The organism is Microcoleus sp. AT3-A2 (genome assembly GCF_036705685.1).
In the GTDB taxonomy this organism is placed as follows: Bacteria; Cyanobacteriota; Cyanobacteriia; order Cyanobacteriales; family Microcoleaceae; genus Microcoleus.
Genome location: NZ_JAUBVF010000039.1, coordinates 1 through 57,418 on the forward strand (window position 1 = coordinate 1; position 57,418 = coordinate 57,418).

Sequence of the window (57,418 nt, forward strand, 5' to 3'; positions counted from 1 at the left end):
TTACTTGAATGGCTTAATTGGAAATCAGAGACAAGCTGCATGAGTATAATTACTCACTACAAAAGTGACATACTCCCTGCTGAAAAAGTGAAGCTGAATCAATCAGATTCCTTAATGTTCAATGATTCGCTGGTAAGAAAAGGCCCTTAGCGTATCGAAGGATAAAAACTGAGAACCGCTATATTTGTCAAAATTTTGTAGGGACACAACATTGTTGTGTTCTTATATTATGTCCGGTTGCTCCAGCCTAACTATACTTTCGGCCGCGCCACTGAGTAGGCTGATTTAAAGCAGAAATTAGAATACGCAAAAACGCCAACGGATCGGCCAAAGGTGACAGCCAAAACAGCCATTTACCCGATGCCTGAGTTGTATCGTAAGAAGGAGCGATCGCGAAACACAAAGCCGATCGCACTGCAACCAAAAATACATTCAATCCCAACAGCCAAAAGTGCGGAAATACACCAACCGGCGGCAGCGAACCAAACAGCAAATAGCACAACACAATCGGCACCGGCAAACCTTGAACCGCCAGCAAAAGCCACAAATCGCCCCAAATTTGACCGCCAGAAGCAGCATCTTTCAAATCGAGCGATCGACCCCATTCATTCCAAGTCTCGATCGCCCCTTCATACATCCGCACCTTCAACACCTTAGCCCCATCCAAAAAGCCCACCTTAAAGCCCTTAGCAGCCGCATAGCGAGCCAGAGTCACATCATCGCAAAACGAACCCCTCGCGACCTCATAGCCCCCTAATGCCACCAAAACCTCGCGCTTACACAAGAAACACTGACCGTTCGCCATCACCCGTTCCGGCACATCCCCGCCAGTGCCCGTCGGCCCGAACCGATAAACCAAAGTCATTAACAAAGCAGGTTGCAGCCACAACTCCCCCGGATACTTGAGGATAAACTGCGGCGACAGCGAAATCAAATCGTAATTTCCAGCCGCCGCCGTCTTCAGCAAACTCGCAATCAAACCCGGATGCGGCACAGTATCCGCATCTATCCCCAAAATCCACTCGCACTTCTCGGAACTTGCCAAAAAACCCGCATTCAGCGCCCACGGACGCCCTACCCAACCCGCCGGCAGAGGATCGTCGTTAATCAAGCGAAACCGGGGGTCTTTTTGTGCTGCTGCTTTGACTAAATCTCCGGTTCCGTCTACCGAATAGCTGTCAACCACGATCGCTTCTCGGAGTTCGTAACTTTGGCGGCTTAATCCTTCCAAACAAGGCGAAATTCGATCGGCTTCGTTCAAAGTCGGTACTACCGCAGTACAAGCACCCAACAAATCCAGCGTCGGCGAATCCGGTTCCAGGGGCGGGATGCGGGATGGGCCTTTAATCAAACGCGACATCAGAATGGCGGCGGCGGGCACTTGCAGCAGCAGGAGTGCGACAGGAATGATACTTGTCAGCGGTTGCGAGAAGAGGTGAGGGGCGATCGGGAAAACCATACTATTAAACAATTGAATAATTGGGAATGACTGACTGGATATGGGTCAATACGCTTGGGTTAAAACTATTTATTCCTCGGAGATCCCCCTAAATCCCCCTTAAGAAGGGGAGTAGGGGTTGACTTTGAGTAAGTTCTTGTCCCCCCCTTTTTAAGGGGGGCTAGGGGGGATCGAGCTTAACTGAACCCTATTGGGATAGGGGTTGCGAGCTTATTTACAGTTCATTTTTTTGGTAACTGATATCAATTTAAAAAATTTAATAAAATTTTGACCTCAAACATATTACAGGAATTGGGAATGAAAAAATCGCCACTGAAAAACCCGGTTTCTACAAGAAACCGGGTTTTTAAACTAGCTCAAAATTTAGTGTAAATTTTTGCTAAATCAGCCGGGGTTGCTCGCTAGCAACTCACTTACGCAAAACGCCCACGGGCTCAGGTGGAATTTTAGCCGTGATAACAGATGTCTCCAAAGAGGGCATTGTTTCGGTTACGTCACCTGTTGCGGGTTTAGCGATCCAGCTTAACGCGATCGCCGGAACTACACCCAGAAGCACCGCTAGCGATGTCGGGAACCAGAACCGAGAATCCAAGGAAACTACAGTGATAATTGCTCCGAAAGCAAAGTTTACCAAATAAACAATTAAGGGCAAACCCAATTCCGATCGCTCTAATTTAATCGGTGTTTTTCTCCACAAGAAAGCTGCTACAGACATAAATAGCGCCCCCGTACCCATCCAGCCAGCCAAATTGCGGTAAGGCATCCCAAAGAAAGCCCCAAGTTCCTCAAACTCCCAAAAAGGCACAGAAGTTTGACTCATAGCCGGATCAAGTACAAAATCCCAAGCTGTTAGCAGCAAAGCACCCAGGGCGATCGCCCCTATTTGGCGCACCCAGTTGAGCTTACCTTTACCGCCACCTACTCCAGCGCGAGCAATTACATAGGAAACCAGTCCCAGATAAAACCACGAGAGGGGAATTGTAAACGGAACCAGCCCTGCAATTTTGTAGCCCAAACCGCTCAAATAATGGTAGTGCCCGAAGGGAAAACCCGTACTCGTTCCTAACAACTCGCTACTCAAGGACAAAAACACAGAAGGCACTAAAAAGGCCAGAGTTGCACCCAAACCCAATGTCCGCAAGGAATAGAGAGCAACTGCTGCTGCACCAAAGATGATATAAACTACTCCACCCCCAGCCATCCCCCACTGGAATAGCGTTTGCCCTGCTGGTGGCAAGCTCATCACCAATTCGGGACGGGGTAAAATCAGCAGCAACCCTGCCAATCCAAAAGCCATTGACAAGACGTGGGCAATCAGGCAAAAGCGCTCAGCAATCAAAAGTTGCTTCATGGGACTCCTCGAAAAAATATTAGATGCAGAAAGCACTCTTAACAGTTTACAAACTTTAACAAAAAACCAACTGCATTTCAGTTAGTTGTCTGTTGACTGTTGACAGTTGGCTGTTGGCTGTTGACTGTTGGCTGTTGACTGTTGACAGTTGACTGCAAGCCCAATGCCCAATCCCCAATGCCCAATCCCCAATGCCCAATGCCCAATGCCCAATGCCCAATGCCCAATCCCCAATCCCCAATCCCCAATCCCCAATGCCCGATGCCCGATTCCCGATTCCCCATCTTAAATTACTGCCAATTCCCCACTAGCACGAAAGGTGCCCAGAAATACGGGTTCTGATACTGTGGGTTTTGCAACAGCGTTAATTGAGCGTTGCGGAGGGCTTCAGCTTTGCTGGTTTTAGAAGAAGCCAGTTGCTTGTAAAACTCAGTCATAAAGATAGCTGTAGATTCGTCGTTGACTTGCCAAAGGGTGGCGGCGGTGCTGCGGGCACCCGATCGAATTGCGGCCCCGGCCAAACCCAAAGCGGCGCGGTTATCGCCCGAAGCAGTTTCGCAAGCGCTCAAAACCAAAAGTTCGATCGGCTGTTGTCTCTCCCCAGTGCGGGCTCGCAGCAGTTGATCGAACTCCTTAACATTCACTTTCTGATCCCAAGTCACAATAAAAGTATCCGCCGCATTCGAGCTAAACTGACCGTGAGTTGCCAAATGGACGATCGGGTAAGACAAAGCTTTAATTTGATCGTGCAATCGCCCGCTGACAAAATCTTCATTCAGCAGCGAACTCGCCGGCATCTCGGCTGCAATTTGTTCAACTTCCTCCTTCACCCCCGGCAAAGCCGAGAAGCCTTGACGCGCTTCGGAGAGGGCAGCGGTGAGCACTTTTAACTTGACTTTGTTCAGCGGTTTCGGTGCCAGCAATTGCAATCCCGGTGCCAAAGCAATGCTGTATTTTTCTACCAAAAACTTTTCACCGTCGTGCAGCACCGCCATCGGCAGATTCCGCAAATAACCGTCGAGCACAAATACCAGGGTTTTAATCCCGGCTGCGGTCAAATCCGCCTCTGCGGGGCGGATTAACCAGTCATAAACCTGTTCAACGGGTTGCCTCCTGTTGCGGGGGAAAGCAGCAGGCCTGATGAGATTTTTGGCTTGCCTGAAGGCAGTTTCCAACTCAGATTGAGACTTCACAGTAGCGTAGCGACGCAGGGGTTTGCCGGGAATTGACAAAATTACCTCCAAACGATCGCTCAAAATAATCGGATAAATCACCGCCGCTGTCGGATCAATTTCCTCGATAGACTTTGGTTTAGCATCAGCGCAAGCATCCCGAAAAAAGTTGTCCAATTCCGCCAACTGCAAAGATTCCACCGTTTGGCGCGCTAGTTTCAACTTAGCTTGACTGGGAGATTCATCTTGCAAAAGCAGCCCGACTAATTCGCGATAAACCGGTTCGGCACTTTCCCGAAACGAAAATTGCACTTCGGGATTGACTGTCACCAAATCGCCCCGCAGAGAAGACAGTATATTAACAGCTTGAGTATATTGAGCGATCGCCCCTTCTGTATTGCCCTGAGCTTTCCGAATCCGCCCCAGTTGCCAAAACAATTGATAAGCAATATCGGGAGATTGAAACGCCGGTGCTAAAGTCAAAGCCTCAGTTGTGAGATTTTCCGCTTTCTGATACTGCTGTTGGATTTCCGATAGTTTGCCTTTAGCTGCCAGAATATAAGCTTGTATGCGTTTGTCGCCCAAACTGTTTGCTGGTTCGACAGAGCGATCGAGCATTGTGTCAATATCGCTTAAACTCACAGTTTTCGCAGGCGACTGAGCTAATTTCATCAAGCTTTGAGCTAGATTAATTTGAGCATAAAGTCCGGCGCGGTTCGAGCCAAATTGCTCGGTTTGAGGTTCCAGAGAACGCCACAAAGCCTCTGCTTCAGACCAATCTTGGCGATCAATCAACAAACTCAATTGGTTTAACTTTGCTTGAATTTGTAGGAGTGATCGATCCGATATCGCCTGGATCGATCGACCATAATACTCTAGGGCAAAGCGTTCCCAATCAGCCCGCTGTTCTGGTGTCAAACCCGGTTTATTGCTTTTAGCGCGTACCGTATTGCCCAGATTGAGATAAATTGCAGCCTCCTCTGACCGGGAACCTAATTTTTGGGCTGCTTCGAGTCCAGCCGACAGCACATCCTGCGATCGTTCCAGTTGTCCCAAAACCCGCAGGACCCGCCCTAAAGCATGAATTGCCCGGACTTGTTCGAGGGAAACCGACCCATTTTTCAAAGTTTCCAAACCCGCTGCCGAAATTTCGCAAGTTTGGTTTTCCAACTTGAAAGAAGCTAACAGCATTTTGCAAGCTCTGGGGTAAAGTCCGAGAATTTCCCAAGCCCGACTTTGATTAATTTGAACTTGAAAAAGTTGGTTTTTTCTATCAATTTGCTCGAAAATTTTAGCGCTTAACTCCAAGTTATCGATCGCATCTTGAGTCTGCCCCCGTTCAAGTTGCAACTGTCCTTGAATGTTGAGAGTTTCAGCCAAAATCCGCTGCTGTTCGGGAGTGTTGGCTTGTGTTCGCACAGCCGACAAACTCGAATTTACAGCTTGTTCTGCTTCTTCCCAAAGCCCCAACTGCCCGTAGGTTGCAGCTAAATTACTCAAAGCTGTGGCGCGATCGAGATTTTCGCCTTTTGCCTCAAACTCGGTCGCCGCTTGCTGCAACAACGGTACAGCCTCCGAAAAACGTTCCTCTTGGTAAAGACTTCGAGCTTGTCGGACAAGCTGCACCGCTTGTGGTGGATTAAGCTGAGCAACTCCGGGAGGAATCGCAACGGATAGCAGACAGGAAATCACAAATAACAGAATTACTTGCCGGAGCGATCGGGTAAAGTTCATATTTAGAAAATAAAATTACAACCGCAGACACACATACTAATTAACCCAAATACATCTTATTCTTGATCTGCGTTAATCCGCGTTAATCCGCCTACATCGGCGGTCAAAAAACCCCTAATTTCAACGCGGCACACAACCATAACTCGGTCGAGGATTGCGAGAGTCAGCAGCATTACCCGGATTATATCCAACAAGCGTAACTTCTCCTTTCGCATTCACTACCCAACCTTGCGCCGGAACAACTTCCCGATCGGGGATTGCCCCTTCTTCCTTATTCCCTCGATCGGTTACATCGGTTAAATCCTCTACATTGCTAGTTGCCGAACTTCCTGCCTCTTCCACCCACGGCAAAGGCGATAGAGGGCTGCTGAGGGCATCATTAGGACTTGGAGGCACTCCTCCTTTCCCAGTAGCTGTAAACTCGCTCTCTCCCCCTCTGATGCAGGGATTTGCAGCAATTAACGCAGCCGGATTCACCACATTTTGTGGCAGTTCCACTAAACCTTGAGCAGGATTCACCCCAGAAGAACTAAATGTTACAGTACCTTGCAAAGCCGGGCCGCTACTTTGGGAAATAGCCGCAATATCGCTGGTAGGAATTAGAGAAGTAGGACTTACTTGCAATGCACCAAATTCGGCATCTGTTAATCCCAAACTCCCTCGAACCTGTTCACGAGTCACTGATGTAAACCCGAAAACATTAGGGACATTAATATTAACGCGACCCCCTTGAGCCGATCGCGCATTAGCAGTAATATCGCTATTTTCATTGGGGAGAGCAACCAGAATATCGCTTTTAATGTTGATATTGCCACCCCCAGAAATACTTGCATCAGTTGTAATTCTGCTGGCTCGGCGCAACTGGATATCTCGTGCTTCGAGGTTAATATTTGCTCCGGCACCGGATTCAGTTCTACCGTCAATGCTGCTTTGGTTGTCAAGGGAAATTGAATCTGCTTTCACGTTAATGTTACCAGCTCGTGCTGAACCCAAAGCTTGCAGATTAAGTGTTCCCCCATTGCGAAGAATCAATTGCCCGACATTCAGATTTAACGAACCTCCGTTAGCCGTAGCATTGGGATTGATTACACCAGATGCAATCCCAACGGAAATCTGAATTTGACTGTTAAATTCACCTGAACCCCCATTACCTATAACTTCTACACGACCCCCATTAATCGTAATGCTGCCCGCATCTCCTGCGCCTAAAGATGCCGTAGAAATAACTCCCCCATCCCGTAGAGTCAGTACGGGTGTAGAAATGTTCATACTCCCTCCGGGACTGGCAGAGTTGGCATCAGCGGAGATGAAACTAGCAGTCCGACTCCCATTCGCCAAAACTTCAGAACTACCCTCTACCGTTACTGACTCAGTAGCTTTAATTGTTAGATTACCTCCAAGCCCCGCAGTTGTATTCAAGGGTTGGTTGCCCACAACCGAGCCGCTAGATAAACTAATTCCGCCTCCTTCAGAGATAATCAACCGCTTAGTGTCGATATTAATATCCCCTGCTTTCCCATTAGTGCCGACTGCGGTTGTGCCGATCAAGGTTGGGACAGGATTTCCCTTGGGAGCCCGCAGCACTTCTACTGATTCATCCGCTTTAATGTTGATATTCCCCGATGCTGCTTCCGTGCGAGTGATGCTGATCAGACCCGATCCATCACGGACTCTTAACCGTTCTGCCTCAATGCTAATGCTTCCTCCTGTCCCTGTACTCCCCGTAATTGTGCCGCTATTGATTGCTGAACTGGCTATATCCACAGTCCTGGCACGCATGATAATTTCTCCCCCATTTCCACTACCTAATGTGGGGGTACCAAGGACAGTTCCATTGTCGATCAATAACCGTCCAGTATCAATCGTGATGTCTCCTACTGCTCCAGCGCCAGAAGTGGCAGATAGCAGCAGAATTTGTGGGTCAAAAGGGTTGATCGATCCAGTTGTCGTATAGTTACCAGCAAACACTTTATAGAGTTCGTCTCCAATCCCGATCAGTTCTACTGAATCGGTAGTGCGGATGTTGACAGCACCTCCCGCACCATTTCCTACTGTCAGCGTAAACATTTGCGCCCCACCTTCGGCCCGAAAGTTTTGGGCATTAATATCGATACCTCTACCGTCAATATCTCCCAAAGTTAGTGCATAAATTCGCCCACCGTTAAGGCTGACATTTCCACCTCTAATATCTACTTTGCCACCACCTAGTCCACTGGTGTTGAGAACTGAGCCGTTGGTTATTTCAATATTACCAAATTTGGAAATCTTGTCATAGTTTAAACTTAATCCCAATGGCGTTGATTCCAATCCAACCATCCCCGGACTAGCGACGCTACCCAGCAAAATTTGTCCGGTTGATGCAGTGAGTGTTCCCTGATTTAATTCCATATCTCCTCCCACTAGGGCGAGTGTTTGTCCGGGTTCAACTGCTAAGCCAATGTTATTAAAAATCGGCGGGAGCCCTGGAGGTAAATCTGGTAAATTTAAGGCTGGTGCTGCTGAAGAGTTAATGATTTTCCCCGGATTTTCTCGAAAGTTTAAACCGATAGGTATATTGACATTTAACAGCGGCACTGATTGCGGGTTTCTGCTGCTAAATTGATAGCCATTATTGAAAACTACGCTATCTGCAGAACTTGCTAAAAATGAACCGCGCAAATCTAACCTCGCATTGGGGCCGAAGACAATTCCTTTGGGATTAAGTAAAAATAAGTTGGCATTTCCTTGGACTCCCAACACACCTAAAATATTAGAAGGGTTGCCACCCGTAACGCGGGTAAAAATATTCGCAATCCCGTTAGGATTGGCAAAATATGCTCCTCTGCCTTCACCAACGTTAAATTGTTGGAAACTATGAAATAAATTGGCTCCGCGAGTTGCACCGCCTTCTATTCTGTCCGATGGTAAGTTATTAATCCTGTCGGGAACAGTGCGCGAACTTTCTGCACCCAAGCTATTATCGGGAATGATTTGGGCGATCGCAGGGAAAGGAAACAGCAGTAAGAATGCAAAAAATAGGGCGGAAGATTGGCAGCGCATCTTTGAAGTCTGGTTAATTTAGTATTAGGAAAATAGGGAGGGATTAGCTAAAACCTGAAGAGTACCTATTGAGGTACGCAAACACCCGTCGGTTTCGGACTGCGAAGAGATGCACCACCACCAGAATTATATGCTACCAGCGTTACTTGTCCTCGATCGTCCATTACCCAACCTTGAGCGGGAATAATTTCTGTTGGTCGAATTTCTATGGAGGCTCTTTGACCTTCTATTTGCTGACTTCCACCTACCGCTGGTTCTACCCACGGCAACGGCGATAGAGGGCTGCTGAGAACCTCATGAGGACTTAATGGCAATCCCCCCCGCCCAGTCACAGTAAACTCGTTCTCTGCCCCTTGGATACAGGGATTTGCAGCAATTAACGCAGCCGGATTGACCACATTTTGCGGCAGTTCCACTAAACCTTGAACGGGATTCACTCCAACAGAACTAAATGTTACCGCCCCTTGCAAAGCCGGGCCACCACTTTGGGAAATCGCGGCGATGTCGCTGCTTGGAAGCAGAGAAGTAGGACTTACTTGCAACGCTGCAAATTCGGCGTCACTGAGCCCCAACCGGCTTCTGACTTGTTCGCGGCTGGCTGCTGTAAAACCAAAAACATTGGGGACATTGATATTCACGCGGCCGCCGCCTGCTGTGCGGGCGTTGGCTGTGATGTCGCTGTTTTCTTGCGGGAGGGCGACAAGAATGTCGCTGTTGATGTTGATATTGCCGCCGTCTGAACTGCCTGCATCGGTGGTAATTTGGCTGTTGTGGCGCAATTGGATGTCTCCTGCTTGCAGGTTAATATTTGCTCCTGTACCGGATACAGTCGTACCGTCAATCCTGGCTTTGTTGTCAAGAGCGATCGAATTTGCGACAACATTGATATTACCAGCGCGTCCGGTTCCCGTCGCCTGCACCGTCACTGTAGCTCCATCTCTGACAATTAGTCGATCGGCATTCAGATTCAACGAACCAGCATTTGCCGTCGCCTGGGGATTAGTACCAAATATCTTGCCCACCGAAGCATCAATTGTACTGATAAACAGACCATTATTTCCGCTGCCGCTGACCTCAATGCGATCGGCATTAATAGTAATATTCCCCACATCTCCTACACCCAAAGAACTCGTAGAAACTATCCCCCCATCCCGCACGGTTAGGCTTGGCGTATCAATCCGAATATCCCCACCCCGACTAGAACTCAAAGTTCCAGAAGTCAGGCCACTCGCATTCTGAATCCCGCTGCTCAAAAGTTGAGAAATACCTGAAATTTCTACTGATTCAGTAGCCCTAACTGTTAAGTTTCCAGCAGGCCCGCCCTCCTGAGAAAACAAAAACCTGCCAACTAAAACACCTGTTCCTACTGTAAAAGCAGAACCCCCAGAGAGACTCAACCGCTTGGTATCGACGTTAATATTCCCCGCCCTTCCGTTAGAACTGATACTCAGCGTGCTGATTCCGGTTGACACAACTGTTGTCGGGCCAGTGTTAGACAATTCTACTGATTCGGCAGCTTTAATGTTGATATTTCCCGACGGGCCGCTGCTGTAACTCGTCGTACTCAGAAGAGAACCGTCGCGCATAATTAATCTCGCGACATCAACACTAATACTTCCTCCCGTACCGGTACTTTCTTTAGCTGTCCCGTTATTTATTCCAGAACCCACCATCTCAAAAGTATTGGCGCGAATGATTAAATTCCCACCCCTTCCACCGCCAAAAGTGATACCGCTACCTACTACGCCATTATTGAAGAGCAGGCGACCAGTGTCGATCGTAATATCGCCCCCCGAACCTGCACCAGCACTACCATTAAATACCATCATTAGCGGGTCAAAGGGGTCTGTAGTTCCCGATACCAAATATTTAATTGCAACTTCTTGATAGCCCTCAACTCCCAGCCCGATCATTTCTACTGAATCAGCAGCGCGCAAGTTGATATTACCTCCTGCACCATCTCCTAGAGTCAGGGTAGAAAATTGCGTGCCGTTTTCCACTCGCAACTTTTGAGCGCTGATATCAATACCTCTACCATCAATATTTCCCAGTGTCATCGCATAAATTCGCGCACCGCTGAGGGCGACATTTCCACCTTGTAAATCTACTCTGCCACCACCAATTCCGCTAGTGTTGATGAGTGATCCATCGGATATTTGAATATTGCCTAAGTTTTGAATATCGTCATAATTTAAAGTTAAATTTCCCTTTTCCCCCGCTGTCATTGCAAAATCAACTAAACCGGGACTGGCTGCGCTACCGAGTAAAATTTGTCCGCCACTGGCTGTTAAATTGCCGCCTTGCAGTTGGATGTCGCCGCCAATGAGTGCTAAAGTTTGGCCAGGTTCTACTGCTAAACCAACTCGATCGCTAATCGGAATTGGCACAGCAGAGGCTGGCAGGTTTACCTTCCCTACAGCCGTCGATTGATTGACAATTGCACCGGGATTGTCTCTAAATCTTAAACCAACAGGAATATTAACGGTTAACAGCGGGGATGTTTGCGGGTTGGTGCTGCTGAATTCAAAGCCGTTATTAAACACAATACTGTCAGCCGTTGAACCGATAAACGAACCGCGCAAATCTAACCGCGCATTCGGCCCGAAGATTATTCCTTTCGGGTTAATTAAAAATAAGTTGCCGTTGCCTAAAACTCCCAGAGTTCCTAAAATATTAGAAGGGTTGCCGCCTGTAACGCGGGTGAAAATGTTGGTAATTCCGCTGGGATTGTCAAAATAAGCTCCCCGCCCTTCACGGATGTTAAATTCGCGCAAGCTGTGAAATAGGTTAACGCCGCGAGTTGCACCGCCAGTGATTCTATCTGAGGGTAAGTTGTTGATAGTATCGGGAACTGTGCGCGAACTTTCCGCGCCCAAAGTGCCGTCTGGGATGATTTGGGCGATCGCGGAAGTGGGAAATAGCAACAGGAAGGCAAACAGTAGGGAGTAACTTACGGGCGGGCAAGATGCCCAACCCCTACTCCCCACAATAAAATCTACTCTTTGTGGAACAGGCATCTTGCCTGTTCTTGAGAATGGTGCAAATAGTAACGAGTAATGGAAGGGAGGCATAAAAACACTCTTTCCAGGATAAATTTTATCGATGTAATCTCATCTCGTTTCTCTAAATGTTTTGAATTTGGCTGCTGAGTACAAGTTGCTCGACTGTGATTTCTAGTTCGGGAAAAGTTTTAGAGATAATGCGCTCATTACCTGTAAAACTTTGAACTAAATAACTGCCATTTTCCAAAGAGTAAACGAAAACTGTGGGAATTTTGGGATTTCCTAGATAAGCCCTAGAAGCGATCGCTAAATAGTCCACAATCCAATACTCACAAATGCCGAGGCGTTGATACTCATCTAGCTTATCCACATAGTCGTCTTCCCAGTTAGTTGAGGTAACTTCAACAGCCAATTGGATAGGTTCGGTAAGGGCTCCGTAGCCACGTACATTGCTGTTCCATACAGATGCCTTCACCACGCCAACATCAGGATTTCTGCCTTGTTCTTGTCCTGAAGCTGTTACAGTTCTGAAAACTATATCTTTGTCAACGATATAGTCAAGTCCCAAGCGCCTGATTTCATCGTTAAAGCCAAATACTAGAAATCGTGCCACATTTTTATGAGCTCTGGTTGCTTCCACTTTGACAATCTCTCCATTTACAAGTTCGTAGATGCCAGATCCGTCTGGGTACTTTTCGAGAAACTCTGCAAATGTTAGTTTAGTTTTTGTCTGAACCATAAGACAAGCCCTCTTGTGTTAACTAGGTTAGGATTTATATCGTTTCCGGTTCCATCATAATTATATATTTTGATCGTATCAGTGCGAGCGTCCCCGCTCGCGACCCAAGTAGCGATCGAGACCGCCACTTAATAAAATTTGACCGTCAGCTCTAAAAATAATTGACAACCTTGCCAGATCCACAGCCATAGGCTAAGATTTTGCAAAGGTCGAGAACACAATCTTACCAAGCTTTTTTATGAACTACCGAAACCATATCACGATCGAACCAAATAAACGCGGTGGTAAGCCTTGTGTACGCGGCTTGCGAATTACGGTTTATGAAGTGCTTGAGTACCTGGCTTCCGAGATGACCGAAGCAGAAATTCTCGACGATTTTCCCGACTTGACGCGAGAAGATTTAAAAGCCTGCATTGCTTATGCTGCTGACCGCGAGCGTCGGTTTATGACCGCGACCTTATCCGCATGAAATTACTTTTTGATGAAAACTTGTCGCCCAAGTTACCGAACAGTTTGAGCGATATTTTCCCAAATTCGCTTCACGTTCGAGATGTGGGCATGAAAGCAACGATCGACCCAGTAGTTTGGGATTATGCAAAAGATAATAATTTGATGATTGTCTCGAAAGACGCGGATATGCACGATTTGAGCTTAGTATTCGGGAATCCACCGAAAGTTATTTGGCTTCGCCTTGGAAACTGTTCGACATTGCAAGTTGAAAATTTGCTACGTCGGTCTTTTAACGCAATCAAGTTATTTTATGAAGACGAGAATTTATCGCTGCTTGCTTTATCATAATGCAGCGAAGGCTTTGGGTCTCTTTCCACAGTTTTTACAAATGGATAAAACAGAATGGCGATCGCCACGAGAACGCACCGGAGTTGGAAGAACGGTTGAATACTGAAATTCATACAACAAATATGGGGCGATCGATTACAGTCATTCGAGCCTGAGTAAGTTCTGATGAATGTCTCAAGTTTTTTGATCGACCCAGTGTTAGATAGACTCTCTTTCACCCATAAAGTTGACTTTTCACACCCCGTTCACCTCTATTTAATAATAGATAGTGCGGCACTTGTGGTCATGCCTGTATAAGTACAGTACAATGAATACTATTTATGATAGGCTATCGCTATGACTACCGAAAGTGTCGATCCAAATTTGAAATGGCTACTTCAATCTGACTGGCGAGAGACATTTATTCCCAGTTTAGGCAGAGAGCCTTGGGTAACTGTTTATTTGGATCAAGTTACTGAAGACGAGAATCTTGGTATATTTTCAGCCTTGATTCCAAATGAATATGTTGAAACTTCTTTCAGCCAGCTCTCTTGGGATCTTCATCTTGAAGACGGGCATCCAGCTTGTGTTGTTAAACACAACCAGGGTAATGAAGAAGTTTCCTATCTACGGTTTGGGAAATCGGATCAGATAGAACCTTTTGTAATTCATCGTAGGTTTCACGGAATTCGTGAGTCTTATAACGAAATCATTGAAGAATTTCGACACTTCCATCGGTTGTACCACGATTTTGAAAAAAATCAACTTCTCAAATTTGATGAAAGAGGAGATGAAATTGTAGTAGCAAGGATTGAAGCCAATAAAGTCGAAGTACGCCTCAAAAAAGTGCGCCAATTTCTCGCTGTGAAGAAAATGCACTTAGCAATTTATTTTGACTTAAAGCGATACTCTGAGTTGCTACTTGCTGACTTTCCAGTCAAATTGGAGAGTGAAAAGGATTTAACTTACCATAAATTAGAATATAAACAGGATTTAACTTACTATGAACTTCGAGCAAGTTCTGAAAAAATTTTTCATATAGATAAGCATAAGTCTCTTTCATATTTGCTTGGAAAGAAACTTATTCCTCCATTTCCGCTCGAACGATGCGGAATGTGGCCATTTGATGAGAGGGAAGAGGAAGATTACATGGATTTTATTATTGGACTGGATGAAAACGGAGATTTAATAAAACATTCTTGTAGTCCAAATAGACTTGCAAACTTTCTTGGTGCAAATCCAGATGCACCAAATTATCTCACACCTGTCTTCTTTCGGCGTGAGGTGCTTACGAAGTACTATGCTCATCCAGAGCGATACTCGGTTGAAGATGGATTTCTAAGATGTCAAGGATTATGGGGATTGAAAATTGATAACAACCATCATGAATATATCGTTGTCTTCCTTGGAGATTTGGGTCAAGATTTACCAGCAGATGAGCAAATGTATTGGCGTAGTTATAACGTTCCACCTGAAGGGAAAATTAGTAAAGCCAATTTTAAGCGTAGCTTTTTGGCAGAACCTACTGATCCTGAACAAATTGACCTTATGTTTAAGGCTTGTTTTGTCAGATTATCAAAAAATTGGAAAGCAGTTATGGGGTGGAGGATTTTTCTCAAATTAGATGAAGCTGACCAACATCTATTGGAGGCTTTGCATATCCCACTAACAAATAGTCAGGCGGAATTTGATTCACAAGTCCTTGCCCTTACAAAGCTTATGATTGATTCTCTAAATGAGAGTGAAATTGTAAAGGCAACGCCAGGAGATCATACTGACACAAAGGGGGGAATATCTAAATTCGATCAGTTTCTCAAAGCTCATCATTATCCGAACCATCAGCAGAATATACAATTCTTGAGGAATTTACAGAGCCTTCGCTCAAGTAGCGTAGCCCATCGCAAGGGTGATAATTACAAGAAGATTGCCAAGACTTTAGGATTGAAAGAAAGTAATGGTGCTGATGTTTTGAAAAGAATTATTGTTGAAGCTACGGATGTTCTCCTCTCACTTGAAAGTCACTTTTTGCAATCGTCTAGTGATGCGCCAGCCACCTAACACTGCGTTGGTGCTGACGGAACAGAGGTTATCGGTGCGTGTTCAAAGTTATCTGCCACCGCTCACTTTAGCCGTTATCTCGTAAACGCTGCCTGATCTTGGAGATGATTCGGAATCTTGATCGAGAGTGTCAAATAAAAGCCGCTAACGCTTTCAATGTCGCTTTTTGAGCATTCGTCAATTCCGTTGCCCCTCGAATATTCATACCTTCATACAGCCGATCGCCCATCAACGTCCTAATACAACATCCGGTTGCGATATCCCACAGTTTAATCGTGCGATCGAGGCGGCCACTTAATAAAATTTGACCGTCAGCGCTAAAGATGAAAGTGTTGGGTGAAGCGAACCGTAGGGTTCGATCGCACTCAACCCAACCTACAATTTAAAACGGAAAATAATTGATTCTAAAGTAGATGCCTTTTTCCTGCAAAGTTCGATCGCCCGATCGAGCATTGATCAAAGGAATACCATAGTCTAAACGCACATTCAACCGATCGCCCATCTGCCAAACCAGCCCCAAACCCGCACCCAGCAGTTTGTCCGAGTCAGGATTCGGTTTTTCTCCTGAATGGTTCCACCCTACCCCAAAATCGATAAACGGAGCGACTTGCAACAAACCTTCGACTTCCGGGACACGCCAAACCGGGATTCGCACTTCAGCAGACGCGATCGCACCGCTATCAGTTAACAGCAAATCTTGGCGGTATCCGCGCACGCTTTGAACGCCACCGATCCCAATTTGTTCGAGAGAAAGCAGGGGGCGATCGGCTAATTGAATGTCGGAACGCACTATCAGCAAGGTTTCTGAGGCTAGTAGCCTCACGTATTGGGCTTGGCCGCGCCACGCCAGAAAACTGCTGTCAGGGCCGCTATCGTTCGCAGTAGCGCCGAACAGATTAGTGCCGAGGGAGAATTGCGATCGCGCCGCGAACACTTGGTTGGAACTCCGCTGCACGTATTCTTGAAAAAACCGCACAGCCGAAACCCGCGTTTCGCCGCGATCATTTGCTCCCGCCGAAAGCGCAAATGGTTCCCCTGACAGGAATGTATCGCTTTCTTGCCTCGAAAAACTCAGTCCCAAAGCCAAAGTGCGATCGGGCTTTTCGACAATCGGTTGGCGGTAAGTTAACTCGTAAGTCCGCGATTTCCCCTCGATTTGTGCAGCATCAAACGGTTCCTCAATGATGTTGGTGCTAGCAGCACTCGCAGCGAACCCAATCGTGCCGTTGCGCGCGTTGACGGGGACTGTGTAGCGGCCGTTGAATTCATTGCTGCCGTCGGTGTTAGCATAAGATACCTCTAATCCGTCGCCCAAACCGAGCAAATTTGCTTGATTGATGCGAACACCGCGCCGAAAACTGCCGACGCTGGGCGATCGATTGTTGTCTGCAAACACTTCAGCGCTAAAGCTGTCTGCTTCTTTGACGCGCACTTCTAAGCGGCTGTTTTCCGGGCGGCTTCCGGCTTGCAATTCGGCGGAAATATTGGCAATTAAGGGGTCGAGTTGCAGCAGTTGCAAGGCTTCCAGCAACCGATCGCGATTGAGGGGGCGTCTGGTAGCGCGTTCTAGGCGCGATCGCACGTAATTTGAATTTAAGCGCCTGTTTCCAGTAATCACAATTTCATCTAATCCGCCTTCTACAATCCGAATTTTCACCACACCTCCTTCTCTCGGAAAGGTTTGGTTGGCGGGAATTACAGCGCCGGAATTGATGTATCCTGCGGCTACATATTTTTGAGTGACGGCTGCTTCGGCTGCGATCAGTTCGGCAAAGGTGATTTCGCGGCCGGCAAACTGTTGCGTAACTTCTGCGAGTTCGCGATCGCTAAAAGCTGTGTTGCCCTCAAACTCAAAGCGATCGACCCTAATTGTACCTATAATACCCGGTCTATCATCGCCGGGAACAGGTGTTAGCGGGGTTGGTTGGAGGGGAGACGGCGGGGGAGGTTGCGGGGCTGTTGGTGCAGGTAATTCCGGCTCTCTGGGCAGAATTGGGTTGGGGAGTTGGCTTAGTTGCGAGCCTCGATCGATACCCAAATCAATTTTTTGTCGGTCAATATTTTCTTCTAGCTTTTGATCTCGGTTAAAAACATCGGTTTCTTGAGTTTTTGTGCTTAAGGTGCGATCATCGGCTGAATTTGCCACTTCCAGCTCTAAGTCGGGGATTTCCGCAGGTGGGGATAAGCGTAGAGTTGTCGCCAAAGCCGATCGTTCTGATTCAGGGGGTAACTGCGTTTCCTCGTCTTTTACGGGCAAGTCTTCGCGTTTGTCAAGATTAGTATCGGGAAGGAAACCTCGATCGCCTCCGCTGCTAACTGCTGCCAAATCCTCAACATTTGAGGTCAAAATTTCAACTGTGCTAGCCGATGTTTTCGCTGGTTTTCCCAGCCAAACTAACCCAAAAATTCCAGCGAGTAAAAATAGTTTTTGCGATCGACAAGCCATAGAATCAAATTATCTCGAATAATTGGGTGAAAATATTTTCCGCAATAGAGCACCCTCAAGTAAAAACCAATCTTAACAGCAAAAAAAGGAAACAGCCGTCCCAGCCAACAGTTTCGCAACGGCTAAAAACCAAAAGGTCGATCGACCGTTGTTCATTTCCCAAGACTTACGCATCAACCGGGTTCTTATCCGAAAAAATATCGTGTAAGTCGATCGTAAACGGTAAAAACAACCAATTTTTTTGATTGCAAAACCTACGCTTTCATGCTAATCCAGCGACAAGAACATTCCTGGACACCAGGGTAAACCAGAAACCAGGTTGTGTCCGAAAAGACGCGCTACAACTGAGATCTGGCACCATTCTCAATAATCTTTTTATGAACAGGCAAGATGCCTGTTCCACAAGAGATAAATTTTCTTGTGGAACAGGCATCTTGCCTGTTCTTAAGAATAGTGCAAGATGTGAGTTACAACCCCCAGAGCCACTAAAAAACCCGGTTTCTTTGATTTTGGTGCATCATCCCAAATCCGACTTTAGTACCCCCTTTATTATTGAATCCGCGTCTACCCACCTCCTGTGCGTAGACGCCGTTTCAACCGCCAAGTCTGATAAAGGGGGTTTGTAACTGTGAATTATGCAGAGCGGCCCGCACCAGCCGCAGCACCCATTTGAGCCCCGTCAGTCAATCCCACCAACTTAGCACTCAACTCCCACATCCGCTCGCCTTTTTCATCATCGCGGGCCTGGGGAGAAACCTTTTGCACAAAAGACTTACCATCTTTTTTCTGGCGATTTCCCCAACTCCAATAAGCGCCAGATTGCTTGTATTCTGGATCAGCAACCACCATCGCCAGCCTTTCCCCCGCCAACTCCTGCGACACGTAACCCCCGGTGATGTTCTTCTGAAACAGCGGGAACAGCTTCTGAAACAAAGGATAGTGGTTGCGGAAAAGTGGCGTATCCGCGACGCATCCCGGATACAGCGAAGTGAAAGTAATCCCCGTGGATTCGTGAAAGCGGCGATGCAATTCCCGCATCGTCAACACGTTGCAAACTTTGCTATCTTTGTAAGCCTTGACTGGTTCAAACTTCTTGCCATCAACCATCGAAATCGGGTCTTTGAAACCCGCTTCAAAACCCTCAAACTTGCCCAAATCCGGGCGCGGCGGAATCTTCCCGCCCAACTCGTCTGGATTGTGAGTCACGGTTCCCAAAATCACGATTCTGGCATCGGAATAATAGGAAGGCTTCATATTTTCCATCATCAGGTTGCACAGCAGGAAATGACCCAGGTGATTGGTAGTCATCGTCAACTCGTAACCCTCCGGGCTCCGCAGCGGTTCCTTAATCAAAGGCATATAAATGGCGGCATTGCACACCAAAGCGTCCAGAGGCCTGCCGCTGGCCTTAAATGCCCGAGCAAACCGGCGCACGCTCTCCAAATCGCCCAAGTCAATCTCCATGATGGAGAAACTGCCTTGAGGTATGCCCAACTCTTGGGCGGCATCTCCGGCTTTCCGCAGGTCCCGACAGGCCATGACTACGTGCCATCCCTTGTCTGCGAGAGCTTTCGCGCCGTACAAACCGACGCCGGAGGAAGCGCCGGTAATGATAACCGTTGATTTGTGATTTTGTGCCATCTTGTTAAAAGCGCTTCCGCTATTGATTTTTTTCAGGCACTCAAACGCTGAGCTAGCAGCTTGGATGTTTTGAAGTACCCTATGGTTATTAGGATATGGGGAAACGTTCTCGATCTCAACCGGGATGCTCTCACTTTTGCCGGCAAGCTAGAAATTGGAGGCAGGAGACGGGAGGCAGGGGGCTGGAGGCTGGAGACGGGAGGCTGGAGCCAGAAGAAGTGTTTTTACAAATAATAAATACTCGTTTTCAACGGGGGATGAAAATTAAATATGAGTCTAACTTCGATTCTTATTTGGAGAAATTAACCATACATCTTTTAGGGAGGCGGGTTGACAATTATCTATGATGCACTTACTCGGTATTTATATCAAATCCGTTAGCATCGGAATAGTAAATTCGAGTTGACTGTTGACTATTGACGGTTCACTGTTCACGGCGTCAACAGTCAACAGTCAACAGTCAACATCATTCCGGTGTAACCGGAAATGATATTATTGATAAACCCGCCCCAACAAACTCAACTAAGAAATAGCTGCGGGTTCCTGATAGGTAGGGAAATCGATATAACCTTCAGGCCCAAAAGAATACCAGACGCCGACTTCAGCAGGCGGATTGAGCGGCCAACCATTAGTAAAACGCTCTACTAAATCGGGGTTGCTGATAAAATCCCGACCAAAAGCTATTAAATCTGCAACTTTGCTATTCAGGGCTGTTTCAGCCTGTTCTTGAGTATATCCGCAGTTGCCGACGAGCGGCCCTGTAAATACATCGCGAAACTCTCCTATCATCATCGGCGTTCCCAATTCATGAAAGCCAAAAGCCAAACCGTCCACCAAGTGAAGGTAAGCTAAATCATAGGCATTTAACTGCCCTGCAAAATACAGAAAATCTTCTCGATAAGTGGGAGAACCCATGTCATTGAAATTACCGTTGGGAGAAAGCCTAACTCCCACGCGGTTTGCGGGAAATACTGTGATAATCGCCTCTACAATTTCCTTAAGAAAACGGTAACGGTTTTCAACTGAGCCGCCATAGGAATCTGTGCGGTGATTGGTTTTGGTTTGCAGGAATGTGTCAATAAGATAGCCGTTTGCCGCGTGAATTTCTACACCGTCAAAACCTGCCATTTTTGCTCGTTCCGCCGCCTTGCGATAATCTTCTACAACCAGGGAGATTTCATGGGTTTCTAGAGCGCGGGGGGTTTCGTAGGGTTCTTTGCCTACAGGGGTATGAATGCCTTCTCCGTTTATTTTGACGGCAGATGCTGCAACTGGCAATTGATTGTTTTGATGAAAACTGCTGTGGGAAGCTCGTCCGCAGTGCCAAAGCTGCATGAAAATCGGCGTTTGGTGGGCATGAACCGCAGTCACAACTTGTTTCCAAGCTTCGCCTTGTTCGTCTGAATAAATACCGGGCGTATTGAGCCAACCATTAGCTTGAGTAGAAACCACGGTGGCTTCTGTAATGATTAAACCAGCGGAGGCTCGTTGAGTGTAATACTCTGCCATCAAGGCGTTGGGCATCCGCGTTTCACCGGCTCTAGATCTCGTTAGGGGTGCCATGACTACCCGGTTTTTTAAGGGTAAATCTCCGATTTTGAATGAACTTAGTAGGAGTGGAGAAGTTGTTTGATTGGTCATAATTTTGAGGTTGTGTCAACTGAATAATCTGGTAAATCACATATAGCAACTGCCCGTGTTAGGATGCAAGGCACAAGACATCCAAGGGTCGCCAAAATGTAAGCAATCAAATTCATCAAGCTGTTTACGAATTTGACTTTTTAGCCAAAACTCTACTTTGTTCAATTTTGTCAAACTCTGGAGAGTATGGCGGTAAATATAATAGTCTACACCGTGCTGTTTGAATCAATTCCTGAATCCGACCACTTTTATCAAATGTGAGATTATCGATGATCACCACCTGTGCTGTGACAAGTGTTGGAAGTAAACTTGTTTCTAGCAAAGGAGATGAGTAAGGAGATGGATAGCTGGGAGGTTTCAATCCCTGATAGGGTTTTAGGTTGTTTTCGGCCTTGCTGATAATGATATTGCACATAATTATTTTAGTTTCAATCCCTGATAGGGTTTTAGGTTGTTTTCGGCCGACCGCCAAGCATAGAGGAAGTGTGGAATATGCAAGTTTCAATCCCTGATAGGGTTTTAGGTTGTTTTCGGCCTTTTATATGCTTCCAGATTGTTAGGCCATTTTGTTTCAATCCCTGATAGGGTTTTAGGTTGTTTTCGGCCTGCAAGCGCTGCGGAACAAGCCGCAATTTTAGCCAATGAACAAGTTTCAATCCCTGATAGGGTTTTAGGTTGTTTTCGGCACTCGCCGCAACTGGAAAATCTACGACTCTACCTTGGTGTTTCAATCCCTGATAGGGTTTTAGGTTGTTTTCGGCCAGAGGCTGGGCTGCATCACAATTCAGGGATAGAATCAAGTTTCAATCCCTGATAGGGTTTTAGGTTGTTTTCGGCAGTGAATTGGGCGATATGGCTTCTGGCTTTACTGGTTTCAATCCCTGATAGGGTTTTAGGTTGTTTTCGGCTTTAATCCAAACCGCAATTTTATCCATAGGAATTAACGTTTCAATCCCTGATAGGGTTTTAGGTTGTTTTCGGCGGTGTTTCGATCGCAAAAAGGCACGATACCTTGGGTTTCAATCCCTGATAGGGTTTTAGGTTGTTTTCGGCGAATCGTTTTATCTTGTCCTCACCTTGTCTAGATTAGGTTTCAATCCCTGATAGGGTTTTAGGTTGTTTTCGGCGATAGACTGGCTGGAAGACAACGGCTATGAGGCAGTTTCAATCCCTGATAGGGTTTTAGGTTGTTTTCGGCATAATCGCAGCGGCCGGCTAGCCCTGCGAAACGGTTAGTTTCAATCCCTGATAGGGTTTTAGGTTGTTTTCGGCTGAGCACACTGACCATGAATCAATTTAACTACAAAGGCTTGGTTTCAATCCCTGATAGGGTTTTAGGTTGTTTTCGGCACTGCTAATTCTTCCTGAAGCCAAGCGATTAACGTTTCAATCCCTGATAGGGTTTTAGGTTGTTTTCGGCAAGGGATCGCATTGATAAGTTTATTCATTATTTTTACCGCTGTTTCAATCCCTGATAGGGTTTTAGGTTGTTTTCGGCACACCTCCACTTCACTACGATCGGAAAAACCCAGTTTCAATCCCTGATAGGGTTTTAGGTTGTTTTCGGCAATAGGCTCGGAGCCGCTTCGGCTCGGGGCCGGTGTTTCAATCCCTGATAGGGTTTTAGGTTGTTTTCGGCTCTTGTGCAGCCACTTGGTGAACCCGAAACCTTTGTTTCAATCCCTGATAGGGTTTTAGGTTGTTTTCGGCCCATGAAAGAACTGGGAATCGGGAAATCTCAGTATGTTTCAATCCCTGATAGGGTTTTAGGTTGTTTTCGGCTGTGGTGTGTGTTTGGGCTAAATCCAAAACGCAGGCTGTTTCAATCCCTGATAGGGTTTTAGGTTGTTTTCGGCTTGATATGAAGGTTGTGATCGCGCTTCCACTTGGTGTTTCAATCCCTGATAGGGTTTTAGGTTGTTTTCGGCCGTATTTGTTGATAAGTTCACCGGTGCCAACGTTAGAGTTTCAATCCCTGATAGGGTTTTAGGTTGTTTTCGGCACGTGGGCTAATTTTGGCAGAAAAATACCGCTTGAGTTTCAATCCCTGATAGGGTTTTAGGTTGTTTTCGGCGATCGCAACCTTCATATCAATCTGGTATCGCCACCACGTTTCAATCCCTGATAGGGTTTTAGGTTGTTTTCGGCCAATCTGGTATCGCCACCACAACCCAAAGGAAATTAGTTTCAATCCCTGATAGGGTTTTAGGTTGTTTTCGGCAGTCATTGTCAGCATCAACGTCGGTGATGCCGGGTTTCAATCCCTGATAGGGTTTTAGGTTGTTTTCGGCAAACTAGGCATATCGATTCTGTACGGCTCTTTACGGTGTTAGTGTGGGTTTCAATCCCTGATAGGGTTTTAGGTTGTTTTCGGCAATCACGGGAAAAGCAAGAGCGAACCTGCGTACTTGCCGTTTCAATCCCTGATAGGGTTTTAGGTTGTTTTCGGCCGTTCTCTGGGATCGGCAACACGTATTTCGTCGCAGTTTCAATCCCTGATAGGGTTTTAGGTTGTTTTCGGCCAACCATCCTTTCCGTTACCGCGCTGATATTTTCGTTTCAATCCCTGATAGGGTTTTAGGTTGTTTTCGGCCAGTACAGGAGAGCCGTAAGTGAAGGTATCAAACTCGTTTCAATCCCTGATAGGGTTTTAGGTTGTTTTCGGCTTTACTAGGGAGAAATATCATGCTTCAGAGAGGTTTCAATCCCTGATAGGGTTTTAGGTTGTTTTCGGCTGAATGTGCAGCGCCAACAGATTTCAGCTATCAGTTTCAATCCCTGATAGGGTTTTAGGTTGTTTTCGGCTGGTTGAATTTCTTTAAGTAGTTCCAAGTAGCGAGTTTCAATCCCTGATAGGGTTTTAGGTTGTTTTCGGCTTTCCTCGATTCTGTGTGAATCTTGCGTGTACCTGTTTCAATCCCTGATAGGGTTTTAGGTTGTTTTCGGCTGCACTATATAGCCGATTGCTTGGATATGGTGTTGCGTTTCAATCCCTGATAGGGTTTTAGGTTGTTTTCGGCCGCCGGGGTCTGGGAGGCTTGAAATATAAGGTTTTCAAGGTTCAGTTGCGTCTGACTGCAATCAATATACCGTTTGGCCGATCGCCCTGTCAAGGGGGCAAAATTCAAATAGACCTCAAACTCCCTCCCAGTAAAGCTTTCAGCATTTGCGTCTGACCCGCATGAGGTACAAACCACTGCAAACCCAGTCCTAGTAAAGCTCTCAGCCATTAAAATTCACCTCCTCCGTTCAACACCTACAGCCAGACGCAAAATCAAACCATAAAGATCGTAGTATCGATCGGTGCCCGGCCACCAATCCGCTCGATCTTGCCCTGACAGCAAGCACACAAATAGTGAAACAGGATGCTGTCTTCTTCCGACTTAATCACCCTACTCAGACGTTGGCGCATCCGGGCATACTCGGTATCCGTCACGTCGCAATGAAACACCGAATACTGCTTCCATTCCCCATAAGACTTGAGAATCTTGTGAATCTTAGTGCGGCGCTTGTCCTCAGATATATCGTAGCAAACCAAAACAAACATAACTTAATTGCCTCCCTATTTCAGAATCAAAGGTGGATACTTATCAACTTCACCCATCAAATACTTAGCCATCAACCGCCCTTGAATTTCAAAAGCTTCTTGATAAGTACACAACTTTCCCATCACAGGATGCTTAAACTTTGACTGCTTCTTTTCTTCGTAAAGCCGCAAAAAATTGTGCAGCGCTTCTTTTGTTAAAGAAACCGCCCCGCTCAACGGTTCTGCAGTAAAATCATTAGGGGAAACTTTCTGCAAATTTATCGCTTTCAACACTACAGCATCAACTACCAAAGGTCGAAATTCTTCCATCAAATCCAGCGCTAAGGAAGGACGCCCATAGCGCTCAAAATGCAAATATCCCAAATACGGATCGAATCCCACAATATTCACTGCACTTTGAACATCGTGCCGCAGCAGAGAATATCCCAAACTTAACAGAGAATTTACCGGGTCAGTAGGCGGACGGCGGCGGCGAACTTCAAAGCTAAATTCCGGCACGCGAATCAGTTGATTGAAGCAGCCAAAATAAGTCGCACTACCCGCCCCCTCCAATCCTCGCAGAGAATTAATACTCGAAGTTTTCTCAATAGACGCGATGACTTGTTTCAATTGGGCAATGGGTTTTTCAAATTCCTGGGGAGAATATTTGCGCTGAAATTCTAACAAAGAATTGCGGTAATTCTTGAGTTTTCCCCGGACAAATCCCCTAACTAAATGCACGGCTTGTTCCGATTCCCCAGCCGCTTGCCACTGAGCTTTTCGCACAAAAATATTTTTCGTCATTTCCGGTTCCAATCTTCCCAAATAACGTCCGTTTACTGTCAAAAAACTCAAAGGAATGTGACGTTCCAAAAGTTCCAAAACCACAGCCGGCGAAACAGTAGCGCGTCCCAATGCAACAACCCCATCAATCTTAATTAATGGCACGTCCAACAGATTTTTTTTATCAGCTTTAACCGTCAGACGTTCATCGACTTTGCCAATAAAAGCATCTTCTTGAGTAATGTAAACTGTTCCCATTGTGAATTCTCCTATTTGCAGATTAACTTGCTTCTTGATAGCGGTTGACTTTGGCGGCAGCTTGGGGCAGACATTGGGAAAAAAGACTGCATCCCGTACACCGAGCGGTGTAAACTGGTAAAGGGATATTTCCCGATCGCCAAAGAGCACCGACTTTTTCAATAGTGGCGATCGCCTCCTGTCTCAAACCCTCAGAAATCTCCACTAATTGCCGCTGATGCGACTGCGCGTAATACACATATCCAGTCGCAATAGTTTTCCCCGTCATCTCCTCTAAACAAAGCGCTTGGGCGCAAACTTGCAACTCGTCGTTATCCCATTCTCCCTTTCGGCCCCGCTTGTATTCGACGGGATAAATCTCACCCTCAGCCGACTCAATCAAATCCGATTTACCAATCAGTCTGTAGCGCTCAGATTTCAGCCAAATCGCCCGCACCTGCCAAGTTTCATTGCGGTTAATTTCGCCCATTGTGTGAACGCGATCGTGCAAACTTGTCCCTTCTATGGTATACTGATTATCGGTGAATTCTCCCGCACAAGACATCCGCCAGCAGCGGTGAGGACAGTAAGAATACTGGTTGAGAGTTGCGATCGAAATGTAATCAAAATCGTTCATAATTTTGATGGTTTGTAGGAGATTAGTAATTGGGAATGAGTTATCCGCCAGTCGGTCAGGGGTTGAAACATTTAATTTTGCCGTGGGGCGAAAGAATTTGAGGAATTAGTGATCCGCCACTGATCCGCCAGTCCGCCAGGGGTTGAAACCCCTGTCTCATAGCTAAAGTCGGTTGAAACCGACTGAAGAAGTAATTTAATCATTGATGAAATTTTGAGCTTATCGGTAACAGTAAGCGCAAAGGTTGAAACCGAATAAAAAAGTAATTTAATCATTCATTCTTGCAGTCCTATTAAGAGGAGTTGAGCTTTGAGGCAGGGGTTTCAACCCTTGCCGGACTATGGGTTTTTCGTTTAGTTATCAAGAACTTTTTTAACAACTATTCGTCTAGTCATTCCCATCCCCATCGGAGTTTTTCTCCCCACCCCGCAGTAAACCGCAAAATCAGCCAAAGCATTAATTTGCTTAATCACTAAGGGATCGACATCTCCCAAAATCCGATAGCTAACCTCCCCAACCATGCCAACAAAATCGCTTTGATAGTTAGTCAATTTTTCACTTCGGATATTGACAAATGTCGAAAAAAGTGCATCCAAGGAAAGATCGGGAAGTGCGATCGGGCTGTACTTATTCCAGCGACTGAGGAGACTATTAAAAACGCAATCTCTAGTAGGGATTACTGAATCAAATTTCCCCTGTCGAAAAGTTGTAGGAGTCGCAAAACTGAAGGCAATTAAACGATTAGTTTCGGAAGCGCGATCGTACAATTGAGAGTAATCGCAAGCATTAGCCCAAGGCTGATCTATTTGGGGCGTTCCGAGAATCTTGGTAATCATCAAATCGGCTGGGCCCAGATGCCACGGCTTCGAGGGATTGAGATTCAGCCAAAGATTAGTTAATTTGCCGAATAAATTGTCATCCAGCAGAGTAATCCGCCACCAACAGAGGGTGTGTTCTGGAATCGATTCTGTATGTTCCCATTGCAGGGAATGGTGTTTTTTGAAAGGGCATTTTTTAGTTTGCAAAGGGCTGAGGGTGAAGGATTTTTGGGCGGTGGCATCGTGGAGGCGATCGCCGAGTTTTTTGTCAACGGAGCTCACGAGGGTGAGAAAGAGGGCGTGCAGGTGTCTTCCGGTGAGGTATCCGGGGGGAATTGGGGCCAGGGGAAGGATGTTGAGGACTAGGCTGTGTGGCATATTTGGTTAATGGTTAATGCTTAAAATTGGTTTAATTTTTATCGTTCCCAGGTTCTACCTGGGAACGCATTTCTAGAGGCTCTGCCTCCTATTAATCGGCCCGAAAGCGGTATTCCATACACGCCGGAATTTTGAGTTTGTCAAACTCGTAATATCGCCCTAGCATTTTGACATTTTGGATGAGGCTAACCGGAGGCATATTAACCACATCGTAGCTAATCACTTGATGGGAAAACATCACATCTAAAGGGTTGAGAAGATAGGGAAAAATGAAGTCTGTTTCGGAGGGCGATCGCTTCACTTCCTTCTCTTCTACGATTTCGACTGCTGCTTTACTCATCCACTTTCCCAGACGAATCCATTTCGCTAGTTTCAGAGACTTCTCTGAGATTAAGAAAAACTCAAATTTGCTTTCCGGCGCAATTTCTTTTGTTCTGCCAAAACTAGGGATGTTTTTTTGAGTTTTCTCCATCTCAACGTGATAGTTATTGTTGGCATATTTCCAAGTATTGAGAGTAGAGGAGTGAGAAATAGATCGCCCCGGAGTAACATAAATCCCCTGTTGGTTGAGCGCCGTTAAATGCGGCTCGTATTTAGGAACTTGTTCGGGACAGAAATAGCGATAGGAATGTTCTTCAGAAACGGTGGTGGAATAGATTTCGCTATCCACCAAACCGAGCGCGTAACAAAGCGCGTAATTGTGAATTACCGGCTCTGTTTCGTAAAGTCTCCCTATCTCGCGAGTTGCAAAATAAAGGCTATCGTGCAACTCGATTTGACAGCGGTAAATAAAAGTCATGGTTTTTACTCCGCTGCTGCTGTAGCTCCTGCCTTACCCTTGATATGCTTCTTCGCGTAAGCTTTAGCCTCGTCATCGGCTTTCTTCAACATTTTTTTGAGTTCATCTTCATTGCCAATAACAGCTTTAACCTCTGTCACTAATGGTGTAAACTTATCCCCAATAAAGTCTTCATGCACGATAAATTCTTCAGACAGTAACGTTTGGATAGCAGCCCTAGCAGCCATAATCACATCATCTTCATTGAGAGGGTTGTTGGAATTAAGTTTATCCTCAACCTGCAATTTGTCGTAAATTGCTTGCGTCCAGCGGAGGTTACTGGTAATTTCGCCGTCGGCAAATACCACACCAATTAACTCATTTCTGACTCGACCTGTGCGGGTGGTTTGAGCGCCATAGTGCCGCGTTCTGAGGATGTTGTTGAAAACATACAAAAAACTAGCTTCTGTAGGGTCTTTCAGGGTGACAATGCTAGGAAAGAAAATCTGGGGTTTGATGTGGTCTTGCTGATTGATGCGACTGGTAACTTCGCCTGGTTTAGAACCTGCTTCACCCTTAGATGCCATTGTGCCATTCTCAAAGGGAGCATTGAGGGTAAAAGTCTCGTGAGATTCATCAAAAGCGGTAATTGAAAATGCTGTGTCAACTACTACTTTTGATTTTTCTGAACCAGAGTCACCGATCGCAAATCCGTAGATAATGCAATCAGGATTATTCATTGCAAACTTGACATTGTATTCGCAATCTTCAGCGGTCATAAAACCATAGTTACGCAGCAACTCGCGACCGACTAAACGTTCTGGTGTAGATTGCTTCCGCTTAAACATGGTCAGGCGGCTGATCGGTTTTTGGTCTTCAATTCCTGACCTCACCCGCGCTTTATTCAGTTCTCCATCTGTCTGAAATAGGGGATAAGATTCCGTCACCCGCACAGTCAGGAAGTGTACATATTTACCCATTGGTTTGTAAGGGATGTTAGCGTGGAACAATTTAGAGTCAACTGTTTTCAAGAAAGCCATGATTTGTCTCCTAAGTGAAATTTGTAGTTAAAATGTTACTGGTGCAAATTGCGTGTAGCTTGTCAAACAAGAGCGTAAGCTTTAATTCTCAGCTTCTTCTTGTAAATCGTCAGGAGATTTGTCATCTCTATCGCGATTGTCTTTGTCATTTTCTAAACGGTAAAGGAATTCGCAGGTATCTCGGATTAAGTTGATTTGTCGGCCAGCTAAACGAGCGCGATCGCCAGCAAATGATTTGTCAAATACCTCCTCAACAAAGTAGCGAGCAAACTCTAAAATTGCCTCTCGTTCTTCCTCCCGCTTGCTAAAAATCCACCGCCCTTCAGCAGTAGAAGAGTGAACGCGATCCATGAGCTTTGAAACTTCAGCAGCAACAGCCAACACTAAAGATTCACATTGAAAACTGCGATCGGCTTCCAGGATGGTTTTAGAGGCAATATCAATCGGTTTCAGCACAGCATTTGCCTTGGGATTGTATCGCTTATTGGCACGGTAAAATCTGCGATACAAATCCGTGAGTTTTTGGGGGTGGTTTAAGCTTGATGCAGTTGTCACAGTCAATCGTTCCTCTTCATGATTATAGTGGGCATAGGAGTCAAAGCAAGGGTAAAAATGATAAGCATAAAGCTTGATTTTTTGAATTGACGCCGTTTCAGTTTTCTGTTTCCGAACCCACTTATTTAGGTAGCTAAATACATAAAGCGGGCTAGTTTCAAAATCAGTGGCGAGTTCAGTTAATTTTCCCCAGTTGGAGTCATAACCGGACTTCCCTTGTTTTGCATTAACATCAAGGTGAATCGCATAAGCAGCGGTTAAAACATTTAAAGGTGCAGGGTATTTTTTGCCGTTTTCCTCCCAACCTTCTAGGATATAGTCGAGGCGGAAGCGATCGCGCTTCGTCAACACCCTAAAAGCTTGGGGTACACTGTCCAGAAATACGCTTTCTTCAAATTCCGCACCGTCGTTAAAAGGCGGAATTGGCGACTCTGAAACTACGGTTTTGACATCGAGAATCATGGGAAAAGCAAAAGCTAGCCAAGCTGGCATTACCCAGGATTCGGTATCAGTTGCATCTCGGCCGGGCGGAAGCGCCATGAAGTAAAATGTTAGGGGTTGGTCTTCGGGATAGGAAAGTTTGAAGGTGCGGTCTTTTCCTGGTTCGATGTTTTCATCTATGAGGAAAGCATCGATGCTTTGGTAGCGATCGCGTCCAAAATCTGCTTGCAAATCCTTGCTGATAAAATGATTGCGAATGCTGGTATCAAAGCGGGTTTGGAAAATGCTAGTGTAGGCTTTTTGCAGAAACTTATTTGTCTCTGGGGTGAAGTAATATGTGGGATAAAAATAGAGATAGCGATATTTGCCATCTTCAAATTTTTTGCCCACAGCTTGAGTTTGATTCATTAAAATTTGCCTCAGCATCATTTCCAAACCTGCAATACTAGAAATATTGCGTTTAGCGTTAGAACCTCCCAACATTTGTTTGTTAGTGTAAACTTGAGGCGTGAACAAAACGGCTGATTCCATTTGTTCTGTCACCGTGTAAGCTGAGTGGGAAATTGAACAGATTAACTGTCTTCCTCTACCCTGTTTCTTAGCGAGTTGGTAGCGTTCCAACTCATCTAAAAATACGTCACTGGATGCTGTGTCCAATGGTGTATTTCCCGGTAACATGACAATGCGCGTTACCCACAGTCGCAAATCGTCCCAACCGTCGGGCAATTTGTACTGTGAAAGAATGGGCTTTATCATTTGGGAAATGTGGGCGATCGCCTGTTCGCAAACCTCCCGCACATCCTCAATTCCTGGGTGATGTTCTAGGTACTTTGCTGCTAAATAGTACCATTCGTAAGGAACCCCACCTGTATTACCTTTTAGCTGAAGTTCTTTTAGACGTTTATTAATCCCTTGAATTTCTCTCAGGGCGGGCAGATAGTCGGACCGATTCCAAAACTTAGCAATTTCCTCGACAATATCTAGATGAGGCAGTGCGGGTAGTTTTTTGTCTTTCTTGCGTGCTGCTTCGATGGTATTAACCTGTTCTCCCCAAATCTTGCGACTCACTAAGTCCCCAAGTTCAGCAATCTGATCGATCCGAATATCGTCGTCAAAGTTGAAGTTATAATCAGCAGACAAAACATCCTGACGCTGAAATTTTATCAGATTATCGCTGCGACTTTTGGCAACAGAATTTTTTCCTATTTTGAGAATGCGTAAAGTAGCATCAACAGCAACTAGCATCAAATCTGACGCATCAAAAAACAGGTTATAATACTCGGCATATTTCATGCCTTTACCATCTCTGCCAAAGCCAGTTTGTCGCCGTTGTAGTTGTCCGGCGCAGAGTTGTTTAATCTTGCTAACTACTCGTTCGGGTAAGTCGGCAATTGAAATAGCAGGAGCATCCCGCCGTGCTAGGTAAATTACACCAGTTGGTAGGTAAAGCAGTGGTTCATAGTAGGTGCAAGCGTCGGTATTCAGCGCCGTATGCACTTCCATTAAAGCGTTATTGACGACGTTAGTAAGTACGCCTCTGTTTTCAGCGATGCTGTGATAAGTAAATTTTAATTGCCCGTCGCTGAGGCTGTGGATTAACTCGTTTAGTCTGGTATTTTCTGCATCTTGCGGATGTTTGATAATAGAGGCTAGGGAATCTGCTAAACAGGTCAAGTCTGAGAGACTGCGGAGTGTGCGATCGCGCAAAACTGGATTTAACCCAAATTCTGAAAAATTCCAGTTAGTATCCCAACGCCGCTGAGCGTTGTAAGCAAGGCAAAGCAAGTCGTCAATGTATTCTCGATAAGCATCTGGATCGTCGGGATTGATGAAGCTATCTATTCCTAACTGTCGAACTTTTTCATCAATAATTTGACGGTGCTGTTCTAGCGGTAACTTGCGACAATCGTTGGGGACATCGGGGAATTTTTCAAAGTCGTGGAGAATAAATCCAGCAATTACTAACCGCCGTTCTTGTTCTCCCACCGATCGCCGCACGGTGGTGTCGAGTTTTTCTAACCGCTGTTCAATTAAATTAGCGGGAAATAATCCATTTAGCAGGTGAGTATTTAGGGACTGATCGGCTGCATTATGCCGTCTCACATTCTCTTTTCCTTGCTTGCGATCGAGTTCGTCAAAAAATTTGCCGCCTTTGGCTGTGACGCCAATGGCAACTCGCAGCAGATTTGGCAAGACATATTCTGCGAAGTCTGCCATGACGAGATCGCCTGGATTTTGACTCTGAATGGCTTCTCGCAAGAGTTTGAGGGTTAGTAAGTCGCGAGTTTGAGGTTCGATTGTGCGATCGGACGTTTGAAAGTTTGACCCTAATTCCTCATCTTGCAGCCAGTCATCATCTGGATCATCCGATTGTTCAGATTGTTCAGAGTTCAAATTAACTGGGATCTCAAATAAAGAGAGTTGTTTGTGATTTTCATCTGGTTTTTGACGTTTTTTAGCCATTTTATGCCTCTAGGGAGTCTATGAATCTTGTATTGCAAATAGCATCGCCATCTTGAGAAAAAGGATTTACTAGACACTCCAATTCAGAAAGTTTGTCCGCTCGATCGCTGTCAATGCTTTTGAGATAACCATTTTCAGCCTCAAGACACTGAATTTGATTTTGTTGACTATAAATAATTGTTACAAGCTGTTGACACTTGTATCGAATTGAATAGTTCAGCCGTTGGGATTGGCTCAGGTCTTGTTTTAGAGCGCAAAGCAAATGGCGTAGCTGGTCAGCGTCAAGGTTTTGCTGGGACATGAGCAGTTCTCCTCGTGGATTGCAACACTGCCAGTGTAACACTGCTAAAGAGTATGCGAGAACCATTTCTTTTTCACTCCTACCAACCTCAACTTTAAATGTGGCAAGTAGGAAATAAAGTGATTTTTGACATTTTCACCTTTATCTGCTATACTTAGCGCCTGGGAAAGTAAAACTGCTTGTAAATGTTTAAGCAAATCCAAGCCCCTATTAGGGATTGAAACCTCGCCTACTCCTTTGTTTGATGCTTTCCCAGCATTGACTTCTGTACAATGTAAACTCCCTATCAGGGCTTGACCTTCTACGCAATCCATACTTCATCACCCTTGCTCTTGAGCCAGTGGGCCAGCGTGTCCACCAACAGGGCCGACTGGCCAAAAGCTATAGAATAAGGTGCAGTCCCATCGTGGATACTGTACCGATCGCAAATCGGATAAATCTGAAAGTGCACCGGCAGTCGCAGGCGCGATCGCACTTCAGCCACCGGATAACGCAGTACATAACAAACCAATGCTTGCTTCTTCAAACGCTTGTTGATTTCCCCGATCCAATAATTCTCAGGTTGCACAACCTCAATCCCCGTCAAAACCTGAACTTTCCAAGCAGCAGCATTTTCCTCTAATTTTCCCGAATAAGTAAATTTCCAATTCAGTCTTTCCTCCCGATAACTGTGCAACTTCAAAAAAGCAAGACAATGTTTAAATCGACCTTTGGCAATTGGTTGCCCAAGGCGTTCCGATGTCTCGTTCAACATTCGCATAAATGCAGATTCCGTCATCGGTTCGATTTCCAAGTTGCTCAAAATTCCTGGTAAATCGTAAGTTTTAAATTTGTCGGCCTCGTGGGAATCGGTTAAATCGCAAATCCCGCATTGTAGGGGACTAGAACCTCGAAAACTGCTAGCATCCTCAACTATCGGATTTCCTGTCTTATTACCCGATCGCTCTTGCCACTCTTTGCCCCACTGTTTAATATTACCTGCCACTTTCCCCAAGCTAGTTTTAAATACTTTTTGAGCAGCTTCCTGAAAAGCTTTCTGACTTGATGCGTACTGCTGTTTAATTGTCCTGTGCCCTAATTCCCAACAAATTTGAACGGACTGCACCGCACCCCACCGCGAATAATATCCCTCAAAATTGTTGATTTGGCGGTACTTTTCGCGAATTTGTTGATAGAAAAAAGGACGATCGTAAATTCCGTTAGACTCTAAAGTGGCAGTATGACCGACAAACAAGCGTTCAACTAAGAAATTAGGGATGAGTGCTATGGCTGTGAAATTTTTAAACTGAATAAATTCTCCATTGCGATCGCAGCCATCGTGTCGCCCCAACCTTCCTAATCTTTGGATGAAGTTGCCCGCATCGGCGGATTCAAAAATTAGCAAATTGATTTTGAAGTCTACCCCGACATCAATGGTGCTAGTACCGAGAACTAAGTCTGACGAGAGCGATCGCTCTTTTTCCGTTTTTCCCGATAACCCGGTATTTTCGCCAACAACTAAACCGTGAGGCTCGAACAATTCCCGAAAAAATGGTGTCAGCCGCTTGACAGCAGCAATGGAATTCAGGATAATCGCTCCTTTACTCCCCGGATTGTTTTTAAAGTGAGTCAGGATGAGATGTGCACTGTCTTTCAGCCAAGTTTCAGAAGCTTTTGAAGTTGGTTCTAGGGAAATAAAAGTCAGCTTACTTTCCCTTAATATCTGCCGCCAGGAGTCTGCTTTCAACTGTTCGATTTCAGCAGGGCGATCGGGAAACTGATATTTGCCTGCTTTTAAAGGGTCGATAGTTTGACAGCGAAAACCTGCTATTTCTAGTCTGCTAATTAATTTGTTGTCAGGAGTTGCTGACAGGAATACAAACTTTTTTCGGCGGTTTGTATTGCGAATTAATAACATAGTATTGATGACGCTGGCAATCTGAGGAGCCCCAAAAACATGAAATTCATCAAAAATGAATAGGTCAAAATCTTTGTCGATGCGACCCCACAGTTTATCGGGGCTATCTTCAGAGCTTAAATACGCTCCTCGGTGGAGATAGTGCAAGATATCAGGGTTAGTTAATAAAATCTCTGATTGACCTGTGCGAGATACGATCGCGGCTGCTTTTCTCAGTTTTTCATTTTCTGCATAGATTTCTAATTCCGAGCCGCTGAGTCGGACAACGCGGGGTTGATGATCGGGTTGGAATTGTTCGATATAGCGCTGAATTTGAGTCTCCTGATCTCGCGCCAGTTCATTCGTCGGATATAGCGCCACTGCACAACAAAATGTCTGCAATGTTTCTAAAAAAGCCGCTAAACTTTTGCCATCACCAGTCATCGCCGTATTGATAATGACATCAATATTCGGATCGCGAATTGCCTTTAAAGTTTCGAGTTGATGCCAAGAAAGCGCCCAGCCTTCCGGTAATTTGACTCCCTGGGAAATCTCCGCAGCGGGACAGGAGTAAACGGATTTGAGAGTAATTTGGTAATCGGACATATGCTGAATCTGTGTCCGTAGAAAGTGGATATCCCCCATATTGACACCGACAATAGAGATAATCAAGCCTGTACAATGAGAAAGTGTCCGTATATTTATGAGTCGCAAAGGTCAATCGATCACCCTATCGGTTTCTGAACGAGATAAAGCCCAGTTGGAAGCCTTGGCCCAAGAATTCGGGAAGACGTGGGGCGATCGCCCGAACATATCCAAACTGATAGAAGCGATCGCCCGCCGCCAACTGACGATCGCCCCCAACAACGACTGGCCGGAAACCCGCATCAAAGCCCTAGACATCGCCCGACAGCAATTGCTTGACTTGGGCAAAATTGATGAAGCGCTGGCAATTGCCCAATTGTTGAGCGATCGCAGCGAACTGACTCTCCCTTTCCGGGCTGAAATCGATCGGTTTTTGAGCAACCCATTACCTACTTGGCGGCAAAAAATCGATAATTTTATCCACAGACACCAACCTTTTCGCCTCTCCTATCGAGATGCAGCCGATCGCCTTTGGAGTTACACAGTCTTACACGCTCGGATTGTCCCTATTGAAAAGCGACAGTATTTAATGTGTCGCTGCGAAGAATCTGACGGAAATCAAGACGTACCGGGACTCGAACACAACTGGACGCTGCTGCTTGATCGCATTGAAGATGCTGCGGTGATATCGGTCGATCGAACTTGGTTGCCCGATTTAGAGCGAATATCCGTAGAGTTTCACTTATTTGGCAGGCTTGCCTTTAACTACAGACGAAAGCAAGGCGATGTGGAAGTCAGCGACTTAGAAGGCGATCCGCCAATTAGACGAGTCACCCGTCCGATTTTCAATACCTTCTGGTTTTTCCGCGAAATTGCCCCCTATTGGGAAGATTGCGCGATCGCCTCTCCAGACACCGTGCGCGATCGATTCCAACAAAAACTGATCGCCCTCTGTCGCCAGTACAACCTGGAAATCCGCGATTAAATCAAAAAAAAGCAGCCGGTAAAGGCTGCTTTGACAAATAAACCGTTGTTGAGTTAGAGGAGAAAACTTTAAATCGAATTCAAATTACTGCTGTTTCCACTCCTGCCTGAGTTTCCACTATTTTCATCTACCGCTGACTCACCTTGCCTTCAGAACAAAACTTCAAATCCCGATTAGAATGCTGCTGAAAGTTCGTTGACTACTTGGACTCGGCCTCTGAGCACCGCCCGCAACAAGCGGTTGACACAGCCTCTGTCTTCGTCATTCAGAGAGTCGTCGAAGGTGGCGGCCATCAAACCGTAGCGATCGGCCAGAGTCAAAACGCCTGTATCGGTTACAGAAGCGAGGATTTCAGAGATAGCGCCGGGGAGGAGTTGTGAGGGGTTCATGGCAGTGCGGTTGAATTCGATATATTTATCATCTTCTGGTTTCCTCAAAAGATCGGTGATATTAATGAGGCCGCGAAGGTGATTGTCAGGGGTGAAAGCAAGTGATCCGAGTAGAGTAAAGTTGTGACTTCGGTCACAGGGCGATCGCCTCACAGCTTAAAATCCACCTCTGGCAGATGCGCCCATACCAGCGGAATTTATACATTGGGTATGATTTCTAAATTAGTTCCACCCTTACCCCCGTACTGAAAATGCTTGATTTTCTTAATCCCATTTTGGGCCGCAAGCCCGATCGCATCAAAGCCAATGTGGAAATCTATACTTGGCAAACCTGTCCCTACTGCATCCGCGCCAAAACTTTGCTGTGGTGGAAAGGCGTAAATTTCACGGAATACAAAATTGATGGCGATGAAGCCGCTAGAAAAGCAATGGCCGAACGCGCTAACGGACGCCGCAGCGTGCCCCAAATTTTCATTAATAACCAACACGTAGGCGGATGCGATGACATTCACAAACTTGATGCAGAAGGACAGTTAGATTCGCTGCTAGCTCAACCAGCAGTTTAAATTAGTGTAGGTTGGGTTTGGTTCCACCTGCTCAACCTACAAATTTACAAATCTTTGGCAAATTTACCTAAATTATCTTGCCGCCATTTAGCATCCGATCGCCTGTCTGTTTGTAATTCTAAGACCCGAATCCCGCTATCTGGCAGCAATTTTAATTTTTCTTTGAACTGTTCCCAATCGTCAATAACCTCGTGTTGCACCCCATAAGTTGCACACAACTGAGCAAAATTTATCTGCTGCGGCGTGGCAAAAAACTCTTCAAAAGGCGGGTCAAATTTGGCAACGGGCAACATTTCAAAAATTCCGCCGCCGTTGTTATTAATTAATATGATTGTCAAATGACCAACAAATTTATTTTTAATTAAAAAGCCGTTTGTATCGTGCAAAAGTGCTAAATCGCCTGTTAGCATGATGCTGCTTTGATTGCGGTGAGCAACTCCCAAAGCAGTTGATAATGTGCCGTCTATACCGTTAGCGCCACGATTGAAAAACGGTTTTATTTCTAAGTTGTTCGGCTTCCAGAAAAACTCTACATCTCTGACGGGCATACTGTTGGCAATAAATATCGGTGTTCCCGGTGGCAAAATTTGGGAAAGCAGCCAGGAAACTTTGGGTTCGATTATGTTGTTAATTGCTGATATTTTTTGGTCTATTGTTTGTCTGACTTGGATTTCGGTGTTGCGCCAAAGTTGGAGGTATTCGTTTGAGGGAGAGGTTTGAACCCCCCCTAACCCGCCCTTGCTAAGGGGGGGGATTTGAGTTGATTCGTCCTTGTTAAGGGGGGGGATTTGAGGGGGGGTATTAGTGGTAGCAGGGGCTCGATCCCCCCCTAACCCCCCCTTAATAAGGGGGGGGACAAGAGTTAATATAGTTGCGAGATTAGTTGCGAGATTTTCAGGGGAGGTTCGCAGGTGAATGGTTTTGCCGTGTAGCGGATCGAAGTTGTGGTGGCTGGGGTCGATTATGTAGCGTTTTGGTTGGGTTTTGTCTAGCCAGTTTCGCAATTCTTTGCTTGTGGGTAAGTCTCCGATTTGAATGGCGATTTCTGGGGTTAATTTATCTGCTAGTTCGCGGTTTCGCAGGATTAAATCGTAGGTGGAAATTAGATGGGGGTTTAGTTGGGCGTAGTTTCTGACTGGGGATAGTCCTTCTGCTAAAACTGGCCAGTTTAATAATTGGGAAATTTGGGCGATCGCACTACAGTATTTTTCGGCAAATTGAGGCTGGGAAACGCCTGCAATAATTATCCCTTTGCTGCACTTTTGCCATTGTTGCATTGTACTTTCTTCTCCCCTCCTTAACAAGGGGGTGGTAGAGCTTTCTCCGGCAAAAATTGGTTCTAATCCTGCAAAGAAATGTTCGGGATTGAATTGTGTTTCTAAAGCTTCTACAGCTATGTCTGGAACGGGTACAAGTGGGTCGCGAAACGGGATGTTGAGGTGGACGGGGCCTGGTGTTGGAAATTGCGATCGCTCCCAAGCATACACGATAGTCTGCCGCAGATAGTCTAGCATTCCTCTGGACGCAGAAGGTATCGCTAATTCGGCTTGCCAGTTCGGATAATTGCTGTATATTTTAACTTGGTCGATCGCTTGTCCGGCGTGACAGTCCCGCAGTTCGGGAGGTCGATCTGCGGTGAATATTAGCAGCGGGATTCGACTTTCTCTGGCTTCTATTATCGCAGGATAAAAGTTGGCGGCTGCGGTTCCCGACGTACAAATTAGTGCGGTTGGTAAACCGGATTTTTGGGCGATTCCTAATGCAAAAAAACTGGCAGAACGTTCGTCGAGTATGGGAATAGTTTCTATTTTTTTATTTTGAGCAAAAGCTATTGTCAAGGGTGCAGATCGCGAACCGGGACAAATCACGGCTGTAGTTAATCCCAACCGCTGCAAAGTTTCTGCTAATACGGAAGCCCAGACGGTATTTGTGTTGCGAAAATCTATTGGCATTGCTAAACCTGAGTAGCTCAACTCTGTATTGTGCTAGGATATTATACTCAAATAATTGTCAGGATACATTTTTATGATTCTTGAGGCGGTTGTGCTTAATGTCAAATCTGGCTGTGAGGGTGATTTTGAGATAGCTTTTAGAGAAGCCTCCAGTCTGATATCGTCTATAGATGGATATTTATCTCACGAACTTCATCGCTGTACAGAAGTTCAAGGAAAATATCTATTATTGGTTAGATGGGAAAATTTAGAAGCTCATACCATTAGATTTAGGAATTCCGACCAATATCAAGAGTGGAAAAGAATGCTTCACCATTTTTACGATCCTTTTCCCATAGTAGAACATTTTGAGGAGGTGAAAATTAATTAACATGACTTACGCAATCCAACCAAAGAAACCGGGTTTTTACGGAATATTCGGGCTATAACGCGTCTTTTCGTAAAAAACCCGGTTTCTGGGAGCGGATTAAAATTAGCTGAATTAGACTAAAGCATTTAAAAGTGGTTGTAATTTGAGCTGAATTTCTGCTAGTTCTTTTTCCGGTTCGGAACCTGCCACAATACCATTACCAGCATAGAGTATAGCCCGATCGCCGTCGATTAATGCCGATCGAATCCCGACCGCGAATTCCCCATTGCCACGGGCATCGATCCAGCCGATGGGTGCTGCGTAGAGGGAGCGATCACAGGTTTCGCAGCGGCGAATTTGTTCGAGGGCGATGTCTCTCGGAACGCCTGCTACCGCTGGGGTTGGATGCAGTTGAGCTAAAATCTTTAATAAATGAATATTGGCGGGAATTTGAGCTGTGATTGGTGTCCACAAATGCTGAATGTTTGATAGTTGCAGCAGTCGGGGAGTTGGGGAACAATTGGGGGTTATGCCTAGTTTAGAAAGGTGATGGACTATAAAATCAATCACAACTTGATGTTCTCGAATATCCTTCTCACTCTCTAGCAACCCCTGGGCTAGTTTCGCATCTTCTGCTTCACTTTTTCCCCTCGGTGCTGAACCTGCTAAAGCATCGGTTGATAACTGATTGTTGTGAATGCTAATTAAGCGTTCTGGACTGGCACCGATGAAATTTTGACCTTTGCCGTTACTGGTTGAAAATACATAGCAATCTGGATAACTGAGGCGCAAGTTATTTAAGGAATCTATTAAACTGAAAGGGGTTTTAGAAATTACACTTATGGCTTGGTATAAAACAATTTTACTAAAATATTGAGATTTTATCAATTCTAAAGCCGACTTGACTGATGTTTTAAATTGACTGGCCTCATTGACGGGGATTTGTTTCAAAGATATCGAGCTGTCGAACACAGTAGTTAATTTATGGTATTTTATAGAGGCAATTTTATCAAATGTTTGCCAGATATTTTCGGCGATGGTTTTAATGTTTATATCTTTTTCTATGACGGCATTGGCGACGATAATGCAGCTATCTTTCTGTCTGGAAATTTGCCATTTTGGTAAAAATATGGTAGCGGGCGGAAAGTAAGAATTAGCCGCAATGTTCTCATCAAAAAAAGTAAAACTGCAAAAAAAGTGAGGCCCGCTAAATGGCAAGCGTTCCGCACCAATGGTAATTGTATTGGCAAGTGTTGAACGAATAAAATTTTGAGCTAAGGTAAATCGATCGGTTCCTGCTACTGTGAGATGGATTGCCGAATCGAGGGCTGCGATCGCAAAACTTTTGCCGACAATTGGGTTTCTTTTTTCAAAGTAAAAGTGCCGCTGACAAGGTTCGGAAATCTCTTGCAGTACAGCTAGCGGATCGACGGGGTAAATTTCCTGAGAAATACTAACTATTTTTGTGCGATCTTTTTCGGTTAAAGACTGCTGGCAATTTAACAGAAACTGATGCAGTTGATTGCGGTTTTGCAAGAGATTAGCGCGGTGCGGTATTACTGTCATGAAAGCGAGAATAGCAGATTTGTCAGATAGAGTGTGGGTTTGTCCGGCTAAAACCCCTATTTCGATCTAAGCACGGGAGGGCGATCGCAAAACATGACCTTTCGAGTTTCCTGGAAAGTTTGGGCTCAGCGGGGGGCAAAAAACAGACGATCTTCTTCGTTGGCGTAGCCCCCGTAGGGGCGGACTTCGCCAACGCGCGATCAATCGAAACATTTAGACATAAAACTTTAAGATTGAGCGACTCAATCTCTACTCTCATGCGATCGACCCCGCAGAGGTTTGCAGACGGGCATTACCGGGCGTGCGATCGCCCGCAAAGCCTCTCAAGGGATGCCCCCCACGCACTCAACCCAATACAGAGTAGACTTTCTTCACCAATAAAATTGTAAAATTACTACGCTGCTATCAATTGAATCAAGTTTGTGTAATGACAACAAAGTTAATTGAACGTTCAAATAGTAAATTGTGGCTGGCGGCAATCAAGCCGCCTATGTACAGCGTTGCGGTGATTCCTATTTCAGTAGGAACAGCCATTGCTTTTGCCGAAACTCAAACGATTAATTCGTCAATTTTTTCGACATTTTTAATGTCAGCCATTTTGATTATAGCATGGCTGAATCTCAGCAATGATGTATTTGACTCAGAAACAGGAATCGATAAAAACAAAGCGCATTCCCTAGTTAACTTAACCGGAAATAAAGCTTTAATTTTCGGGCTAGCCAATCTGTTTTTAGCAGTCGGAGTGTCGGGAATTTGCGCCATAAGCTGGTGGCAAAAAGACCCAACAGTTATTTTGCTAGTAGTTTTGTGCTGTGCTCTCGGCTACACTTACCAAGGGCCTCCGTTTCGTCTTGGCTATCAGGGTTTAGGGGAAATAATCTGCTTTTTCACTTTTGGGCCGCTAGCCTTGGCCGCTGCTTATTACAGTCAGACTCAAACTTGGTCTGCCACTAATTTTGCGGCTTCGGCAATCGTGGGAATTACTACGAGTATCATCTTATTTTGTTCCCACTTTCATCAAATTGCGGATGATTTGGCGGCGGGTAAAAAATCGCCAATTGTGCGACTCGGTACAAAGAAAGGTGCCCAGTTGTTGCAGTGGTTGTGCGGCAGCGTTTATGCTTTGACTGTGCTATTTGTGGCTGTGGGAATGTTCCAAATTTGGACTCTGTTGATTTTTGGGAGTTTGCCATTTGCGATCGACCTTTGCCGCCATGTCACAGACTATCACGACCAACCGGGAAAGGTCAGCAACTCTAAGTTTATCGCAGTTACGCTGCATTTTTCGAGCGGATTGCTGCTGGCGTTAGGGTTTGCTTTGTAGATCGGGCGATCGAGAATTTCGGTAAAATGGAGGTATGGTTTGCTAAGTTGAGAGAGTTGGTGGAGTTGGGTGACTTCTCAAAATTTTCTTTAATTTAGCAATCCATACCTCATATTGAATCGTATAATTGTATATGGACAAATTTAATAATTATAACTTTCACTATTCCTTAACTGGGAACAAGAATCAGCCGAAACTTTTATTTTTGCATGGATTCACGGGCAGCAGTCAAGACTTTAGCAGCGTCATTCCCTTACTTCCTAACAGTTATTGCTGCTTAGCAGTTGACCTTCCCGGCCATGGAGGAACCAGAGTAATCGGTGACGAAAGTTGCTACAATATGTCAAATACTGCCCAAGCATTAATCGAGTTATTAGATGATCTACAAATAGACAAATGTTTGTTGTTGGGCTATTCAATGGGCGGCCGATTGGCACTTTACATGACATTACATTTTCCAGAAAGATTCGAGAAAGTAGTGTTAGAGTCAGCTTCTCCGGGATTGAAAACAGAAAAAGAGCGATCGCACCGCCGGCAAGCCGATTTACAGATAGCACAAAAGCTAGAAAATAGCAACATTAAAGATTTTTTATTAAACTGGTACGATCGCCCTTTATTCAAATCTTTAAAAAACTCTCCCCACTTCGACAAACTCATAGAAACCCGCTTAGCAAACAATCCCTTAGAATTAGCCAAATCACTCCGCAACATGGGAACTGGCAACCAGCCCTCTCTCTGGGAAAAACTCGCACCAAATCAAATTCCTCTCCTCTTGCTAGCGGGAGAATATGATGATAAATTTACAACTATAAATACTGAAATTGCCAGCTTGTGTCCGGCTGCTAGTCTGGAAATTGTACCAAAAGCTGGTCACAATATCCATTTTGAAAATATTGATAAGTTTGTCACAGTTGTGAGACAATTTTATGATTAACTAAAAAACTAATGCTTTATCAATTCGAGTTTCGCACTTATCAGCGAAAATTTAAGCGCCCCTTGCAAACAAGTCACGGCATTTGGGATATTCGTGAAGGAATTATCCTGCGACTTGTGGGCGAAAATAATCAAATTGGTTGGGGAGAAATTGCCCCTTTGAGTTGGTTTGATTCCGAAAGTTTTGAGCAAGCTTTAGATTTTTGTCACCAGTTGCCCGGTAATATTTCATCAGAGATGATTTTTGCTATTTCCGCTGAATTGCCGGCTTGTCAATTTGGCTTTGAGTCAGCACTATCAAACTCTAGATCCCCCCTAACCCCCCTTAATAAGGGGGGGACAAGAAATATTCTCAAAGTCCCCCTTATTAAGGGGGATTTAGGGGGATCGAGACTTCGCCTAAAATCGACATTTATTGCGGGTTCAGTCTTAAGCAGTCACGAATGGACAGAGGTTGGGAATGAGGAAGAAAAAAATCGGTTTAGCGGTTTATTGCCAGCAGGTGAAATAGCTTTGCCGGCTTTGCAAGTTCTTTGGTTAGAGGGATATCGCACGTTTAAATGGAAAATTGGTGTTGCTGCAATTGAGGCAGAATTAAAGATTTTTCAGCAGCTAATCGAAGCAATGCACAATTTGTGCGATCGCGAAAAAGCATTTTTGCGGTTAGATGCCAACGGGGGACTCAGTTACTCGCAGGCTAAAACATGGCTGGAAGCTTGCGACGAGGTAAAAGCAACTCCCGAATTTTCCGCAGACATTGAATTTTTGGAACAGCCGCTGCCCGTAACACAGTTTCAGGAAATGGTAGAATTGAATGCTATTTATGCAACTCCGATCGCCCTTGATGAATCTGCCGCCAACCTCGATCGCATCCAAGAGTGCTACAACCAAGGCTGGCGGGGCATTTTCGTCATTAAACCTGCGATCTGCGGTTCTCCATCTCAACTGCGAAAATTTTGTCAAACTCACAATATAGACGCTGTTTTCTCATCAGTATTTGAAACCGAAATCGGCAGACAAGCAGCATTAAATTTAGCAACACAATTGTCTTTAAATAAGAGAGCACTGGGCTTCGGCACCGATTGCTGGTTCGACGACAATCATTCGATTTTAGATTTTAGATTTTAGATTTTAGATTTTAGATTTTAGATTACTCCCACGACTAAATCAAGCGGGTTAGGTAATTGTTTTGAATCGAGAAACTTGGTGAAAGCATCTATGGCAACAAATCTAACAGTAAATATCCTGGATATCGCGTCTGGCTTGCCTGATAATTGGCTTATCGGTTGTGACAGTCGCGAATTTGCCCGAATTGTCGATCGGCTATTTCAAGAAATCACCCAAAATTCCCCACAAAAAACATCCCCAAAAATTTGCATCGCAGAACCAGAACCCGTGCAATTTCTGGCAAGTTTCACCGCCGCCCGCGCCGCCAAATGCCCCATTTTTCTCTGCAATCCCAACTGGGTAAAACCAGAATGGCAACAAGTCTTTGATTTAGTCCAACCCGACTTAATTTTGGGACAATACCCGCTTCCCAACAATCCCCATATCCCAGTCCGCGAAGGCGAACTTCGTGTGTATAGCCGCGAATTCCATTCGCCGACAAAAAGCGGTTTTGATACGATCATGATTCCCACCGGAGGTTCTTCAGGAAAAATCCGTTTTGCTATCCACACTTGGGAAACACTAACCGCATCAGTACAAGGTTTTCAACAATATTTTCAAGTTGACAAAATCAACTCTTTCTGCGTTTTGCCATTATACCACGTCAGCGGTTTAATGCAATTCATGCGTTCCTTTACTACCAGCGGAAAAATGGCTATTCAGCCATTTAAAGAATTAGAAAATGGTAAAAAAAGTGACATCGAACCAGAAGAGTTTTTCATTTCTTTAGTCCCAACTCAACTGCAACGGCTGTTGCAAAACCCAGATACAGCTAATTGGCTTCGACGGTTTCGTGCTGTACTTTTGGGTGGTGCTCCCGCTTGGCCGGAACTTTTAGAAACAGCTAGAAACTATCAAATCAAATTAGCGCTCAGTTACGGCATGACCGAAACTGCCTCGCAAATTGCTACACTAAAACCCGAAGATTTTCTCGCGGGCAATAACAGTTCCGGTAAAATATTACCGCACGCTAAAATAACTATTCGCAGTGCAAATGGCGATATTTTGTGCGATAATCAAATCGGAAATATTGTGGTCAGTGCTAAATCTTTGGCGTTGGGTTATTATCCTGAACAATTTGCCGATCGCCAATATTTCCAACTAGACGATTTGGGATTTTTTGATAAAAATAACTACTTAAATATCGTCGGACGCAGCAGCGACAAAATTATCACAGGCGGAGAAAATGTATTTCCGGCGGAAGTTGAAGCTATTGTGCGATCGACTAATTTAGTTGCGGATATTGCTGTAATTGGCTTGCCCGATAAAGATTGGGGTCAAGTCGTTACGGCTATCTACGTTCCCGCTAATTCCGAAGTTACTGTCAAAAATCTGCAAGCGGCAATGGAAGATAAGTTGAGCAAGTTTAAGCGACCGAAATATTGGGTAATCGTCGAAAAATTGCCACGCAATTCTCAAGGCAAAGTTAATCGAGAACAATTGCAAAAAATTGCGCTCGAATATCAATAATTATTAGGCGATCGCAATCAATGCAGAAGGCAGAATTTCTCATGCTTATTTCCGACTCCTGACAACAGCCAACAGTTAACAGCCAACAGTCAACAGTCAACAGTCAACAGCCAACAGTCAACTGACTAATTACGACAAACCTAATAGCCTTCTCGTCCTCTCCGCTTCTTGCCTTTGAAAATCCATAAACTTTAACATTCGGTAAAGTACCTCTATTTGCCGCAACTTAATACCTGCTTGCTGCGCCACCTGTATCGGATTACCAAAAATCGCCTCAACTTCCAGGGGCCGCGATTCATCATAATCGATTTTCATGCTGGTGCGGTAAGGCTTCATTTTCTCAGTGTAGTCGAGCATATGTGGGATAAAGTCATCGGGAATAATGCGATCGCAACTTTTGGCGGCCGCTATCACTTCCCCCATGATTTCCTTGACTAAAATCAGAGTATCGGGATTAGCCATCAGTTCATCTGTTCTGGCATCCAACACTACAGACAGCCCGTTATAAGGAATATTCCAAACTAGCTTTTTCCACCTTGACAATAGCAAATCTTCGCTCATTTTAATAGGAATATGAGCACGTTTAAAGTCCGCAGCAATTTTGTGCAATCTATCAGTAATACCGATTGCTTTGTAGTCTTGGGCATATTCTCCCAGCGTGATAGTGCCGTAATCTAGGTGGCAGATGTGACCTGGCCCAACTTTATAAGAGCAGAGAAAACACAGCCCGCCAACCACTCGTTCTGCACCAACAATTTTAGCTACTTCCGGTTCGGCATTCAATCCGTTTTGCAATACTAAAACCGCGCCGTTATCCTTTAATAAAGGAGGTAAAATTTTGGGCAACAAGTGATTTTGAGTTGTTTTCAGCGCTACAATTACTACGTCGCACTTAGGCATTTTGTGCGCGTCGTGGTAGGCGCGGACGTGGGGGAGGGTGAAGTCGCCTTCGGGAGACTCGACAATCAAACCGTGTTTTTTGACCTGATCGTAATCACTACGTAGCAAAAAATTGACTTCTAAACCTGCTTGTTGCAGTCTAGCACCGTAGAATCCGCCTAAAGCTCCCGTGCCCACAATGGCATAATTGCGATTTGACATAATATCAAAAAGTCAGAAATAATATCAACAAAACAGAAATTTGACTCTCATACCCTGCTATTATTTAAAGATAGAACTAATTTGAAATCTCAATCTCAAATTTCCTCATCCACTCCATCAAGTCTTCCGATAGCTGTTTTCGAGTTCGGCTAACTGCATCAATGCAGACGTGCTTAGTCAAAGCTTTAGCAGCGCTTCTTCCTGCAACTTCCTCAGAAAATACTTGATAGGCAATTTCAAATTCATCGCCAGTAACTTGTTTGGGCGTCAATTGAATTATCAGCCGATCGCCCGCAAACATTGGGCGATAAAAATCTACACTAGCATGAATTATGGGAAAGGCAACCTGGGGATTGCTGAAAAATTCTTTGAGATTGATTCCCGATGCTGCTAGAGATGCCTCATAAGCTTCGTGGCACATCGCCAAAACGTTAGCAAAGTAAACGACTCCAGCAGCATCGGTATCTTGAAAGTGAACAGTGCGGGTGTAAGTGAAAGGCATTTGAGGTAGTAACGGCGATCGCAAATTCGATCGCAATTTTACCAACCATCATATCGGTAAAACCGCACTTTTGGAGAAGTTGTCAGCTAAGTAAGTAGGCGCTAATTTTTTATATTGTAAAATTCGCCCTCCTCACTCCTCCCCCTGATTTCTTAACCTTTGTTCTTAATCAACATCACGTCTATAATCTTGAGGGCAATATCTTCAGAAATCCCCAATGCACTGTAAAGATCGTTCAAAAGTTGTTCTTCTTCTTCTGAAACCTCGCCATCTGCTAAAGCGATATCAGTTGTCACAGCAAAAACTGTTTCTTTAAGTTCGTCGGGAAGCGTTGCCAAAGCAGCATTAAACAGTACCTCCACTCCTTGCCGTTGCATAATCATCAGCAGGCGATCGAGCATTTTTCTCATCACGTCATCGGGATAACTGCGGAACAGTTGCATCCGAGATAGCGTCATGCTAATCGCTTTACTTTCGCTGTCATTGATGTAACCGTCGGCTGCTACGGCAATTAGCGCGATCGCCGCAAATGCTTCGGCAGGCCCTAACGTTACGTCCGTTTCTTGGCGAGTCTGCGATACTTTATCAAATAAACCCATGATATTTTCCTCATTATTTAGTGGTCGATTTATGGAGTCAGGATGGGTTCTGGCTCTGGAGGTTTCTTTGGGAATTTTGATAATTATATCAAATTTTGTAAGTTATTTATTATCAATAAAATTATGAAAAACTTAAGAATTTTTCTTTCGCCCTTTGGCGCTGTAATGGCGGGTTTATTCAGATCCTGAATTGCCTTTCCATAGGTCAAGTGAAACCCGCCCTCCCAGCGCAGACGATCTACTTGTGAAAAATGGCTAAATCTGCTTTCAGGAAATCAACAAACTGCCGCGCAGTCCTGCCCGATCGCCCATTGCGACGAGTTGCCCATTCTTTAGCGCGGTGCTCCAAATCATCGGGAGCGAGTTTGATTCCAGCAAGTTCTGCCAGATGTCGGACAATTGTTAAATAAGTGTTTTGATCTGCCGGCTCAAAAGTTAAAGTCAAGCCAAATCGATCGCTAAATGAAAGTTTTTCCTGCACAGTATCCCAAGCGTGAACTTCGTCTCCGTCGCGGGGGCGAGGCCTGTCTTCAAAAAACTCTCGAATTAAATGCCTGCGGTTAGATGTGGCGTAAACTACCACATTTTGAGAGCGAGCAGTGACATTTCCTTCCAAGACAACTTTCAGAGCTTTAAAAGCATCATCATCTTCCTCAAAGGAAAGGTCGTCCACAAAAATAATAAACTTTTGAGGAACTCCCCGCAACTGCTCGACAATTAGTGGCAAATCTTGCAAATCCGATTTAGATACTTCAATCAAGCGCAGATTGCGAGATCCAAATTCATTTAACAGCGACTTCACCAAAGAAGACTTGCCGGAACCGCGGCTCCCGTACAGCAAGACGTGCAAAGCCGGATAACCTGCCAGCAAAAACTCCGTATTTTTCACCAGAGCATCCCGTTGCCAATCGCAGCAAACCAACTCTTTTAAAGTTATGCGATCGGGATGGGAAATACTCGCCAACTGCCCTTGCCGCCACGCAAAAGCGCGATATTCGGCAAACAAACCCGTGCCAAACTGTCGGTAATAAGCTGCCAAAGATTCCGTAGCGCTCGACCATTTTTCCAGTTTGCCGTGCAGTGGCAAATCGCCATTCTCTTTGACACTTTCTGAATGCCAAATCGGAGGCACTGCGTCAAGTTGACCCGCTACCCGCACCCACTTGCTCAACTGTTCGCTGCTGCATTCGTAAATATTTTGCAGCACTTCTAAATCATGTCGGGCGGCCTCCACCAAAGCGGGGGACAAACTTGCAAAATCTGTTTGCTGAGCTCGGCGAGAAAAGGGGTTTTCGTCTTTGAGAATTTCGGAAATCAGAGAATCTTTCCAGCTTAAATTTTTAGCAGCCTGAACTTGGAACCAGTTCCCATAAGCTACCTGACATTCCAAACCGCTGACTTCGCTGTGGTGAAGGGCTTGCAGCAAATCGATAAAAGCTTGACCTGCGGGGCTTTTGAGAACTGATTGATACAGCAGCAGGGATGCTGCTTGGCGCTGGAGGTAACGGATTTGGGCGATCGCACCAGAAGTTAGGGCTGACATAATGGCAATTGTATAACAGTTAGATATCCTGACTGGGTTTAATAAATTTTCTAACAATTTGTGACCGGAATTGCAGGTCTCGCTGTATAAATTTAGATGCACTTGTGAAATCTGGAGGATTAAAAATGAATTTAGGGACAGCAGCAGCGATCGGCTACGGCATTTTAACACTGGTTGGCGGCATCATGGGTTATATCAAGGCCAAAAGCCAAGCCTCGCTCATTTCGGGCTTGATTAGCGGTTCCCTCCTAATTTTTGCCGGCACCGCCCAGCTTATGGGACAAAGTTGGGGTTTAACATTAGCAGCAGCCATCTCCGCTGTTTTAGTAATAGTCTTTATTGTGCGCCTTGTTAAAACTCAAAAATTCATGCCTGCCGGAATGCTAATTTTAGCTAGCTTAGCGTCTTTGGGCGCGATCGTTTACGAAATCAGCGGTCAATATCAATAATCTGTTGACTGTTGACTGTTGACTGTTGACTGTTTTTAGTGGTCAGTGGTTATTTGTTAATTGTTAGTTGTTCGTTCTAATAACCAATAACCAATAACCAATAACTACTAACCAATAACCAATAAACAATAACCAGTGACCAATAACTAATGACTAATGACTAATGACTAATAACTAATGACCAATAACCAATAACTACTAACCAATAACCAATAACCAATAACCAGTGACCAATAACTAATGACTAATGACTAATGACTAATGACCAATAACTAATGACTAATGACTAATGACTAATGACTAATGACTAATGACTAATGACTAATAACTAACCACTAATGATTGATGACTGCATCAATATACTGCTGAACTTCCCTGAGTTGCTGCCGCTGGCCTTCGATCCAATCTTTTTCCGCCGCTCGCTGTTCCGGCGTCTCTTGCTGATACCGCGCCTGCTTCTCTAAAAAATTATTGTAGAATTTAATCGCTTTTTCAACTGTTTGAATTGCCAGTTTCATGCGCTCCTCGAAAATTGCTAAAATTACCTTTTCCAGGATTGACCCAATCACTTGACAGGAATCTTCAAAATCGACCAAACTGATTCCCATCTTGCTTTTATGAACCAGAGTTTCTACAGGTTCTTTCAGCGTTTCTTTAAAACTCTTCATATAAGAATCCGGCAAATATTTCAGTGGCTCCGTAAACTTCGATACAATCTCCCCGCCTATGGATTGTAGTCGCTCTCTAAATTTCGACTGACTGTTTAGGTCGAAGCATTCAATACAAAATTCAATTTTTTCTATATCAATAGATTGTAATTCTTTAAAAATTAAACTCAGTTCATTCTCCATAATTAAAATCACTCGCTCTGCCTGGGAATCCACTTCATTCCGCAACTCTTTGTGCAAATTATCTTTTTCAAAAAAACCAATAGTATCTCTTTGAAAGACTTGAGGGTTTTTATCCCACAAAAACCACTGATTTTTTAACTTGGTCGCCTTGTCGCTCCAAGATTTGCGAACTTTAACAACAGCATCATATTTGCCCTGTTTTCCTAAACAGCGAATTCTCACATCGCATCCGCTTAGTTCGCCAATTTGCTCCCAGACATCAACAGGAGATGCTCCAGCAATTCTCGGCTTGCTATTCCAGACATCCTCAGCGTGAGATACATCTTTGAAACATACCTGAAGTAGCCCCTTGAGTCTGATGGCAGATTGCTTAATTTCGTCAATACAAGGTTCCACATCTAAACTGAGTTGGGTAGCTGACTGTTTAATCTCCACGGATTGATATTCGTCGGCCAACAATCGATCGCTAAACAGGGTAATAGCCTGGAATGCCTTGAGATACTCATTCATTTCCTTTCATCCCTCGTTTCCCTAAACAGCATACAATACAGAACATCTGCTTTTTTGAATGGAAACTGAGCCACAACATGGATTATATATTCACCCCTGCAACTCAGGCGCGACTCAATAGTGGCAACCTAGTACAGCCTGCTGCCAAAACAGGAAAATTGCTTCCGGCAGCTAGAAATCCGGTGACAGGGGAGTTTGTGGAGATCGCAAAAATTTTTTATCAATCAAGAAGTGAAACTCTATCCTCGCGCGGAGTTATAGGATTGCTCGCACAGTTAGCCGGAGGTGGCCCCATACAGCCGCTGGTAGCTCCCGTGTACGTGACACTGGCGCCGTTGCAGGTGGCTCAAACTCATCAGGGGTTTCAAAAAATATACAGAATGCTTAACTGTCTGAAAATTAATTTGGCAGTGATGCAAGCGACTGCTGCTGTCATTGGTATGGGCGCTGTATCGAGCACAGTTTTGTCAGCAGTAAACCTCAACCAAGTATTAAAAATCCGAGAAGAGGCAAAGCACCAGAAGCTAAAAATTAAAGACGGATTTATTGATCTCAGACACATCCTCAAGGATAGGGGAGTAGAGGTGATCCAGCAGATTTTTAAGGTAGCTCACGACTCTAGTTTTGAAATGCACCGCCAGAAACTGGTTAACGGTTATGAGATTTTTTCTAAAGCTATCAAACGCTGTCAGTCAGCCCTGACAGTGCCCGATCTTAAACTTCGGAATTCCGAAATTAATAGCGGGCGGGATATGTTATTTGAGGCTTTAAAAATTTATGATAATTCTAGTTTGTTGGAGGGGCTGTGTTCTGCCGGACAGCTCAGGCAAATGGAATGTGTTTGGGCGATCGAGCAGGCGATCGGGGTCACGTTTCACTTGCAGCGAGCCTACGATATGGTGAGCGATCGCCTGCTGGAACTCCAATCAAAAATTTGTCAAAATCTTCTAACTGTTGTTAAAGGATGTCAATCCGAACTCGAACTAGATTTTTTATTTCCCGAAGTTACTAGGATTCTCGGCCATGATTTAAGTGTAATAGAATTTTGGCAAAATGAGGTTGATTGGATGCAAACTTTGTCTCCAAAAGAGCAGCACCAGTTAGCTAGTTTAGATAAACTCGCCGTCGAAACGTTAAAAAGCAGCGTGTACACTACATTCGCGGTATTAGCTGCGGAACCTTCACTTTATGAAACTTTAAAGCAAAAGTCTCACTTTCTATCCTTGCGCGACCAGCTAACCTTCGCTGTGTCGCCGGAAATCCGCCGGAGATACGAATTTTATGTCAGCCAGCAGGCGATCGCTACTGGTTATCAAGGTTTAGCTGCCTCGAATTGGCAAGAAATATCCGATTTAACTGTCGCTAACCTCTACCACTTTTTTCAAATTCGAGAGAACTCAACTGAAAATTATCCAACCGAGGACGAATTAGAAACGCCTTATTGGCACTTTCCCCCAAGCTTAAAAAACGAGCTGAATTATACCAATTAAATGACCAATGACTAATGGATACTGTTGACTGTTGACTGTTGACTGTTGACTGACTTCTTCAGTCGTAGACACAACTTTTCAATTGTTACACTATCTGTAGTAGTAAGGTGTGCACTGCCCACCCTACAAGTATAGTCTGTGCGTCAAGGACTATTTTTCCTTCTTCCTTCTTCCTTCTGATTACCTCAACCACAACTTAATAGTATTGTCTTTAGAACCGCTAGCAATGGTTCTGCCATCAGGACTAAAAGTTACCACATAAACCTCATCGGAATGTCCAGTCAAAGTATTCAGCAATTCTCCGGTAGCAAAATCCCAAACTTTAATAGTTTTATCCTTGCTCCCGCTCGCAATAAACTTCCCGTCCGGGCTGATAGCAACCGAGACAATATCGTCCGAATGTCCCTGGATAGAGCGAATTAAATCTCCTGTTTCGATATTCCAGATTTTAATACTTTCATCGTAGGAACCGCTAACAATTGTCTTGCCGTCTGGGCTAACAGCAACCGACCTCACCGCGTCGCCGTGTCCCTCAATAGTTTTGAGCAACGCCCCTGTTGCGACATCCACCACTGTAATTTTTTTATCCTTAGAAGCGCTAACCAAACTTTTTCCATCTGGAGTGAAAGCAACAGAATAAACAAAATCTGTATGGTCTGGAAAACTCTGAATCAAACGACCAGTTGCTGCATCGGAAATCTTTGTGGTGTTGTCTCCGCTGGCACTAGCCACAAGCTGTCCGTCGGGGCTAAGAGCGACAGACCAAACAGAAGCAGTGTGGTCGAGACTGCGAATCACTTGCCCTGTTTTCAAATCCCACAGCATGACTCGCCAAAAACCGGTTCCAGTCGCCAGTTTCGTACCGTTTGAGTCAAAAGCAACCGACCAAATAGTGGAGGAATCTCCTGGAAAAGTGCGGATCGACTTGCCTGTAGCTAAATCCCAAATTTGGATGGTTTTGTCTTTAGAACCGCTGGCTAACATTAAGCCGTCTGGACTGAAAGCAACAGACCCAACGGCATCTGAATGCTGAGCGAAATTTTTGACTTTGGCGTTCTTCCACCGCAGACCTGCTTGGCACTGTTCTTGTAACTCCTGAGCGGACGAATAGGTGCTGGAAGTGTTGGCAATTGTTGGTATTTGGCTGATGCAGTCTTCATAATTACTGGCTTTATAGAGACCTGCAATTTGATTGAGCTGTTGAGATTCTTTTTGGACTAGCTGCTGCCATTCTTGCCATTTGAGATATCCGTAAATTCCGCCGATCGCAGCTAATATAGCCGCCATTGTCGCCCCGGCAAGATAAGGATTGAATTTGCGAGTTTCTTTGGGGACAAGTGCTGCTGGGCTGGCGATCCTCTCCGTTGGCGTAGCCCCCGTAGGGGCGGGCTGCGCTAACGAGAAATCGGTTTTTCCGTTCAGATTTAGCTGCGGGGATACCGCCGGACTTGCCTGCAATTCGAGGTGAGGGGCGCTACTCGCTGGTGACGGATTGGGGTTGCGGTGTCCCTCTAAAACTGTGGATATCGCCTTGTACAATTTAGCAAATAAAGATTTAGGAATGACTAATTCTTCGATTTTTGCGGCATCTTCGTCGGTAAGCCCTAAAACTTGCTGCAAGCGTTTTAATTCGTCGCGAGTTTCCAGAGAAAAGGGATATTCTTGCTGCATTGCTTCTTGCAGTGATTGTTCGTAGCGTTCGCCTTTTTCCCTGTATTTCCGGTAAGGGTTCAATACCTCATCTTCGATCGCCTCTGCTTCTTCTGGCAGCAATTCCAGACTGACGCGCAGTTCATCTAATATTCTCCGACCGACGACTGTAATATCACCCCGGCTGCTGCTGCGCCGATCGACTTCTTCGCGATATATTGTCAGCTTGGGAATCCGCGCCCGCGAGCGATCGCCAATTTTCCTCAAATCGGCTAAAGCTTCCGCCGCCGACTGGTACCTCTCCCGAAAATCGTAGCGCACCATATTGTCTAAAACATCGGCCAGCGCTTGGGAACACGTGGCTAAATGCCGCCAAACAATTTCGCCTTTATTAGAATTTTTCAAATCCCGCAGTTTCGGCAAATCGTAAGCCGGCAAACCCGTCATTGCTTGGATGCCAATCATTCCCAAAGCGTAGATATCGCTGTTGAGTTGCGGGTTGTATTGAAATTGTTCGATCGGCATATATTCCAGAGTGCCAATCCGCACCGTTACCGGCGCTTGTCTTTGAGCGATGTGAATTTCTTTCACCGAGCCAAAGTCAATCAAAACTAACTTGTTGTCGGAATAGCGGCGAATTAAATTTGCCGGTTTAATATCTCGGTGAATTACGCCCTGTCCGTGTACAAACACTAAAATTTCTAACAGTTCCTTCAGCAAAGGAATCATTTTTTCTTCAGTTAGAGGCTTGCCCGGTACAATCTCGGTTGATAGCGAGTGACCAGCAACAAAGGATTCAACTAAGAAAAATTCTTCATTTTCTTCAAAATAAGCGAATAGCTGAGGAATTTGGTCATGTTGACCGAGCTTTTCTAGAACCTCTGCTTCTTTTTGAAAAAGACGGCGCGTAGTATTAATTAATTTTGGTTCGGTAGTACCGGGACGCAGGTGCTTGACAAAGCACTGCGGTTCTCCAGGACGGCGAATATCTTTGGCAAGATATGTTTGTCCAAATTCTCCTGTTTCTATGACTTCAATGATTTGATAGCGTCCATCTAAAAGTTGGCTCACCATGATAATAACGCAGCCTTTTTTTGGTTGATTTTCGCAAGAAACAGTTGCACTGTTGAGTCACTTGTCTTTGAGTTTCGCTCCCTAAATCCTCCTTTTTCAGGGGTTTGAGGGGAGCGAAAGAATGTTCTTGTCCCCCCCTACTCCCCTTTTTTTATGGGTTTGGGGGAAGCGACGAGCTAATAGTTCTTCCTTCTTTTTTCTTCTTTATTCCTTCTTCCATACATTATTTTTTCAACATCTGCAAAGCTTGATATCCTAAAAAGAAAAATCCCAAAGCACCAAGTACCGCTATCCCGTTCGCCAACACATCGACTGTCACAAATTCGCCCATTCCAATATCCTCTGACAACTGATATCTATCCTCGGCTTTTCGGTCGCTGTCTGGGTGAGGGGTCTTGCCCCTCGCTGCGGGCGAGCCGAAAGATGCTCACAAATTATAGCAAAAGAGGCGGTCAATCGATTTTAGATTTTAGATTTTAGATTTTAGATTGAAGCATTGACCCCACGGATGAATCCGGGGGCTTGTATCCTGGATGCTTTCGGTCAAAATAACTTTTCGGGCGATCGACTAGCTTTGTGTTTTAATATTTTTTAATATTTAGGGTGACAAATCGTGTACCGAAAATTTGAGCTCAGTTCGCTTTGATATTGTTAACCCTGCTAATCTTTTCTCTAATCGTAAGTACAGCTTACAGTAAGAATTTGCGCCGATCAGTCAAAAATGCGCCTCGAACCGACAGAATTTCCGCAATACCCTAACCGAAACCCGCCGCGCAGTTCTCTAAAGTTTCGGTAATCGTACCAGGATACAACGAGGCAGAGAATATTCGGGATTGCGCGATCGCCATGAGGGAGAGTACACCGCTGTCTGTGGACAATTTAGAGGTTTTAATTGTAGACGATCGATCGACAGACGACACCAAGGCGATCGGGCAAACCCTGCAACAGCATCTCAACGACCCCCGGCTTAAAATATTAGCAGGTCAATCGATTTTAGATTTTAGATTTTAGATTTTAGATTTTAGAGGTGACCCCACGGATAAATGCGGGGGCTTGAGGATTTTCGATTTTAGATTTTGGATTGATTCCACGGATAAATCACGTGGCGGGTACCACCTTTGAAATTCTTGGTCAGCCGCGACCCACCAACCACTTACCTGGTTAACTATTTGTTTATCCGTAATCGTAATTTGGCAGCATTACACTTTCGCCGCTTGGGTGCCGAGATTTCTGAATGCCCTACAAAATACTGTGGTTGGGAGGTTTGGGATGTGCGTTAGTGGCGGCGATTGCGATGGGTTCTGCGATTAAAACCGAAACCGGTTGGGGTGGACTTGGCGCGGTAGAAATTTGCAAATTAAGAGTTAATTAAGGCTTACGCATGGGGTTCCAGAAACTGAGATCTTGCACCATTCTCAATAAGCCCTTGCATTCTGTACCAAAATGTGAAATAAAGGGCGTATAAACAATC

46 protein-coding genes and 1 CRISPR repeat array are annotated in these 57,418 nt (G+C 45.1%); of the genes, 15 read left to right on the top strand and 31 right to left on the bottom strand.

All coding sequences use genetic code 11. The annotated features are described in order from the left end of the window. Positions 1–247: 247 nt before the first annotated feature. The 7 genes from cruG to QUB37_RS19805 all read right to left on the bottom strand — a co-directional run bounded on the left by cruG (position 248) and on the right by QUB37_RS19805 (position 12,496). Positions 248–1,459, bottom strand: a complete 1,212-nt coding sequence (cruG, locus tag QUB37_RS19775) for a 2'-O-glycosyltransferase CruG (protein ID WP_333165314.1) — start codon at positions 1,457–1,459, stop codon at positions 248–250. A gap of 409 nt (positions 1,460–1,868) precedes the next feature. Beyond that, positions 1,869–2,810, bottom strand: a complete 942-nt coding sequence (gene cruF, locus QUB37_RS19780) for a gamma-carotene 1'-hydroxylase CruF (RefSeq protein ID WP_333165218.1) — start codon at positions 2,808–2,810, stop codon at positions 1,869–1,871. Between the two features lie 77 nt (positions 2,811–2,887). After that, on the bottom strand, positions 2,888–3,094 hold the full coding sequence (locus tag QUB37_RS19785; protein WP_333165220.1) for a hypothetical protein: 207 nt from the start codon (positions 3,092–3,094) through the stop codon (positions 2,888–2,890). 6 nt (positions 3,095–3,100) lie between these two features. Next, positions 3,101–5,716 carry a CHAT domain-containing protein gene (locus tag QUB37_RS19790; protein ID WP_333165222.1) on the bottom strand — a complete coding sequence of 872 codons (2,616 nt, stop codon included), beginning with the start codon at positions 5,714–5,716 and terminating at the stop codon, positions 3,101–3,103. A gap of 120 nt (positions 5,717–5,836) precedes the next feature. Next, positions 5,837–8,755 (bottom strand): two-partner secretion domain-containing protein, encoded by a 2,919-nt coding sequence (locus QUB37_RS19795; protein WP_333165224.1) that lies wholly within the window; start codon positions 8,753–8,755, stop codon positions 5,837–5,839. A gap of 65 nt (positions 8,756–8,820) precedes the next feature. Then, a complete protein-coding gene (locus QUB37_RS19800) occupies positions 8,821–11,772 on the bottom strand; it encodes an S-layer family protein (RefSeq protein ID WP_333165226.1) in 2,952 nt (983 codons plus the stop codon). A gap of 106 nt (positions 11,773–11,878) precedes the next feature. Further along, entirely contained in the window at positions 11,879–12,496 is a 618-nt protein-coding gene (locus QUB37_RS19805) for a Uma2 family endonuclease (RefSeq protein ID WP_333165228.1), read from the bottom strand. A gap of 238 nt (positions 12,497–12,734) precedes the next feature. On the opposite strand from QUB37_RS19805, the gene QUB37_RS19810 reads away from it, so the two are divergent. The 3 genes from QUB37_RS19810 to QUB37_RS19820 all read left to right on the top strand — a co-directional run bounded on the left by QUB37_RS19810 (position 12,735) and on the right by QUB37_RS19820 (position 15,331). After that, entirely contained in the window at positions 12,735–12,965 is a 231-nt protein-coding gene (locus QUB37_RS19810) for a DUF433 domain-containing protein (protein WP_333165230.1), read from the top strand. Beyond that, the gene (locus tag QUB37_RS19815; protein ID WP_333165232.1) at positions 12,962–13,294 is read left to right on the top strand and encodes a DUF5615 family PIN-like protein; all 333 of its coding nucleotides are present in this window, start codon (positions 12,962–12,964) and stop codon (positions 13,292–13,294) included. The genes QUB37_RS19810 and QUB37_RS19815 overlap by 4 nt, the downstream gene beginning before the upstream one ends. Positions 13,295–13,630: 336 nt before the next feature. Next, the gene (locus QUB37_RS19820) at positions 13,631–15,331 is read left to right on the top strand and encodes a hypothetical protein (RefSeq protein ID WP_333165233.1); all 1,701 of its coding nucleotides are present in this window, start codon (positions 13,631–13,633) and stop codon (positions 15,329–15,331) included. A 382-nt stretch (positions 15,332–15,713) separates the two neighbouring features. Here QUB37_RS19820 and QUB37_RS19825 read toward each other — a convergent pair whose 3' ends face one another. After that, positions 15,714–17,777 carry a ShlB/FhaC/HecB family hemolysin secretion/activation protein gene (locus QUB37_RS19825; protein ID WP_333165235.1) on the bottom strand — a complete coding sequence of 688 codons (2,064 nt, stop codon included), beginning with the start codon at positions 17,775–17,777 and terminating at the stop codon, positions 15,714–15,716. Between the two features lie 633 nt (positions 17,778–18,410). Next, positions 18,411–19,418: a protochlorophyllide reductase gene (locus tag QUB37_RS19830; RefSeq protein ID WP_333165238.1), complete on the bottom strand. Its 1,008-nt coding sequence runs from the start codon at positions 19,416–19,418 to the stop codon at positions 18,411–18,413. An 81-nt stretch (positions 19,419–19,499) separates the two neighbouring features. On the opposite strand from QUB37_RS19830, the gene QUB37_RS19835 reads away from it, so the two are divergent. Next, positions 19,500–19,652 carry a hypothetical protein gene (locus QUB37_RS19835; protein ID WP_333165240.1) on the top strand — a complete coding sequence of 51 codons (153 nt, stop codon included), beginning with the start codon at positions 19,500–19,502 and terminating at the stop codon, positions 19,650–19,652. Between the two features lie 288 nt (positions 19,653–19,940). Here the strand turns inward: QUB37_RS19835 and QUB37_RS19840 are convergent, their stop codons facing one another. The 12 genes from QUB37_RS19840 to cas3 all read right to left on the bottom strand — a co-directional run bounded on the left by QUB37_RS19840 (position 19,941) and on the right by cas3 (position 35,498). After that, positions 19,941–21,059 (bottom strand): alkene reductase, encoded by a 1,119-nt coding sequence (locus tag QUB37_RS19840; RefSeq protein ID WP_333165242.1) that lies wholly within the window; start codon positions 21,057–21,059, stop codon positions 19,941–19,943. Positions 21,060–21,183: 124 nt separating this feature from the next. Further along, a complete protein-coding gene (locus QUB37_RS29880; RefSeq protein ID WP_445300043.1) occupies positions 21,184–21,339 on the bottom strand; it encodes a transposase in 156 nt (51 codons plus the stop codon). A gap of 74 nt (positions 21,340–21,413) precedes the next feature. After that, positions 21,414–24,079: a CRISPR direct-repeat array (repeat unit 37 nt; unit sequence GTTTCAATCCCTGATAGGGTTTTAGGTTGTTTTCGGC). 254 nt (positions 24,080–24,333) lie between these two features. After that, positions 24,334–24,606, bottom strand: a complete 273-nt coding sequence (cas2, locus tag QUB37_RS19845; protein WP_333165245.1) for a CRISPR-associated endonuclease Cas2 — start codon at positions 24,604–24,606, stop codon at positions 24,334–24,336. A 15-nt stretch (positions 24,607–24,621) separates the two neighbouring features. After that, positions 24,622–25,626, bottom strand: a complete 1,005-nt coding sequence (cas1d, locus tag QUB37_RS19850; protein WP_333165248.1) for a type I-D CRISPR-associated endonuclease Cas1d — start codon at positions 25,624–25,626, stop codon at positions 24,622–24,624. Between the two features lie 22 nt (positions 25,627–25,648). Continuing rightward, on the bottom strand, positions 25,649–26,242 hold the full coding sequence (gene cas4 / locus QUB37_RS19855) for a CRISPR-associated protein Cas4 (RefSeq protein WP_333165251.1): 594 nt from the start codon (positions 26,240–26,242) through the stop codon (positions 25,649–25,651). 353 nt (positions 26,243–26,595) lie between these two features. Then, entirely contained in the window at positions 26,596–27,438 is an 843-nt protein-coding gene (gene cas6, locus QUB37_RS19860; RefSeq protein ID WP_333165253.1) for a CRISPR-associated endoribonuclease Cas6, read from the bottom strand. A gap of 91 nt (positions 27,439–27,529) precedes the next feature. Then, positions 27,530–28,237, bottom strand: a complete 708-nt coding sequence (cas5d, locus tag QUB37_RS19865; RefSeq protein WP_333165256.1) for a type I-D CRISPR-associated protein Cas5/Csc1 — start codon at positions 28,235–28,237, stop codon at positions 27,530–27,532. 5 nt (positions 28,238–28,242) lie between these two features. Further along, entirely contained in the window at positions 28,243–29,256 is a 1,014-nt protein-coding gene (gene cas7d, locus QUB37_RS19870; RefSeq protein ID WP_333165259.1) for a type I-D CRISPR-associated protein Cas7/Csc2, read from the bottom strand. Between the two features lie 81 nt (positions 29,257–29,337). Beyond that, positions 29,338–32,715, bottom strand: coding sequence for a type I-D CRISPR-associated protein Cas10d/Csc3 (gene cas10d / locus QUB37_RS19875; protein WP_333165262.1), 3,378 nt, complete (start codon positions 32,713–32,715; stop codon positions 29,338–29,340). Position 32,716: 1 nt separating this feature from the next. After that, positions 32,717–33,016: a hypothetical protein gene (locus QUB37_RS19880; protein ID WP_333165265.1), complete on the bottom strand. Its 300-nt coding sequence runs from the start codon at positions 33,014–33,016 to the stop codon at positions 32,717–32,719. 44 nt (positions 33,017–33,060) lie between these two features. Continuing rightward, entirely contained in the window at positions 33,061–33,330 is a 270-nt protein-coding gene (locus tag QUB37_RS19885) for a hypothetical protein (protein ID WP_333165267.1), read from the bottom strand. Then, complete coding sequence (gene cas3 / locus QUB37_RS19890; protein WP_333165271.1) at positions 33,318–35,498, bottom strand: type I-D CRISPR-associated helicase Cas3'; 2,181 nt, start codon at positions 35,496–35,498, stop codon at positions 33,318–33,320. The genes QUB37_RS19885 and cas3 overlap by 13 nt, the downstream gene beginning before the upstream one ends. Before the next feature lie 97 nt (positions 35,499–35,595). Between cas3 and QUB37_RS19895 the strand changes: the two genes are divergently transcribed. Next, positions 35,596–36,462: a WYL domain-containing protein gene (locus QUB37_RS19895; RefSeq protein ID WP_333165274.1), complete on the top strand. Its 867-nt coding sequence runs from the start codon at positions 35,596–35,598 to the stop codon at positions 36,460–36,462. Between the two features lie 173 nt (positions 36,463–36,635). On the opposite strand, the gene QUB37_RS19900 is transcribed toward QUB37_RS19895, so the two are convergent. Then, entirely contained in the window at positions 36,636–36,851 is a 216-nt protein-coding gene (locus QUB37_RS19900; protein ID WP_333165316.1) for a hypothetical protein, read from the bottom strand. A 251-nt stretch (positions 36,852–37,102) separates the two neighbouring features. Here QUB37_RS19900 and grxC point away from each other — a divergent pair, with 251 nt between their 5' ends. Further along, positions 37,103–37,417, top strand: coding sequence for a glutaredoxin 3 (gene grxC / locus QUB37_RS19905; RefSeq protein ID WP_333165275.1), 315 nt, complete (start codon positions 37,103–37,105; stop codon positions 37,415–37,417). A 44-nt stretch (positions 37,418–37,461) separates the two neighbouring features. On the opposite strand, the gene menD is transcribed toward grxC, so the two are convergent. After that, positions 37,462–39,369 carry a 2-succinyl-5-enolpyruvyl-6-hydroxy-3-cyclohexene-1-carboxylic-acid synthase gene (gene menD / locus QUB37_RS19910; RefSeq protein WP_333165276.1) on the bottom strand — a complete coding sequence of 636 codons (1,908 nt, stop codon included), beginning with the start codon at positions 39,367–39,369 and terminating at the stop codon, positions 37,462–37,464. 73 nt (positions 39,370–39,442) lie between these two features. On the opposite strand from menD, the gene QUB37_RS19915 reads away from it, so the two are divergent. Next, positions 39,443–39,739: an antibiotic biosynthesis monooxygenase gene (locus tag QUB37_RS19915; protein ID WP_333165277.1), complete on the top strand. Its 297-nt coding sequence runs from the start codon at positions 39,443–39,445 to the stop codon at positions 39,737–39,739. A 111-nt stretch (positions 39,740–39,850) separates the two neighbouring features. Here QUB37_RS19915 and QUB37_RS19920 read toward each other — a convergent pair whose 3' ends face one another. Then, a complete protein-coding gene (locus QUB37_RS19920) occupies positions 39,851–41,284 on the bottom strand; it encodes an isochorismate synthase (RefSeq protein ID WP_333165279.1) in 1,434 nt (477 codons plus the stop codon). 427 nt (positions 41,285–41,711) lie between these two features. On the opposite strand from QUB37_RS19920, the gene menA reads away from it, so the two are divergent. From menA to QUB37_RS19940, 4 genes are all read left to right on the top strand, one after another. Continuing rightward, entirely contained in the window at positions 41,712–42,608 is an 897-nt protein-coding gene (menA, locus tag QUB37_RS19925; RefSeq protein WP_333165280.1) for a 2-carboxy-1,4-naphthoquinone phytyltransferase, read from the top strand. A gap of 133 nt (positions 42,609–42,741) precedes the next feature. Continuing rightward, on the top strand, positions 42,742–43,542 hold the full coding sequence (menH, locus tag QUB37_RS19930) for a 2-succinyl-6-hydroxy-2,4-cyclohexadiene-1-carboxylate synthase (protein ID WP_333165281.1): 801 nt from the start codon (positions 42,742–42,744) through the stop codon (positions 43,540–43,542). An 11-nt stretch (positions 43,543–43,553) separates the two neighbouring features. Next, on the top strand, positions 43,554–44,669 hold the full coding sequence (locus QUB37_RS19935) for an o-succinylbenzoate synthase (protein WP_333165282.1): 1,116 nt from the start codon (positions 43,554–43,556) through the stop codon (positions 44,667–44,669). A gap of 90 nt (positions 44,670–44,759) precedes the next feature. Further along, positions 44,760–46,178 carry a 2-succinylbenzoate--CoA ligase gene (locus QUB37_RS19940; RefSeq protein ID WP_333165285.1) on the top strand — a complete coding sequence of 473 codons (1,419 nt, stop codon included), beginning with the start codon at positions 44,760–44,762 and terminating at the stop codon, positions 46,176–46,178. A 129-nt stretch (positions 46,179–46,307) separates the two neighbouring features. Here the strand turns inward: QUB37_RS19940 and QUB37_RS19945 are convergent, their stop codons facing one another. The 4 genes from QUB37_RS19945 to QUB37_RS19960 form a co-directional block, all read right to left on the bottom strand. After that, the gene (locus QUB37_RS19945) at positions 46,308–47,279 is read right to left on the bottom strand and encodes a putative 2-dehydropantoate 2-reductase (protein WP_333165286.1); all 972 of its coding nucleotides are present in this window, start codon (positions 47,277–47,279) and stop codon (positions 46,308–46,310) included. Between the two features lie 76 nt (positions 47,280–47,355). Beyond that, the gene (locus QUB37_RS19950; RefSeq protein WP_333165318.1) at positions 47,356–47,781 is read right to left on the bottom strand and encodes a thioesterase family protein; all 426 of its coding nucleotides are present in this window, start codon (positions 47,779–47,781) and stop codon (positions 47,356–47,358) included. Between the two features lie 152 nt (positions 47,782–47,933). Further along, on the bottom strand, positions 47,934–48,380 hold the full coding sequence (locus QUB37_RS19955; RefSeq protein ID WP_333165287.1) for a tellurite resistance TerB family protein: 447 nt from the start codon (positions 48,378–48,380) through the stop codon (positions 47,934–47,936). Positions 48,381–48,618: 238 nt separating this feature from the next. After that, positions 48,619–49,923 carry an ATP-binding protein gene (locus QUB37_RS19960; RefSeq protein ID WP_333165288.1) on the bottom strand — a complete coding sequence of 435 codons (1,305 nt, stop codon included), beginning with the start codon at positions 49,921–49,923 and terminating at the stop codon, positions 48,619–48,621. Positions 49,924–50,048: 125 nt separating this feature from the next. Here QUB37_RS19960 and QUB37_RS19965 point away from each other — a divergent pair, with 125 nt between their 5' ends. Beyond that, positions 50,049–50,372, top strand: a complete 324-nt coding sequence (locus QUB37_RS19965; protein ID WP_190735279.1) for a TMEM14 family protein — start codon at positions 50,049–50,051, stop codon at positions 50,370–50,372. A gap of 335 nt (positions 50,373–50,707) precedes the next feature. Here QUB37_RS19965 and QUB37_RS19970 read toward each other — a convergent pair whose 3' ends face one another. Then, positions 50,708–51,733: a hypothetical protein gene (locus tag QUB37_RS19970; protein ID WP_333165290.1), complete on the bottom strand. Its 1,026-nt coding sequence runs from the start codon at positions 51,731–51,733 to the stop codon at positions 50,708–50,710. Positions 51,734–51,810: 77 nt separating this feature from the next. On the opposite strand from QUB37_RS19970, the gene QUB37_RS19975 reads away from it, so the two are divergent. Next, a complete protein-coding gene (locus tag QUB37_RS19975) occupies positions 51,811–53,223 on the top strand; it encodes a hypothetical protein (protein ID WP_333165304.1) in 1,413 nt (470 codons plus the stop codon). Positions 53,224–53,403: 180 nt separating this feature from the next. Here QUB37_RS19975 and QUB37_RS19980 read toward each other — a convergent pair whose 3' ends face one another. Then, positions 53,404–55,947, bottom strand: coding sequence for a protein kinase domain-containing protein (locus tag QUB37_RS19980; protein ID WP_333165306.1), 2,544 nt, complete (start codon positions 55,945–55,947; stop codon positions 53,404–53,406). Positions 55,948–56,170: 223 nt separating this feature from the next. Next, positions 56,171–56,296 carry a hypothetical protein gene (locus tag QUB37_RS19985; RefSeq protein ID WP_333165309.1) on the bottom strand — a complete coding sequence of 42 codons (126 nt, stop codon included), beginning with the start codon at positions 56,294–56,296 and terminating at the stop codon, positions 56,171–56,173. Between the two features lie 446 nt (positions 56,297–56,742). Here QUB37_RS19985 and QUB37_RS19990 point away from each other — a divergent pair, with 446 nt between their 5' ends. Then, positions 56,743–56,958 carry a glycosyltransferase gene (locus tag QUB37_RS19990; protein WP_333165319.1) on the top strand — a complete coding sequence of 72 codons (216 nt, stop codon included), beginning with the start codon at positions 56,743–56,745 and terminating at the stop codon, positions 56,956–56,958. Between the two features lie 223 nt (positions 56,959–57,181). Further along, positions 57,182–57,319, top strand: a complete 138-nt coding sequence (locus tag QUB37_RS19995; protein ID WP_333165312.1) for a hypothetical protein — start codon at positions 57,182–57,184, stop codon at positions 57,317–57,319. Positions 57,320–57,418 lie beyond the last annotated feature (99 nt).

What these genes read in the sequence shown, in the direction of transcription:
- QUB37_RS19805 (WP_333165228.1), bottom strand. Translation starts at nt 12,496, where the DNA reads ATGGTTCAGACAAAAACTAAACTAACATTTGCAGAGTTTCTCGAAAAG.
- QUB37_RS19955 (WP_333165287.1), bottom strand. Translation starts at nt 48,380, where the DNA reads ATGGGTTTATTTGATAAAGTATCGCAGACTCGCCAAGAAACGGACGTA.
- QUB37_RS19785 (WP_333165220.1), bottom strand. Translation starts at nt 3,094, where the DNA reads ATGGGGAATCGGGAATCGGGCATCGGGCATTGGGGATTGGGGATTGGG.
- QUB37_RS19915 (WP_333165277.1), top strand. Translation starts at nt 39,443, where the DNA reads ATGATTCTTGAGGCGGTTGTGCTTAATGTCAAATCTGGCTGTGAGGGT.
- QUB37_RS19880 (WP_333165265.1), bottom strand. Translation starts at nt 33,016, where the DNA reads ATGTCCCAGCAAAACCTTGACGCTGACCAGCTACGCCATTTGCTTTGC.
- QUB37_RS19825 (WP_333165235.1), bottom strand. Translation starts at nt 17,777, where the DNA reads ATGGCTTGTCGATCGCAAAAACTATTTTTACTCGCTGGAATTTTTGGG.
- QUB37_RS19840 (WP_333165242.1), bottom strand. Translation starts at nt 21,059, where the DNA reads ATGACCAATCAAACAACTTCTCCACTCCTACTAAGTTCATTCAAAATC.
- QUB37_RS19800 (WP_333165226.1), bottom strand. Translation starts at nt 11,772, where the DNA reads ATGCCTGTTCCACAAAGAGTAGATTTTATTGTGGGGAGTAGGGGTTGG.
- cas4 (WP_333165251.1), bottom strand. Translation starts at nt 26,242, where the DNA reads ATGAACGATTTTGATTACATTTCGATCGCAACTCTCAACCAGTATTCT.
- QUB37_RS19950 (WP_333165318.1), bottom strand. Translation starts at nt 47,781, where the DNA reads ATGCCTTTCACTTACACCCGCACTGTTCACTTTCAAGATACCGATGCT.
- QUB37_RS19920 (WP_333165279.1), bottom strand. Translation starts at nt 41,284, where the DNA reads ATGACAGTAATACCGCACCGCGCTAATCTCTTGCAAAACCGCAATCAA.
- QUB37_RS19995 (WP_333165312.1), top strand. Translation starts at nt 57,182, where the DNA reads ATGCCCTACAAAATACTGTGGTTGGGAGGTTTGGGATGTGCGTTAGTG.
- QUB37_RS19830 (WP_333165238.1), bottom strand. Translation starts at nt 19,418, where the DNA reads ATGGCACAAAATCACAAATCAACGGTTATCATTACCGGCGCTTCCTCC.
- grxC (WP_333165275.1), top strand. Translation starts at nt 37,103, where the DNA reads ATGCTTGATTTTCTTAATCCCATTTTGGGCCGCAAGCCCGATCGCATC.
- cas6 (WP_333165253.1), bottom strand. Translation starts at nt 27,438, where the DNA reads ATGCCACACAGCCTAGTCCTCAACATCCTTCCCCTGGCCCCAATTCCC.
- cruG (WP_333165314.1), bottom strand. Translation starts at nt 1,459, where the DNA reads ATGGTTTTCCCGATCGCCCCTCACCTCTTCTCGCAACCGCTGACAAGT.
- cas7d (WP_333165259.1), bottom strand. Translation starts at nt 29,256, where the DNA reads ATGGCTTTCTTGAAAACAGTTGACTCTAAATTGTTCCACGCTAACATC.
- QUB37_RS19945 (WP_333165286.1), bottom strand. Translation starts at nt 47,279, where the DNA reads ATGTCAAATCGCAATTATGCCATTGTGGGCACGGGAGCTTTAGGCGGA.
- QUB37_RS19980 (WP_333165306.1), bottom strand. Translation starts at nt 55,947, where the DNA reads ATGGTGAGCCAACTTTTAGATGGACGCTATCAAATCATTGAAGTCATA.
- QUB37_RS19810 (WP_333165230.1), top strand. Translation starts at nt 12,735, where the DNA reads ATGAACTACCGAAACCATATCACGATCGAACCAAATAAACGCGGTGGT.
- QUB37_RS19940 (WP_333165285.1), top strand. Translation starts at nt 44,760, where the DNA reads ATGGCAACAAATCTAACAGTAAATATCCTGGATATCGCGTCTGGCTTG.
- QUB37_RS19820 (WP_333165233.1), top strand. Translation starts at nt 13,631, where the DNA reads ATGACTACCGAAAGTGTCGATCCAAATTTGAAATGGCTACTTCAATCT.
- QUB37_RS19900 (WP_333165316.1), bottom strand. Translation starts at nt 36,851, where the DNA reads ATGAACCCCTCACAACTCCTCCCCGGCGCTATCTCTGAAATCCTCGCT.
- QUB37_RS19970 (WP_333165290.1), bottom strand. Translation starts at nt 51,733, where the DNA reads ATGAATGAGTATCTCAAGGCATTCCAGGCTATTACCCTGTTTAGCGAT.
- menA (WP_333165280.1), top strand. Translation starts at nt 41,712, where the DNA reads ATGACAACAAAGTTAATTGAACGTTCAAATAGTAAATTGTGGCTGGCG.
- QUB37_RS19790 (WP_333165222.1), bottom strand. Translation starts at nt 5,716, where the DNA reads ATGAACTTTACCCGATCGCTCCGGCAAGTAATTCTGTTATTTGTGATT.
- cas1d (WP_333165248.1), bottom strand. Translation starts at nt 25,626, where the DNA reads ATGGGAACAGTTTACATTACTCAAGAAGATGCTTTTATTGGCAAAGTC.
- QUB37_RS19935 (WP_333165282.1), top strand. Translation starts at nt 43,554, where the DNA reads ATGCTTTATCAATTCGAGTTTCGCACTTATCAGCGAAAATTTAAGCGC.
- cas10d (WP_333165262.1), bottom strand. Translation starts at nt 32,715, where the DNA reads ATGGCTAAAAAACGTCAAAAACCAGATGAAAATCACAAACAACTCTCT.
- QUB37_RS19975 (WP_333165304.1), top strand. Translation starts at nt 51,811, where the DNA reads ATGGATTATATATTCACCCCTGCAACTCAGGCGCGACTCAATAGTGGC.
- menH (WP_333165281.1), top strand. Translation starts at nt 42,742, where the DNA reads ATGGACAAATTTAATAATTATAACTTTCACTATTCCTTAACTGGGAAC.
- menD (WP_333165276.1), bottom strand. Translation starts at nt 39,369, where the DNA reads ATGCCAATAGATTTTCGCAACACAAATACCGTCTGGGCTTCCGTATTA.
- cruF (WP_333165218.1), bottom strand. Translation starts at nt 2,810, where the DNA reads ATGAAGCAACTTTTGATTGCTGAGCGCTTTTGCCTGATTGCCCACGTC.
- QUB37_RS19885 (WP_333165267.1), bottom strand. Translation starts at nt 33,330, where the DNA reads ATGGATTGCGTAGAAGGTCAAGCCCTGATAGGGAGTTTACATTGTACA.
- cas2 (WP_333165245.1), bottom strand. Translation starts at nt 24,606, where the DNA reads ATGTTTGTTTTGGTTTGCTACGATATATCTGAGGACAAGCGCCGCACT.
- cas3 (WP_333165271.1), bottom strand. Translation starts at nt 35,498, where the DNA reads ATGTCCGATTACCAAATTACTCTCAAATCCGTTTACTCCTGTCCCGCT.
- QUB37_RS19815 (WP_333165232.1), top strand. Translation starts at nt 12,962, where the DNA reads ATGAAATTACTTTTTGATGAAAACTTGTCGCCCAAGTTACCGAACAGT.
- QUB37_RS19965 (WP_190735279.1), top strand. Translation starts at nt 50,049, where the DNA reads ATGAATTTAGGGACAGCAGCAGCGATCGGCTACGGCATTTTAACACTG.
- QUB37_RS19960 (WP_333165288.1), bottom strand. Translation starts at nt 49,923, where the DNA reads ATGTCAGCCCTAACTTCTGGTGCGATCGCCCAAATCCGTTACCTCCAG.
- QUB37_RS19795 (WP_333165224.1), bottom strand. Translation starts at nt 8,755, where the DNA reads ATGCGCTGCCAATCTTCCGCCCTATTTTTTGCATTCTTACTGCTGTTT.
- QUB37_RS19895 (WP_333165274.1), top strand. Translation starts at nt 35,596, where the DNA reads ATGAGTCGCAAAGGTCAATCGATCACCCTATCGGTTTCTGAACGAGAT.
- cas5d (WP_333165256.1), bottom strand. Translation starts at nt 28,237, where the DNA reads ATGACTTTTATTTACCGCTGTCAAATCGAGTTGCACGATAGCCTTTAT.
- QUB37_RS19835 (WP_333165240.1), top strand. Translation starts at nt 19,500, where the DNA reads ATGGTTATTAGGATATGGGGAAACGTTCTCGATCTCAACCGGGATGCT.